Origin of the sequence: Kribbella sp. NPDC048915 (assembly GCF_040649595.1) — a bacterium.
Classification (GTDB): Bacteria; Actinomycetota; Actinomycetes; order Propionibacteriales; family Kribbellaceae; genus Kribbella.
This window is the reverse complement of the sequence record NZ_JBEZFT010000045.1, coordinates 9,799-54,226: the sequence shown is the minus strand read 5'-3', so window position 1 is coordinate 54,226 and position 44,428 is coordinate 9,799. Positions and strand designations below refer to the sequence as shown.

Sequence of the window (44,428 nt, the reverse complement as noted above, 5' to 3'; positions counted from 1 at the left end):
GATCCTGGGGTGAAATCCTCCCCGGATCGGGCCCGGATCGTGGCCTGACGCCGCCGCAGATCACGATCTCCGGCTGTAGTACTAGGAGAGTTTTCGCGAGTCGGCGTTGCGCGTATGTCAACGGCCGGAGGGGTCGGCACATTTCGGGGGTTTGGACAGGTTGTGGTGGGTGTGCACCTGGTATTTCCTGTTCAAGGTCCCCGTTGGTTGTATCCGGCCTCCATTTGTGGCGTGGGTGCTCGGGGGTGGCGCGCGAACCGCAGTACGACAGGCTCTCCTACGCGGCTGCGCCCTGCGCCCTGCGCACGGGAGCGGGTGGGTGGTGTCGGGAGTCGGCGTTGCGCGTATGTCAACGGCTGGAGGGCGGGCACATTTCGGGGGTTTGGGCAGGTTGTGGTGGGTGCGCACCTGGTATTTCCTGTTCAAGCCCTCCACCGCATGAGCCCAGCCCCCACTTGTGGCGCGGGGGACAGGCGAGCGTGCCAACCACAGTCACGGCAGCTCCTCGCCGGCGTCACGAGATGGCGTCGTACGGCGTCACCGGAGTCCAGCAATACTGCGCTATGCCGCGGGCTCGCGTCGTACGTCGAGCCGCCTCGGCGGTGGGGACGAGGGCAAGAGTGAGCCCCTGGTTCGGGGGGAACCAGGGGCTCACGGGGTCCGGCGGGTCAGTTGGGGCGGCGGCGGATCTTGTTGCCCAGCCAGACCAGGGGGTCGTACTTGCGGTCGACGACGCGTTCCTTCATCGGGATCAAGGCGTTGTCGGTGATCTTGATGTGTTCGGGGCAGACCTCGGTGCAGCACTTGGTGATGTTGCAGAAGCCGAGGCCATGTTCTTCCTGGGCGGCTTTCTGCCGGTCGGCGGCGTCGAGCGGGTGCATGTCCAGCTCGGCGATCCGCATCAGGAACCGCGGGCCGGAGAAGCTCTCCTTGTTCTCCTCGTGGTCCCGGATCACGTGGCAGGTGTTCTGGCACAGGAAGCATTCGATGCACTTGCGGAACTCCTGCGAGCGCTCGACGTCCTGCTGCTGCATCCGGTAGTCGCCCGGTTTGAGGTCCGCGGGCGGCTTGAAGGCCGGGACCTCGCGGGCCTTGGTGTAGTTGTACGACACGTCGGTGACCAGGTCCCGGATCACCGGGAACGTGCGCATCGGCGTGACCGTGACGACCTCGTCCTCGGCGAATGTGTTCATCCGGCACATGCACATCAGCTTCGGCATGCCGTTGATCTCGGCGCTGCAGGAGCCGCACTTGCCGGCCTTGCAGTTCCAGCGGACCGCCATGTCCGGCGCCTGGGTGGCCTGCAGGCGGTGGATGACGTCGAGAACGACCTCGCCCTCGTTGACCTCGACCTCGTAGTCCTTGAGCTCCCCGCCCTCGGCGTCGCCCCGCCAGACGCGGAATTTGCCTGTGTACGTCACGCGGGCAGCTCCTGTTCAGTCAGGTACTTCTTCAGCTCGTCGACCTCGAACAGCTCCAGCAGGTCCCCGCGCATCGGGATCTGGTCCTCCTCGGTCACGTTCACCGCACCGTCGGAGTCGAGCGCGCAGACCAGCAGCTTCTTGCGCCACTCGGCGGACATCTCCGGGTAGTCGTCGCGGGTGTGACCGCCGCGCGACTCCTGCCGCCGCAGCGCCGCCTTCGCCACGCACTCGGACACCGTGAGCATGTTCCGCAGATCGAGCGCCAGGTGCCAGCCGGGGTTGAACTGCCGGTGCCCCTCGACCGTCATCTTCGCGATCCGGCCGCGGAACTCGGCGAGCCGGCCGAGCGCCTGCTCCATCTCCTCTTCCTTGCGGATGATGCCCACCAGGTCGTTCATCGACTGCTGGAGTTCCTGGTGGATCGAGTACGGGTTCTCGCCACCCTCGAGCTCGAACGGCGCCACCGCGTCCGCGGCCGCCGCGTCGACGTCGGCCTCGGCGATCTTCGGCCGCTCCTTCAGCGAGTCGACGTACGTCGCCGCGCCCAGGCCGGCGCGGCGCCCGAAGACGAGCAGGTCGGACAGCGAGTTGCCGCCGAGCCGGTTCGACCCGTGCATACCGCCGGCGACCTCACCGGCCGCGAACAGACCGGGGACCCGCGACTGCGCGGTGTCCGGGTCGACCTCGACGCCGCCCATCACGTAGTGACAGGTCGGGCCGACCTCCATCGGCTCGGCGGTGATGTCGACGTCGGCCAGTTCCTTGAACTGGTGGTACATCGACGGCAGCCGCCGGGTGATCTCCTCGGCCGGGAGCCGCGACGACACGTCCAGGAACACCCCGCCGTGCGGGGTACCGCGGCCGGCCTTCACCTCGGAGTTGATCGCGCGGGCGACCTCGTCGCGGGGCAGCAGCTCCGGTGGACGCCGGTTGTTGTCCGGGTCCTTGTACCAGCGGTCCGCCTCTTCCTCGGTCTCGGCATACTGCGCGCGGAACACGTCCGGCACGTAGGAGAACATGAACCGCTTACCTTCGGAGTTCTTCAGGACGCCGCCGTCACCGCGGACCGACTCGGTGACCAGGATGCCCTTCACCGACGGCGGCCAGACCATGCCGGTCGGGTGGAACTGGATGAACTCCATGTTGATCAGGGTCGCGCCGGCCCGCATCGCCAGCGCGTGCCCGTCACCGGTGTACTCCCAGGAGTTCGAAGTGACCTTGAAGGACTTGCCGACACCACCGGTCGCCAGCACGACGGCGGGCGCGTCGAAGAGGATGAACCGGCCGGACTCGCGCCAGTACCCGAAGGCGCCGGAGATCGCGTCGCCGTCCTTCAGCAGCTCGGTGATCGTGCACTCGGCGAACACCTTGAGGTTCGCCTCGTAGTCGCCGGTGGCCTCGAAGTCCTCCTGCTGCAGCGAGACGATCTTCTGCTGCAGCGTGCGGATCAGCTCGAGACCGGTGCGGTCGCCGACGTGCGCGAGCCGCGGGTAGGTGTGGCCGCCGAAGTTGCGCTGGCTGATCCGGCCGTCAGGCGTCCGGTCGAACAATGCGCCGTACGTCTCCAGCTCCCAGACCCGGTCGGGGGCTTCCTGCGCGTGCAGTTCGGCCATCCGCCAGTTGTTCAGAAACTTGCCGCCGCGCATCGTGTCGCGGAAGTGCACCTGCCAGTTGTCGTTGGAGTTCGCGTTGCCCATCGCGGCGGCGCAGCCGCCCTCGGCCATCACGGTGTGGGCCTTGCCGAACAGCGACTTGCAGATGATCGCGGTCCGCTTGCCCTGCTCGCGCGCCTCGATCGCCGCGCGCAGACCGGCGCCGCCGGCCCCGATGACGACGACGTCGTAGGAGTGTCGTTCCAGCTCAGTCATGGAAAGTCTTCAGATCCTCAGTTGATGATGCGCAGGTCGGAGAACCAGCCGGCCGAGAGCGCCATGATGTAGAAGTCGGTCAGGATCACGGTGAACAGCGACGTCATCGCGAAGGTGCCGTGCTTCGGATTCAGCTTGGACACGAAGGTCCAGTAGCGGTAGCGCAGCGGGTGCTTGGAGAAGTTCTTCAGCCGGCCGCCGACGATGTGCCGGCACGCGTGGCAGGACAGCGTGTACAGCCACAGGAACACCAGGTTGATCCAGATGATCACGGTGCCCAGACCGATCCCGAAGCCGCCGTCCTTGCCGTGGAAGGCCAGGATGCCGTCGTAGATGTTCAGCAGACCGAACAGCAGCGCGCCGTAGAAGAAGTAGCGGTGCAGGTTCAGCGCGATCAGCGGGAACTTCCGCTCACCGGTGTAGTTCTTGTGCGGCTCCGGCACCGCGCAGGCCGCCGGTGCGAAGAACAGCGACCGGTACCCGGCCTTGCGGTAGTAGTAGCAGGTGCCGCGGAAGCCGGCCAGGACCACGAACGTGATGATGCCGAACGGCAGGAACCGCGGGAAGTTGCCGAACCAGGTACCCAGATGGCTGGAGCCCTCGACACAGCTGTTCGTGACACAGGGCGAGTACAGCGGGGTGAGGTAGTGGTACGCGTCGACCCAGTACCACTTGTTCATGAAGATCCGCACCGTCGCGTAGACGATGAAGAAGACCAGGATCACGCCGATGCGCAACGGCGCGAGCCACCAGCGATCGGTCCGTGCGGTCTTGAGGCCTACTTGCGCGCGTCCTGGCGCGCTGACTCCGGTAGCCATCAGAACCTTCCTCGCTTCGCTGCGGGCGGTTCAGCTGGCACGACGTCGCTGTGTCGAATTATCTCGCTGCGCTCGATCATGGCGCGTGCCTGTCAGGTGCGCCGAAACCTTCGTGCTCCGCGTCTGTCCACATGGACGCGTCGTATTCCACGTCGGGAATCTCCTCGAGTTCCTCCGGAACGGGTCCGGGCCTGTGCCTGGGGTCGGGCGGGCCCAGCTCTGCGAGATCGTCGCTCAGCCGGGCCACGTCGGACACCAGGCGGCGGATGCCGAGGGTGTCACCGTACTCCTGGCTGAGTTTTCCGACGGCCGCATGCAGGTTCTCGAGCGCGCGAACGACAGAAGCAACGCCGCTGTTGCTTTCACCCATACCGACTCCAGTGATGGTCAGGTTGCTGTCAGTATGGGCACACTTTGCCGCTGTGGGGCGCGCAACGGAAGACCCCTCGGTACGGCGTGTTTCCAGTTAGGGTGCCCTCAGTTGCGCGCGTGCCGACGGGTGGAGTAATGGGGTGTATCCGCCCTGTAGTACCGCCAGGTTCGCCGGTGGTGTGAGCGTCTCGATCTCGTGCAGGCCGCGCGGTGTCGCGGGCGCGGCGTACCCGTCCCAGGACCACGGCAGGATCCGGCCGTCGAGCACCAGCGCCGGCGCTCCGTCGAACCGCACCATCGCTCCGTCCGGCAGTTCGGACAGCGGCTGGATCGTTGTGCGCTGCCGCCGGGTCCGTACGTCGACGCGCTGGCTGTGCAGCACCGCGTCCATCTCCGCCGCCAGCGGTCGTGGTACGTCGGCAGGCGCCCACGCACCGGCGTACAGCAGGAAATCCCTGCGTCGGCAGTAATGACACGGCCGATGGCCGGCGGCCAGCGCGACCGCTTCGTCCAGGAAGAACAAGGCAGTCCAGCGGCCGGGCGGCATCGGGTCGCGGCGGCGGCCGCGGAAATCGAGGACGCAGCTGATCCACGCCTTCGAGCGCCAGCGGGTGGTGCCGAGCCGCCGGTCCGGGCCGTGCAGGCAGCCGCGATTGCCCATCAGCAGGCCGCGTCCGGGGTCGGCGACGATCTCCTGGGTGGGGAGAACCCTGTTCTGCAACGGCATCGCAGCATCATGACGGCCGGCACCGACAGTTCTGAAGCACCCGAAGAACTGGTGCGTCTGGCAGAGTCCTGCCGGACCGAGGAGAGGATCGAAGTGGTGCAGAGCGTGGTGGGCGTCGCCCTGATCCGGGACGGCCTCGTGCTGGCCGCCTACCGACCGGGACCGGACGGTGGCTGGGAGTTCCCGGGCGGCAAGGTCGAGGCCGGGGAAACCGACGAGCAGGCCGCGGTTCGGGAGCTCCGCGAGGAGCTCGCTGTGGAGATCACAGTCGGTCCGTCGCTCGGCCCCGGCGTGGACATCTCACCGGAGTACCGACTCCACGTCTATTCGGCGACGATCGTCGCCGGAGACCCGATTCTGCGGGAGCATTCGGACCTGCGGTGGTTCGCGCCGGGGGATCTCGACGACAACGACTGGCTGGTCCCGGACCGGCCGTTCGTGCGGGCGCTTCGTCAGACGATGTGAGTGGTTTACGTCACACCGATCACGATTCGGTGACTAGCGGCGGCTTCCCATGGCGTCCACACTGCGAGATACGTAGGGTTCCCGGGAGCCCGGCCAGCCGGGCGGGAGGGTCCGGGTGCGCACCACCACGAAGGAACAGGTGAACGGGCGATGACGCTGGGGGTAACCGAGGCACAGTCCCCCGATGAGGGGCTGCCGGCAGACGGTCTTGCCGACACGAGCGAGGCGAAGGAGATCGAAGGCCGGTCACTCGGCCAGATCGCCTGGACGCGACTGCGCCGGGACAAGGTGGCGGTCATCAGCGCCGTGGTGATCTTGCTGATCATCGCGGTCGCGCTCTTCGCGCCGCTGATCGTGAAACTGAACGGCTTCCCGCCGGACCAGTTCAACAAGACCGATGCGAGCGGCAATCCGCTGCTGAACACTCGCGACGGCGGTATCCCGATCGGCGGCCTGTGGGGCAGCGGCACGAGTTCGGAGCACTGGCTCGGTGTCGAGCCGCAGAACGGCCGCGACGTGTACTCCCGGCTGGTCTACGGCACCCGGGTCTCGCTGCTCGTCGCGCTCGGCGGCACGATCCTCGCGGTCATCATCGGCACCGTCATCGGCATGGTGTCCGGCTACTTCGGCGGCTGGGTCGACACGCTGCTGAGCCGGCTGATGGACATCATGCTGAGCTTCCCGTCGCTGCTGTTCGTGATGGCGCTGACGCCGGTGATCGCCTCCCGGGGCCAGGACCTGTTCGGGATCCCCGACGACAACAAACTCAGGATGGGCGTACTGATGTTCGTCCTCGGGTTCTTCGGCTGGGCCTATCTGGCCCGAATAGTCCGCGGTCAGACGTTGTCGCTGCGTGAACGCGAGTTCGTCGAGGCGGCCCGGTCGCTCGGCGCCGGTCCGGGGTACGTGATCTTTCGGCAGATCCTGCCGAACCTGCTGCCGACGCTGCTGGTCTACACGACCCTGCTGATCCCGAGCTACATCACCGCGGAGGCCTCGCTGTCGTTCCTCGGTGTCGGTATCAAGGAGCCCACCTCGTCGTGGGGCCGGATGATCGCCGACGCGTCGAACTGGATCGAGAGCAACCCGCTGTACCTGTTCTTCCCGGGGATGGCGCTGTTCATCACCGTGCTGGCGTTCAACCTGCTCGGCGACTCCGTTCGGGACGCCCTCGACCCGCGTGCCGGAAGGAGCTGACCCGTGGGCCGTTACCTGATCCGCCGGGTGATCCAGGCGGTGTTCGTGCTGTTCGTGATCAGCGCGATCACGTTCTTCCTCTTCTGGGCCACGCCGGCCAACCCGGCGCTGCTGATCTGCGGCAAGAACTGCAACGCCGAGACGGTCGCCCAGGTGAATGCGACGTACGGCTTCGACAAGCCGCTGATCCAGCAGTACGGCCAGTACATGCAGGGGCTGGTGAGCCCGGGCGGCCGGACGATCGGTTCCGAGGGCAACGAGCGCAACTGCGACTGGCCGTGCTTCGGTGAGTCGTACCAGAACGGCATCCCGGTCTGGGACTCGATCAAGGACGCGTTCCCGGCGACCCTCTGGCTCACCGTCGGGGCCGCCGTCCTCTGGCTGGTGTCCGGCGTCATGCTCGGCCTGATCGCCGCACTGCGTCGCGGCAAGTTCGTCGACAAACTGAGCGTTGGGCTCGCGCTGTTCGGCGTGTCCTTCCCGACGATCGTGTTCGGCTACCTGCTGCTGTTCCTGTTCATCGTCAAGCTGAACTGGATCCCGTTCCCGGACACGGCGAACGCGGCACTGTTCACGGTCGGGCCGGTGAAGTGGGCGCAGTTCTACATCCTGCCCTGGCTCACGCTGGCGCTGGTGTTCGCGGCGCTGTACACCCGGCTGACCCGGGCGAACATGATCGACACCATGAACGAGGACTACATCCGGACCGCCAGGGCGAAGGGCCTGGACGAGAAGACCGTGGTCTTCAAGCACGGGCTGCGCTCCGCGCTGACCCCGATCGTGACCATCTTCGGCCTGGACGTCGGCGGCCTGCTCGGCGGTGCGGTGATCACCGAACAGATCTTCAGCATCACCGGACTCGGCAAGTTCTCCATCGACTCGGTGCTCAGCAACGACCTGCCCGCGATCATGGGCGTCGTACTGTTCGCCGCGATCTTCGTGGTCTTCGCGAACATCATCGTCGACGTCCTGTACGCCGTCATCGACCCGCGCGTGCGGCTGTCCTGATCAGGTCGAGGAGACACGAGGTGACGCGAGGTGACATGGTGACCGAATCCGCGACCGGTACGACACCGGCGGAATCCCGCGCTGGGCGGCCGTTCCTGGAGGTCAAAGACCTGCAGGTGCACTTCCCGACCGACGACGGTCTGGTGAAGGCCGTGAACGGGCTGAACTTCACCCTCGAGCGCGGCAAGACGCTCGGTATCGTCGGCGAGTCCGGCTCCGGCAAGAGTGTGTCCAGCCTGGCGATCATGGGGCTGCACAAGGGCAGCCGGGCCCAGGTGAGCGGCGAGATCTGGCTGGACGGCGCCGAGCTGGTGAGCATGACGGTGCCCGAGATCCGTACGCTGCGCGGCCGGCAGGTCGCAATGATCTTCCAGGACCCGCTGTCGGCGATGCACCCGTTCTACCGGGTCGGCGACCAGCTGGTCGAGGCGTACCGGGTGCACAACGACGCACCCAAGGAAGTGGCGAAGAAGCGCGCGATCGAAATGCTCGACCGGGTCGGCATCCCGTCGCCGGACAAGCGCTTCTACGACTACCCGCACCAGTTCTCCGGCGGTATGCGGCAGCGCGCGATGATCGCGATGGCGCTGATGTGCGACCCCGCGTTGCTGATCGCGGACGAGCCGACCACCGCGCTCGACGTGACCGTGCAGGCGCAGATCCTGGACCTGATGCAGGATCTGCAGAAGGAGTTCAACTCCGCGATCATCCTGATCACCCACGACCTCGGCGTGGTGGCGAAGATGACCGAGAACGTGGTCGTGATGTACGGCGGCCGCGTGGTCGAGTCCGGCCCGGTCCGGGACATCTTCTACCGGCCCGAGATGCCCTACACCTGGGGTCTGCTGGGGTCGGTGCCGCGGGTGAACCGCGCCGGCGGCGGGCGGTTGCAGTCGATCCGGGGTACGCCGCCCTCCCTGATCAACCTGCCCAAGGGGTGCCCGTTCCAGCAGCGCTGCGACTACCAGAGCTATGTCGACGGCGCGAGCTGCGCCACCGAGTTGCCGGAGCTGCTGCAGGTCGGTCAGGAGCCGCACATGGTGCGCTGCCACATCAAGCCCGAACAGCGCCGGCAGCTGTTCACAGAGCAGATCAAGCCGAAGCTCTGATGCCCGAGGAGTGCTGGTGAGTACGACGACAGCTGCCGAGCAGACGAGCGGCAAGGAAGCCAAGCGCGGCGAGGTGCTACTGGAGACCCGCGGCCTGCAACGCCATTTCCCGGTGACGCAGGGCATCCTCTTCCAGAAGCAGACCGGCGCGGTGAAGGCGGTCGACGGTGTCGACCTGACCATCCGGGCGGGTGAGACGCTCGGCGTGGTGGGGGAGTCCGGCTGCGGGAAGACGACCACGGGCCGGCTGGTCACCCGGCTGGACGAGCCGACCGGCGGCACGATCGAGTTCCTGGGTTCGGACATCACGCACCTGAACCGGATGAAGATGCGGCCGTTCCGGCGCGACATCCAGATGATCTTCCAGGACCCGTTCTCGTCGCTGAACCCGCGCCAGACGGTCGGCACGATCATCTCGGCGCCGTTCGACATCCAGGGCGCCAAGCCCGAGGGCGGCACCAAGAAGGCCGTCCAGGACCTGATGGAGACGGTCGGGCTGAACCCCGAGCACTACAACCGTTATCCGCACGAGTTCTCCGGCGGTCAGCGCCAGCGCATCGGGGTCGCCCGGGCACTTGCGCTCCGCCCGAAGCTGATCGTCTGCGACGAGCCGGTGTCGGCGCTCGACGTGTCGATCCAGGCCCAGATCGTCAACCTGCTGGAGGATCTGCAGGACGAGTTCGGTCTGGCCTACATGTTCATCGCGCACGATCTGTCGGTGATCCGGCACATCTCCGACCGTGTCGCGGTGATGTACCTGGGCAAGGTGGTGGAGACCGCCGACCGGGACGAGTTGTACAACCATGCCCGGCACCCGTACACGCACGCGTTGCTGTCCGCGGTGCCGGAGGCCGATCCGGACGCCGAAGAGGCACGCGAACGGATCCGGCTGACCGGGGACGTACCGAGCCCACTCAACCCGCCCTCGGGGTGCCGCTTCCGGACCAGATGCTGGAAGGCACAGGAGATCTGCGCCACGGAAGAGCCGCCGCTGATGCAGATCGGCGCCCCGGGCCACCAAGCGGCCTGCCACTTCCCGGAGGAACGGGACGTGGTCTGACGACTACCCAGAGCGTTTGTTCGGTGTACCGACGGCATGGAAGGGATCACGATCCGGTCAAGCAACCCAAACTGCATTGCGCAGTTTGTGAACTCGTGAGTTGATGACCGCCACACGACGTGGATCGTTTTCTGCGTGCCGCCGCGACCCGGCGACAAGTGTCAACACAAGGAAGGAACACTGGCCATGGATCACCTCAAACGAACCGGAGTGGCGATCGCCGTGGGGTTCGGTCTGAGCCTGACCGCGGTTGCCTGCGGCGGGGGAGAAAGTGAGTCGCCAAGTGGTGGGCAGGCCTCGGCCGGTGCCAAGGGGGGTACCGTCACCGTCTACCACGTCAGCGACGTCGAGCACCTCGACCCGGCGCGGAACTTCGTCACCGACTCGAACATGATCGGTAAGTTGTTCACCCGGACGCTGACCGATTACCGCTACGACGCCAAGGACAAGAAGATCGTCCTGGAGAAGGACCTGGCGGAGAGCTACGAGTCGAGCCCGGACTTCAAGACCTGGACCTTCAAGCTGAAGGACGGGCTGAAGTACGAGGACGGTTCGCCGATCGTGGCGGCCGACATCAAGTACAACGCCGAGCGCTCGTTCGCCGCGGACATGGCCGAGGGTGCGCCGTACGCGCACGAGTACCTCGACTGCCCGGGCTTCAAGGGCCCGTACGTGAACAACAACAACGGCGGCAAGGGCTGCACCGCGATCGAGGTCCCGGACGAGAAGACCATCATCTTCAAGCTCAACCGGCCGGTCGCCTCCTTCGACGGCACCACCAGCATGAAGGTCTTCGCGCCGGTGCCGAAGGCGAAGGACACCCGGACGCAGTACGACAACCGTCCGTTCTCCTCGGGCCCGTACAAGATCGAGTCCTACACCCGCAAGAAGCAGCTGACGCTGGTCCGCAACGAGCACTGGGACCCGAAGACCGACCCGCTGCGCGACGCGCGTCCGGACAAGTTCGTCTTCAAGTTCGGTGACGCCGAGGCCACCGTCGACCAGCGGCTGATCGCCAACGGTGCGGCCGACCAGAGCTCGCTGAGCTTCGCCGGTGTGCAGCCGGAGAACATCGCCAAGACGAACCAGGCGAACGTGAAGGACCGGGTTGTCGAGGGCACCGACATCTGCCGTCGCTACATCGCGTTCAACCAGCAGAAGCCGCTGCTGAAGAACCAGAAGCTGCGGGAGGCCTTGTACTACGGCCTCGACCGGACCAGCTACCGCGACGGTCGCGGTGGTGAGCGTCTGGCCAAGGTGGTCGACTCGATCATTCCGCAGGACATGGAGGGCTACAAGCCGGAGGAGCACTTCAAGGCTCCGGAGCAGGGCGACCCGGAGAAGGCCAAGCAGCTGCTGGCCGAGGCCGGTTACAAGGGCGAGAAGCTCGTCCTGGCGACGGCCGACTCCGGTCTGGCCGTGAAGGCCGCCGAGGCGGCGCAGGCGTCCTGGAAGGCCGCCGGCATCAACGTGGAGATCCAGAAGATCCCGGGTGACAACTACTACTCCACCCAGCAGCAGGACTCCTCGGCCGCCGACCTGATCACCGCCGGCTGGTGCTACGACTGGGCGAGCCTGACGACGATCGTGCCGTCGGTCTTCGGTCCGGACTCCACCTCGCCGGGCAAGGCCGCGCAGAACAACTACGGTCGCAGCCAGGCCGGTTGGGACAAGATGGCCGAGCTGTCCAAGGAGACCGACAAGCAGAAGATCGAGACCGGTCTGTCCGACCTGTACGTCGAGATCATGAAGACGGCGCCGCTGGTGCCGACCGTTCAGGACCTCAACGTGTACGTCGTGGGCTCGAACCTCGACAACGTCGTGGCCGACCCGAACACCGGTGGTCTGCCTGACCTGACCCAGATCGGGGTCAAGAAAGTGAGCTGATCCCAGCACACTTCGGGAAGGGCGGTGCCGTTCGGCACCGCCCTTCCTGCATGTCCGGGCAGGTCCCCGCACTGTGCGGGGGCCTGTATGTATGGGCGGTTTGTATGGGTTGTACCTGGCAACGTCTCGTCAGCGGCGACGAGAATCCTGTCCGGAAACTCTTGGGGAGGAGTGAGGTATGTCGGTGTACCCGGCGGTTCCGGCGGCGCCCGCGGACGGCGTCGAGGAACGCGACGGCGGGCCGGACGTCGTCTGCGAGGTCTACGAGCTGGGATCGCACCGGCGGTCGCCGGTCGCGGTGCGCGAGCTGACCAGCCGGCAGCTGACGATCGGCCGGCTGATGGCGACCGGGGCGAAGGACGCCGCGATCGCGCACGAGCTCGGACTGTCGCTGCGCACGATCCGGTCCGAGATCAAGGCACTGATCGCCGGCCTCGGCGCGCAGTCCCGGTTCCAGGCCGGCTGCCTGCTGGTCCGCCGCTTCGGCTGACCGCACCACATCCACGCACCGCGTCCACGCAGCGCCGTCCACGCACCGCATCCACGCAGCGCCGTCCACGTACCGCATCCAGGCAGCGCCGTCCACGCGCCGCATCCACGCACCGCATCCACGCAGCGCCGTCCACGCACCGCATCCACGCACCGCATCGACGCGCCGCATCCACGCAGCGCCGTCCACGCACCGCGTCGACGCGCCGCATCCACGCACCGCGTCCACGCAGCGCCGTCCACGCACCGCCGTCCGAGCGCCGCCGTGCGCGCGCCGCGGTCCCGCGGATACTCGGCTTCATTGACGTAGCCGTGGGGCACCTTGTCGGGGGTGTGAACAGGTTCCGGTGCGTGCGGACCCGTTATTTCCTGTCCAAACCCCCCACGAACTGTCGCACCGCCCGAGAACTTCCGGCCTGCGCGCCACGGCGCGGTCGTACGGCGCGGTCGTACGGCGCCGGTCGTACGGCGCGGTCGTTAAGCGTGGGCGCCGACGCTGTCACTCGAACCCACCCACGGATCAATCAAAAGGGCCGGATACTCCACGGCGTAGGAGCCACACTGCCGACCCGCACCCAACTCGGGCGGCCCGGTCCCGTCGCGTGCCTTGGTCCAGGAGGCTCACGCACCCAGACAGACTCAGACCGGCAAGCGTGTGCGCCGCTCGCGGAGGGTTCACGCCGCGAACTGTCCGCGGCTGGACGTAGGCTTTCGGCATGGTTGAGCTTGCTGAGCGCCGGCTGCTGCTGGTGCATGCCCACCCGGACGACGAAACCATCAACAACGGTGTGACGATGGCGCGCTATGTCGCGGAGGGAGCCCGCGTCACCCTGATCACCTGCACCCTCGGCGAGGAGGGCGAGGTCCTCGTCCCCGAGCTGGAGCACCTGGCCTCGGATCAGGACGACGCGCTCGGCGAGCACCGGATCGGTGAGCTGGCGAACGCGATGGCCGAGCTTGGGGTCACCGACCACCGGTTCCTCGGCGGCGCGGGCAAGTACCGCGACACCGGGATGATCTACAACGAGGAGGGCAACGCCGACGTCCCGCCGGAGACCCGCAAGGACAGCTTCTGGCAGGCCGATCTGCTGACCGCCGCCGACGACCTGGTCCCGGTGATCCGCGAGGTTCGCCCGCAGGTCCTGGTCACCTACGACCAGTACGGCAACTACGGCCACCCGGACCACATCAAGGCCCACCGGGTCGCGATGTACGCCGCCGCGCTGGCCGCCGCCCGGTCGTACCGGGAGGATCTCGGGCCGGCCTGGGACATCCCGAAGATCTACTGGACGGCGATGGCCGAGTCGCGGATGCGGACCCAGCTGCGCGCGCTGCGGGAGTCCGGCGACACGACCACGTTCGAGGGGCTGGACCCGGAGGGGCCGCTCGGTCCGTTCGTCACGCCGGACCGGTTCATCGACTGCGTAATCGAGGGCGAGCAGTTCATCGACCGGAAGATGAACGCGATGAAGGCGCATGCGACGCAGATCACCGTCGACGGCCCGTTCTTCGCGCTGTCGAACAACATCGGCAACCAGATCTGGAGCTCCGAGCCCTACCGCCTGGTGAAGGGCACCGCGGCCCCCGGCCCGGACGGCGTCGAGCACGACCTGTTCGCGGGCCTCTAAGTCGTAGCCGCGTAGTCACTGCACCAACGGCCCCGGCCCGAGCCAGGAAGGCTCCGGGCCGGGGACGCTGCGGGTCACCAACCAACCATCGCCTTTCCGGTACCCGCGGTCAGCCGGGTGATGCGGGTGAGGTGACCGGTCCCACATGGCTGGTTGAGGCGTCAACCCAGGTCCGGGCATAACCTGCTGACGTGTCCTCTTCCGCGTCCGGTGGCAGCGTCCCGCCCGCCGAGTTCCGGGCTGCCCTCGGTCGGTTCGCGACGGGGATCACGATCATGAGCACGCTCCAGGACGGCGTCGCGCACGCGATGACCGCGAACGCGTTCACGTCGGTGTCGCTCGATCCGCCGCTGGTGCTGGTCTGTGTGGACAAGGCGGTCCGGATGCACGCCGCGGTCCTCGACTGCGGGTACTGGGCGGTGTCGGTGCTGGCCGCGACCCAACAGCCGATCGCGGACCGGTTCGCCCGCTCCGGCCGGGACCTGTACAGCCAGTTCGACGGCATCGGTACGACGGCAGGCCCGAAAACGGGCTGTCCGACCGTCGACGGCGCCCTGTCGTGGCTCGAGTGCCGCACGTGGGCGACGTACGACGGGGGAGATCACACGATCGTGGTGGGTGAAGTGCTCAGCCTGGGCGTGCGGGATCCGGGCGATCCGAGCGCGCTGATCTACCATTGCGGTGACTACCGGGAACTGCCCGGAAACTGATCGTTACCGCGGGGCAGTGAGGGGCGGCCCCGGCGGTCGGTCGGCCCTGTTCCGTCCCGTAAGATGTGCCTTTGTGCCCTGACCACGGCTTCGAGCAGGAGGACACTGTCCGGTGGGGAGAAAACAGCTCGCGGGGATCATTGCCGCCGCGGGGCTCGGCGTCGTCGTGGTGGGGTACGGCGCTGCCTTCGCGTTCGCCGGGGACAAGATCCCGGGTGACACGACCGTGCTCGGGATCCCGATCGGCGGCCTCTCCGAGGAGGACGCGAAGCAGAAGCTGACCGCCGGTCTGAAGGATCGCGCGGCCGCGCCGATCGGGTTGCAGGCCGGTGGGTCCAAGTTCCAGGTGGTGCCCGCCGAGGCCGGCCTCGGCATCGACGTCGAGAAGACCGTCGAGTCCGCGGGTGCGGGCCGCAGCCTGGCGCCGGGCCGGATCTGGCGCGCGCTGAGCGGCGGCGACCCGGTCGAGCCGGTGGTCACCAAGGACGACGCGAAGCTCAAGGCCGCCGTCGAGAAGCTGGCCGGCCAGGTGAACCGGAAGGCCACCGAGGGCACGATCACGTTCAAGGGCACCAAGCCGGTCAAGCACGAACCCGCCGACGGGCTGCAGCTGGACACCGCCAAGGCCACGGACACCGTGGTGGCGGCGTACCCGGCGGACGGCGCCCCGAAGGAGCTGCCGGTCACGGTGACCAAGCCGCAGGCGGCGAGCGAGGCGATCGACAAGGCGATGTCGGAGTTCGCCGAGCCGGCCATGTCGGGCCCGATCCGGCTGACCGTCGGGGCGAAGTCGGTCGACCTGACGCCGGCCGAGCTCGCGCCCGCGCTGGCAGTCAGCGTGCAGGAGGGCCGGGTCATCCCGGCGATCAGCACCAAGGCGCTGGAGCCGTTGTTCCAGCAGCGCTTCAAGACCTTGGAGACGCTGCCGAAGGACGCCACCGTGCAGATCGTCGGCGGTGCCCCGAAGGTGATCCCGGCGGTCAACGGCACCGTCGTCGATCGGACCAAGATCGGCGCGGCGATCCTGTCCGCGCTGCCCAAGCCGACCGGCGAGCGACGCGCTGCGGTCCCGCTGGCGCCGACCAAGGCGAAGTTCACCACCGAGCAGGCGACCGCGCTCGGGATCACGCAGAAGATCGGCGACTTCACGACGCAGTTCCCGCACGCGGCGTACCGCAACACCAACATCGGGACTGCGGCGGCGAAGATCAACGGCACGCTGCTCAAGCCGAACGAGGTCTTCAGCCTGAACAAGATCGTCGGCGAGCGAACCAAGGAGAACGGCTTCGCCGAGGGCTACATCATCAGCGGCGGCAGGTTCGAGAAGGACTTCGGCGGCGGGGTCTCGCAGTCGGCGACCACGACCTTCAACGCGGCGTTCTTCGCCGGGCTGGAGATCCTCGAGCACAAGGCGCACAGCGTCTACATCAGCCGCTACCCGGTCGGCCGGGAGGCGACGGTGGCCTGGCCGTCGGTGGACCTGAAGTTCCGCAACAACTCCGGCCACGGGATCCTGGTGCAGACGATCTTCAAGTCGTCGACGCCGGGCAGCAGCGGCAGCATCCGGGTGGTCATCTGGGGCACGAAGTTCGTCGACGTGACCGCGGGCCAGTCGGGGCGGACGAACATCCGTCAGCCGAAGGTCGTCTACAACACCGCCGAGAAGTGCGAGCCGCAGGCGCCGACCGCGGGCTTCGACATCACCATCTACCGGTACCTGTCGAAGAACGGCGTCCGCCAGAAGACCGAGTCGTTCACGACGAAGTACAACGCGGCCGACGACATCCGCTGCGGACCGAAGCCGGGCACCCCGGTCACGCCGCCGCCCGGTGGTCCGTCGACGCCGCCCGGACGGCAACCGTCGACCGGGAACGCACTCACCAAGCCGACACGCTGAGGCCCGGCCGATCGACGGTCAGCTCGTTGCGGACCGGCCGTCGAGGTTCGGCTGTTGGGACCCGGCTGCTGAGGGTCAGCCGCCCTGCAGGTTGTGCAGCCCGGCGGCCACCTCGCGGAACACGGTCTCGTCGACCACGGCACCCTCGCGGCGGACCTGCTGCGGGTCGATCCGCAGGACGCGATCCAGCCGGACCTCGCTGGGCCGCTGATCCTTGTCCCAGGCGCCGCGGCCGATGTCCAGCCAGACCCGGCCCCAGCGCGCCTCGTCGGCGGCGTCCCGGTCGTGGTCCTTGCTGGTGAGGATCAGCGCAAGGAGGTAGGGCTCGTCCCAGCCGACGACGAGCACGGGCCGGTCCTTGCCGCGGCGGTGGTCCTCCTCGAACGGCACCCAGGTCCAGACGATCTCGCCGGGATCAGCGACCCCGTCGTCCGGGTGCGGCGTGTACTCCACCCGCACAGTCCCCTCGAAGTCGCCTGCGTACTCCGGTCGCCCTGACACCTGGTCCGCCACGTGATCCGCCATGGCACGGCAGCGTAGCGTCTCCCGCGTTGTCAGGGCTTGGTCAGATAGCGGTAGCGGTACGCCTCGCGGTACCCGAGACGGCTGTACGTCGCCAGCGCGGCCGTGTTCTCCTCCAGTACTTCGAGATAGGTACGCCGGCCGCCGTACTGCCCGGCCCAGCGCGCGAGCCCTTGGACGATCGCCGTACCGAGTCCGCGCCGGCGGTGCCCCTCGGACACGCGGATCGAGTCCACGCCGAGCCAGTGCCCGGTCATCGCGCCCCGCCCGACGGCGACCACCTGCCCGTCGACCGTCACCGACGCAAACCTCACCTTCTCCGCGCCCTCGAGCACTGCCGGCGCTGGCTCCGGCACAGTAGATTCCGAGAAAGTAGCTGCGTACCACGCGTCGTCCGGCCGCTCCGTGAGCTGTACGTCGTACTCGGGGACTGCGTTCACGTGGTCGAGCGTGGTGTGCATGACCAGGACGTCGGACTCCTCCGGGCGGGCCTCGATCCACCCGCGCGCCCGGATCTCCGCCTCGTACGGGCTGCCGAGGCGGATCAGGGCCAGCCGCGGCAGCCCGCGCTCGGCGTAGAACTCCTCGGCTTTCGACAGGGCGTCCGCGACCGGCATCCCTGGATCCCCAGCGGGCAGCAGCGAGTTGGCGCGGCCCGTCCACCCGGACGATGCCCTCAGCAACCACTGCCCGACGTACGCCGTCTCGACGGCCGGGCGGCCCAGCGCGGTGGTCAGAAAAAGTTGCTCCACGTCGACCGGACGCAGCGGCATCTCGGGGATCGGCTTGGCCGCGGCGATGTCGGCCACCGGGATCTCGTGGGTGGTGCCATCGGCCGGCCGGACGACGACCCGGTCGGGGCTCCAGGCCGCCAGGACGCCGATCAGGTCGGTCAGCCCGCCCTCGAGCCGGTACCTGACGACGACACGGTGTCCGATATCACGGGCCCGAAGGCGCCCCTGGGGGCCTGACACGATCCGGACTCCTGGCAAAGTGGGCGACGTACTACCGTGATACTAGAGACACCAGAGACACTGAGCACCACCGCATCGCAGCACCCCTAGTCCAGCGCTGCGCTTGCCTGCCATAGGAGGAGTAGCAGTGACCTACGTCATCGCGCAGCCGTGTGTTGACCTGAAGGACCTCGCCTGTGTCGAGGAATGCCCAGTCGACTGCATCTACGAGGGCAACCGGATGCTGTACATCCACCCCGACGAGTGCGTCGACTGCGGAGCCTGCGAGCCGGTGTGTCCCGTCGAGGCGATCTACTACGAGGACGACACCCCGGAGCAGTGGAAGGACTACTACACGGCGAACGTCGACTTCTTCAACGACCTCGGCTCGCCGGGTGGCGCGTCCAAGCTCGGGAAGATCGACAAGGACCACCCGTTCATCGCCGCGCTACCGCCGCAGGAGCACGACGAGTGATCAACTGATCGCATCCAGTCGCGGGTAGCCGGGCGCCGCTTCGTCGGAAGCGGCGCCCGGCCGCGTTCACCGCCCCAGGCTCGCTGCTGCGTGCTCATTGCTCCAGCACGTCCACGTGGACGTGGTCCAGGTGCCGCAGGATCTTCGGGTCGCCGGAGCGCTCCGGCGGTGTGTAGTCCCGCCAGCCGTCGTCGGACCGGCCGCCGGCGGTCCAGATCTTGTCGCTGAAGATGACCGTCTTGATCTTCAGCCGGTCCGCGTTCGCGACCAGGTACTGCGCCATCGCCCAGCCCTTGGTGGTGTTCGCCGCCGAGATCGGCCGGACGAACACGTCGACCGCCCGCCCCTCGTAGTGCGCGGAGCCTTCCATGTGGCCGGTGGTCACCCCGCCGGCCGCGTACCCGCCGGTGGGCAGCCGCCCGAAAGTGCGGGCGAGGTCCTTGCGGACCGCGTCCGCGCGCGGTGTCAGCCCGGCGCCGTTGATCGCCTCCTGCGGGACCGACTCGGTGTTCACGGTGCAGCTGAAGACGCTCTTCGACTGCCCGGTCAGAGCCGAGGCCAGCACACGGGCGTCCGCCTCGTGGTCGGCGTACGCGTTCGGGAACGCGCTGCGCTGCACCCGGTCGGCCGCGACGGTGATTGCGAGCTGCTGATAGTTCCTGATCTTCACCAGCGCGTCGTAGAACTTGTTGGTCGCGTAGTACGGGTCCTGGACCTGCTGCGCCGTACCCCAGCCCTGGGACGGGCGCTGCTGGAACAGCCCGAGCGAATCCCGGTCGCCGTGCGGGAGGTTGCGCAGCCCGGATTCCTGGTACGCCGTGGCGAGCGCGATCGTCGCCGCCCGAGCGGGCAGCCCGCGCCGGACGGCGATCCCCGCGATGATCGAGGCGGACTGCGCCTGCTCGAAGTCGAGCACGACCAGCTGGCCGTTGACCGTCGCGCTGCACTGCTCCTTGGGCGGCAGCAGGTTCCCGACCCGCTTGCCGCCCAGCCAGGCGATGCCGACGCCGACCACCAGGCTGAGCGCGCCGATGGCGCCCACTGCCACCAGGGCACCACGCTTCACCGCCATACCGCTCCCAACGGTCGGGGGCGGGGGACAGGTTCCGGTTCGTGCATCACGAACTGGTTGACGTGCAGAGTGTCACATTGGTTGGCGCGCGCCGCCGACTGGCAACTCGGACTGGCAACCCGCACAGGCAACTCGGACTGGCAACTCGGACTGGCGGCTCGGGCTGGTCCTTCGGCCAGACGGGTCAGGCGTTGGCGTGCAGGGCCTCGTTGAGCGCGATACCCTCGCCGGTCCGCGGCCGGGCCTCGACGGCGCCGGTCACCGAGTTGCGGATGTAGAGCAGCCCGGACTGGCCGGACAGGTCGCGGGCCTTGACCACGCTGCCGTCCGGGAGCGTCACCTTGGTGCCGGCGGTCACGTACAGCCCGGCTTCGACCACGCAGTCGTCGCCGAGGGAGATCCCGATCCCGCCGTTCGCGCCCAGCAGGCAGCGCTTGCCGATCGAGATGACCTGCTTGCCGCCGCCGGACAGCGTGCCCATGATCGACGCGCCGGCGCCGATGTCGCTGCCGTCGTCGACCACGACCCCGGCGACGATCCGGCCCTCGACCATCGAAGTGCCGAGCGTGCCGGCGTTGAAGTTCACAAATCCCTCGTGCATGACCGTGGTCCCCGCGGCCAGATGCGCGCCGAGCCGGACCCGGTCGGCGTCCGCGATCCGCACGCCGGACGGGACGACGTAGTCGGTCATCCGCGGGAACTTGTCCACGCTGGTCACGCTCAGGTGCTTGCCGGCGGCCCGGGCGCGGAGCCGGACGTTCTCGATCTCGTCGACCGGGACCGGGCCGAGCGAGGTCCACGCGTTGTTCGGGAGGGCGCCGAAGATGCCGTCCAGGTTCACACCGTGCGGGCGGACCAGGCGGTGGCTGAGCAGGTGCAGTCGCAGGTACGCATCCGCCGTACCGTCCGGGGCGTCGGCCAGAGTGATCTCGGTCGCCACCACCTTGCGCCGGACCTGGCGGAGCTCGTCGTTGCCTTCCGCCGCGATCAGCTCCTTCGGCGCCTTCTTCGCGCCGGCCGGCCGGGTGCCGAGCTCGGGGGCCGGGTACCAGACGTCGAGGACGTTCCCGGCGGGGGTAACGGTGGCGAGGCCGAAGCCCCAGGCGTGCGTGGCGTTCTCCGTCATACCCACACCCTAATTCGGGGACGCACGGCGGCCGACCGTGGTCTACTTTTCGGATGCTTCCTCCGTGGCTTCCCGCGCAGGCGGTGCAGGTTGTGTTGGCGGTGACCGGGGCGCCGGCGCCCGACGCGGTCAATGGCGAGTTGCTCCGGCGGTGGGGTTCGTCGGAGGTGTGGCGGCTCTCGTACGGGCTGAGCAGCGTGATCGTGAAGCGCGGGACCGATGCGCAGGCCGGTGAGGCCGCCGCCTACGAGCGGTTCGTGGTCCCGCTGGGGCTGCCCGCCCCGGAGTTGCTGTCCGCCGCGGACGGTGTCCTCGTGTTGGCCGATGTCGGCCGGGTCACGCTCGAGCAGGAACCGGCAGCAGACGACTTCCTGGCGGCTGCCGAGCTGGTCGCGCGGATCCGGTCCGCACCGGTGGACGGACCGAGCGAGTTCCCGCCGGCCCGGGTGAAGGAGCTCGGCGCCCGGATCGGGCGGGTCGACGTCGACCTCGATCCGCTCGTGGACGCGCTCGATCGGCTGCACCGGGACGCACCGGTGCGCGTCGTGCACGGCGATTTCGTCCCGAAGAACCTGGTCTCCGACGGCACGCGGTGGACCGTCGTGGACTGGCCGCTCGCGTATCTCGCCCCACACCTGAGCGACCTCTACACCCTCGTCCGCGACGCCGCGACCTTCGGCCACGACCGCGAGCCGATCGTCGCTCGGTACGTCGAAGCCGCCGGAGCGGATCCCTTCCTGGTGGATCGACAGCTCCTCGTCGGCGGCGCCTGTTTCTGCCTGCTGGCGCTGACCTTCCTGGTCGAGGAAGGTCAGCGCACGATCCCGGGCTCTTCGGAGTGGATCGACCCGCTCCTGAGTGAGCTGACCGGCTTGGTCGCGGAGCTGTCGTGAGGCTGCTGGTTCTCGGCGGGACGAAGAACCTCGGTCGGCACGTCGTCGAGTTGGCGCTGGACGCCGGTCACGAGGTCACCCTGTTCAACCGCGGTCGCACGAACCCGTCGTTGTTCCCGTCGGTGCGGCGGATCGTCGGCGAACGGGCCGCGCCGCAGGCCCTCGCCGCCGGTGCGTGGGACGGCGTGATCGACATGCCGGGTTTCCTGGTGCGGGACGTGGCGCTGAGTGCCGCCGTACTGCGGGATCGGTGCGAGCACTACACGTACATGTCGTCGATCGCCGTGTACGCGAGCCGGACCGACGCCGGGATGACCGAGTCGGCGCGGCTGCTGGACTGGCCGGTGGGTGCGCCGGAGGACGAGTTCACGATGGACCTCTACGGCCCGTCGAAGGTGCGGTGCGAGTCGTTGCTGAGCGCCACCTTCGGCGAGCGTACGTCCGCCGTCCGGTCGGGGTTCGTCGTCGGGCCGTACAACCCGGACTTCGGCAACTGGGGTCGCGCCTTGGCGCACGGGGTGCCGATGGAGTGCGCGGCGCGTGCGGAGCAGCCCGTGCAGTACATCGACGCCCGCGACCTGGCCGCCTTCCTCCTGCACCTCACGGCGGATCGGCTCCCCGGTCCGTTCAACGCGGTCGGCCCCACGCGGACGATGGCCGAACTCGCCGAGGCGTGGCGTTCGGTGGTCGACGACCCGCCGCCGATCGACTGGTCGCCGGAGGTGGACGCAGCGTCAGCCCGGCCTCGACGGCGCGACGTCCAGGTATGCACAAGTCGGCGGTCAGGCCCTGATTCCACCCCTTGTCGGCACTTCTGCATACCTGGACGTCCGCCCGTAGGATGACCGGCGTGAGGATCGAGACTGGTGGTGGCCCAGCCGGACCGACCAGCCCGCGGGCGGGGTTCAGCGCGGTGGACGGAACCCGGTACTCCGGGACGAGCGGCGGACGGCAGGAGGTGGAACTGCCAACCATCGCTCGGGTCGTCGACGCGGGTGATCGTCTGCGCTACAAGATCTATCCCGAGCTGGACGAGGCGCTGACGTACTCGGCGACGTACGCGGCCGTCGAGCTTGTCTTCGCCGACGGATCGCGACTCGAGGGCGCCCGCGACCAGTACGGCAAGCCCGCGAACGCCGCGGGGCAAGGCGCCGCCAAGATCCTGTACGCGAACCAGTGGAACGACGTCCAGATCGACTTGACCGCAGCTGCCGGCCGCACGATCGCGCAGGTACTGCTTGTCGTCGACGCGCCCGAGGCCGGACACGACTTCGCCGGGTGGATCGACGACATCGAGGTCGGCCCGACGCCGCCCGAGCCGAACGGCGACGACCTCACCGAGTACGTCGACACGCGCCGCGGGACCAATGCCAGCCACGGTTTCTCGCGCGGCAACACGCTGCCGATCACCGCCTGGCCGAACGGATTCAACTTCGTCACGCCGGTCACCGACGCCTCGACGCACCGCTGGCCGTACGAGTACCACCGGGCCAACAACGCCGACAATCTCCCCGAGCTGCAGGGTTTGACGTTCTCGCATCAGCCGAGTCCGTGGATGGGTGACCGCGACCAGCTGACGATCATGCCGGTCGCCGCCGCTGAGCCGCTCGGCGATCCGGCCGAGCGCGCGGCCGCGTTCAGCCACGACGACGAGATCGCCCGCCCCGACTTCTACGCGGTCGGCCTGGCGAACGGCGTCCGCGCCGAGCTGGCTCCGACCGACCACGGCGCGATCTTCCGCTTCAGGTTCCCGTCCGACGCCCCTGGACAGCACCTGGTCTTCGACACGATCGACGAGAACGGCGCCTTCGCCTTCGACGGGACCGCGGTCACCGGCTGGGTCGAGAACGGCTCGGAGGACGGCCGTACCCGGATGTACTGCTACGGAGTGTTCTCCGCCGCGCCGACGTCCTTCGGTACGACGACCGGCGGCCGGAGCAACGCCCGCGCCGCGACGTTCGACGTCGCCGAGGTGACGCTGCGGATCGCCACGTCGTTCATCGGCGTCGACCAGGCCCGCCACAACCTGGAACTCGAGCTGGAAGGCCGCACTCTCGAAGAGGTCCGCGCCGCCGCGAACGCGATCTGGAACGAGCGGCTCGCGGTCATCCGGCCCGAGGGCGCGACCCCGCCGCAGCTGCGGACCGTGTACGGCAACCTGTACCGGCTGAACCTCTACCCGAACTCCCACTTCGAGAACGCGGGCACCGCCGACGCCCCGGAGTACCGCTACGCGAGCCCGGTCCAGCCGGTCCAGGGTGAGGCGACCGACCGCGAGACCAACGCGGTCGTCCGGAGCGGCAAGATGTACGTGAACAGCGGCTTCTGGGACACGTACCGCACCGCGTGGCCGGCGTACGCGTTCTTCTACCCGGAGCTGGCCGCCGAGCTCGTCGACGGGTTCGTGCAGCAGTACCGTGACGGCGGCTGGATCGCGCGCTGGTCCTCGCCCGGGTACGCGGACTGCATGACCGGGACCAGCTCCGACGTGTCGTTCGCGGATGCCTACCTCAAGGGCGTGCCGTTGCCGGATCCGCTGGCGACGTACGACGCCGGGCTGCGCAACGCGACCGTCGCGCCGGAGGCGACCGAGGTCGGGCGGAAGGGTGTCGAGACCGGGTTCTACGCCGGCTACGTGAGCACGGACACCGAGGAGAGCGTGTCCTGGTCGCTCGAGGCGTACCTGAACGACTTCGGCCTCGCAGAACTGGCGACCCGGCTGGCCGATCAGTTCCCCGAGCGGCGCGATCAGCTGCTCGAGGAAGCGGAGTACCTGCGCCGCCGGTCGCTGAACTACGTGCTGCTGTTCGACGACGCGATCAACTTCTTCCAGGGCCGCCGGCCGGACGGGACGTTCGCGAAGACGCCGGCGGAGTTCGACCCGGAGGAGTGGGGCGGCGACTTCACCGAGACCGACGGCTGGAACTTCGCGTTCCATGTCGCCCACGACCCGCGCGGCCTGGCGAACCTGTACGGCGGTCCGCGCGGCCTGGAGGCGAAGCTCGACGCGTTCTTCAGCACCCCCGAGCTCGCGGTGAAGCAGGGCACCTACTCCTCGATCATCCACGAGATGCTCGAGGCGCGGGCGGTCCGGATGGGACAGTTCGGCTTCTCCAACCAGCCCGCGCACCACATCGCCTGGATGTACAACTACGCCGGCGCACCGGCCAAGACGCAGGCGATCGTGCGTGAGGTCCTCGACCGGTTGTATGTCGGCGAGCAGATCGGCCAGGGGTACCCGGGTGACGAGGACAACGGCGAGATGTCCGCGTGGTACCTGTTCGCCGCGCTCGGGCTGTACCCGCTGCGCGTCGGCGCCCCGGAGTACGCGATCGGTTCGCCGCTGTTCACCCGGACGGTCGTCGCGCCGCTCGGCGGCCGGCCGCTGACGATCACCGCGTCCGGCGCCGAAAGTCCTTATGTGCACGACGTTCAGGTCGACGGCAAGCAGTTGCCGGTGGCATCCATCACGCACGAGGCGCTGACGTCGGCGGATCACCTCGACTTCACGCTCGGCGCGGAGCCGTCCGACTGGGCGACGCTGGAGCTGCCGCCCGGCCTCACCACCGGCGACGCCGTACCGGCGCCGCTGGTCGACCTCATCCCGGTCGACGCGGGCAACCCGTTGTTCGACGACACGTCCGCCACGGAGACCGTCGTCGACCAGGTCGTCGAGTGGTCCTTGCCCGATGCGGCGACGGCGACGCTCTACACGCTGACGTCAGGCTCCGAGACGCCGCCGGCCGGGTGGCAGTTGGAGGCGTCCGTCGACGGCACCACGTGGGCGCTGCTCGACGAACGCTCCCACCAGGTCTTCGGTTGGACCCGGCAGTTGCGGCCGTTCGTCATCTCGAACCCGGGCGAGTACCGGCACTATCGGCTGACGTTCTCCGGTCGCGCCGGTCTCGCCCAGGTCGAGTTGTTGCGCTGATCAGGCCGGGTACACCTTCAGAGCGCGGAGTCGGGTGGTCTTCGCGGGGACGGTGTCGTCGACCGGTTTGGTGACGACCAGACGCACGTACCGGGCCGTGAACGAAGTCACGGTCCGGTCGGTGGTGGCCGACGTGTTGCCGTTGACGCTGTCCCGCGTGGTCCACAGCTTGTCGTTGTCGCTGGACTGCAGCAGGAAGTCCCGCGTGTTCAGGTCGGCCGCACCGGCATGCTCGACGACGTACCGGCCGATCGTCCGGTCGGTACCGAGGTCCACCGAGACCGAGGTGATCGTGTGCCCCGAGTCGTTGACCCACAGGCCGGCGGCCGGGTCGGTGACGTTGCGGACGGTGTCGTTCGCGGCGTCGGCGTGCGCCGGTCGATACTGCGCTAGATCCGGTACTTCGGACCGTACGTCGGCCACTGCCGCGAACTCCACGACGCGCGTCGTGGTGTCGTCCGATTGGGTCGGCCGCTGCACGGACAGCCGCAAGTACCGCGCCCGGACCGGGGCGCCGAAGTGTCGCTGGGTGAGGTTCTCGACGTTGCCGCGGACAACGTCCACCGATCGCCAGGGTCCGGTGGCGCGCTGTGCGGTCTCGATCGTGAAATCCCTGGTGTTGAGGGCAGTCTGGCCACTCTGGTAACCGGCGTGCTTGATCCGGTAGCCCGAGACCGTGCGCAGTCCGCCGAGGTCGAGCACGACGCGGTTGCTGCCGGTGCGGTCGTGGACAGCGGCGACGTCGGTGGTTGCTCGCGGGGTGTTCGGCCGGTCGGCCAGGCGGGACAGGTCGAGCCAGACGAACCGCGGGCGGTAGATCTCCGTCGTCACCGGATCGTTCGCGAACCGGTTGACGTTGTAGCTGATCAGCAGCCGGCCCGGCTCGGACAGACTCGGGTGCGCCTTCGCGTTGTAGCAGTACGTGTTGCCCGCGGTCTGTGCCTGATAGATGTACGGATCCGGGCAGTTGTAGAACCGCACCCCGGGGGAGAACGGTCCGATCGGTGAGTCGCCGACCGCGTACTCCAGACCGGTCGAGTTCACGTTGCGCAGGTACACCAGCAGGTACTTTCCGGCGTACCGTCCGGTCGGGATCGGCGTGACGCTGAGCTCGGTGGACACATCGGGATGCAGTACGGCGGCGTCGTCCACGCTGACCGTGATGTCCGGGCTCCACGCCGTACCGCTCCAGAACCGCCACGCCGTCAGGTCGGCGAACTGCTCGCGGCGGACGCGCGCGACGACGAGGTCCTTGTGGCCGTCGAGGAGCGTGTTGCGGTAACCGTAGGCGTACACGTAGCCGTCCGCGCCGGGCGTCAGGCCGACGCCGAACATCACGATGAACGTGTCGTTGCGGACCAGCAGGTTGACGTCCTCGGTCCGGCGTACGGCGGCGTAGTCGGGGACACCGTTCACGATCGGGACGGCGATCAGGTCGACGCGGTCCGCGTTCCAGTTCGCGTCCGGGGCGAAGCCGGTGGCGTACAGGGTGTCGCCGATCGCGATCCCGTCGTTCATCCAGAACCCGTTGCCAAAGGCACCCTTCTCCGGGATGACGAAAGTGGCGCGGTCCGGGTCCGGGCGGTTGCCGGTGAGGACGGCGGAGGAGTTGTTGAGGAATCCGGTCTGCTGGTAGGTCAGCGTGTTCGGGTCGACGGTGCCGATGCGGGTGTCGCTGAAGATGAACGCGGTCCGGGACTGCGGCGTCGCGGCGGCGAGCCCGTCGCGGCCGTCGAGCGGTACGGAGTAGATCCCGTCCGCGCCGATCCAGCCGGAGCGGCGGTCGAACAGAGCCGTCCACTCGTCGGCCGGCGTGGCCGACAGCGGACGTGTCGTGGCGCCGGACGAGGGGCCGGCAGCGGGTGCGGTGAGGTCGGCGGGGGACGACCAGGACTGCGCCGGCAGCGCGGCGGAGACGCCCAGACCGGTGGCCAGAGCGACGTTGGAGCGCAGGAAAGTACGGCGGGAAAGGGTGCTCACCGCACGGACCCTAGGCAGAAATGTCAACGTTGACAAGGCTGTGTCAACGTTGACATTATCGAAGTCGCTTCGCACTCGTTGCTGTCACTCAGTGAGGGAGTACCAACCGTGCGTTCCTCCCCCCCGATCCCGTTCCAGCTGGAACCCGGCGCTCGGCGGCAAGAAGGACCTGAAGGCCGGCATCGACGAGATGGTTGCCGGAATCAACAAGCTGATCGCCGGGTAGCCGGCTCCTCGCCCGTCAGTACGTCGCGGTGCCGTTGACGATCAGGCGGGCGGGGACCTCCAGGCGCTGGGGTGCGCGGGTCGGGTCGGCGAGGCGGTCGAAGAGCAGTTGGGCGCCGGCTCGGCCGACGTCGTACGGATCGCTGTCGATCACCGAGATACCGAACGCGGCGGCCAGTTCGAAGCGGTCGAAGCTCACCACGTCCGGGCGCCGCCGGGCGTAGCCGCCGGACTGCAACAGGCCGGTGCACAGGCGGTTGTTGTCGACGAACACCGCGTCCGGCTCGGCCGATTCCAGCAGGTCCTCGGCAGCGCGACGACCGTCCTCCTCGCTGACCAGGTTGTCTCGGACCAGGCCGGGATCCACGGTCAGGCCGGCGGCTTCGAGCGCGGCGACGTACCCGGCCCAGCGCTCCAGGGCGCCGCTGCCGCTGCGTGGATGGCCGAGATACGCGATCCGCCGGCGGCCCTTCGCGAGCAGGTGTTCGATCCCGGCGCGGGTGCTGGCGGCGTTGGTCGTCGTCACCGAGTCCATCGATTCGCCGAGACCCGGGGGAGGGGAGTCGACGAACACGATCGCGGACCCGAACCGGGCTTCGTTGGCCAGGTAGCCGAGGTCGTTGCCGACCGGAGCGATGATCAGCCCGGCGACCCGGTGCGCGAAGAACGAACGGATCGCCCGGCGCTCGAGTTCGGGATCGTTCTGAGCGTCGGCGGTCAGCACCAGGTACCCGCGCTCGGATGCGACCGAGTGGATGCCGCGCAGCATCGGCGCGAAGAACGGGTTGGTGCAGTCGCCCAGGGTGACGCCGATCGACGTCATCGCCTGGTTCTTCCGGCGCAGCCCGGCGGCCACGTCGTTCACGTGCACGCCGAGCCGGTCGGCCTCGGCCACGATCCGCTGCCGGGTCGACTCGCGCACCTTGGGGTCACCGCGCAGGGCGCGCGACACCGTCTTGATGCTGACGCCCGTGACGGCCGCCACGTCCTCGAGCCGCGGCCGCCGCGGAGGTTCACTCGCCATCGGCCCAGTGTAATGTCAACGTTGACATCCGCTCCTGGTGCACAGCCCGCCCGACTACTTCCTCGGTGCGTTCTTGGGGGCGTTCTTGGGGGCGGACGTGGCGCGGATGTGCAGCTCGGTGCGCAGCGTGACCGTGGACGGCGGACGCCCCGGGGACGCGGTGCGGTCCTTCAGCAGCATGCCCGCCGTCCGGCCGAGCTCGTACGTCGGCTGCGCGACCGTGGTCAGGCTGGGGACGACGAGATCGGCCCAGGGGATGTCGTCGAAACCGACGATCGCGATGTCGTCGGGCGCCCGCAGACCCTTGCGCGCCAGGCATTCGAGCGCGCCGACCGTCATCAGGTTGTTGGTGGCGAACAACGCCTCGGGCGGATCGTCCAGCTCGAGCAGGCTCTCCATCGCGGCGTACCCGCCGGCCTCACGGAAGTCGGCGTGCCGGACCAGGTCCTTGTCGTAGCGGATGCCGCCCGCGCGCAGCGCCGACCGGTACCCGGCGAGGCGGTCCATCGCGGTGGAGACCTTCCGCGGACCGGTGATACAGGCGATCCGCCGGTACCCGCCGTCGATCAAGTGCTTGACGGCCTCAAAGGCGCCGTGCTCGTTGTCGACCAGCACGGTGTCGGCCTCGACGCCCTCGACCCGGCGGTCGATCATCACCATCGGGATCTTCGCGCCCGCGAGCAGATGAACACCCTCGGCGGTGGACGTCGGGGAGATCACCACGCCGGCCATCTGGTCGGTCAGCACCGCCGACGCGTACGCCGCCTCCTTCGCCGCGTCCTCGTCGGAGTTGCAGAGCACGACGTGGTACCCCTCGGTCTGCGCGACGTCCTCGAGACCGCGGACCAGCGAGGTGAAGAACGGGTTCTCGATGTCGGAGATGACCACGGCCCACAGGTTGGTCGACGACTTGCGCAGGTTTCGCGCGACGCCGTTCGGACGGTAGCCGAGCTCGGCGACCGCGGCGCGGACCTTCGCGGACAGCTCCGGGTCCACGTTCCGCCGGCCGCTGAGCACCCGGGAAACCGTCGCCGGTGACACACCCGACCTACGCGCGACGTCGTAGATCGTCGTCATGCCCGCTCCCCGCTGGAGATCCGATGGTCGTCTGGATCGCACTTTAGCCCCGATCCACGCCAAAGGATCTCATGATCCCGAGATTGCGCCTTCGAGGAGTGCCAGGGCTTCGGCGTGCGACGGAGCCGAGTCGGCCGCGCCGTTCACCGTGGTCGAGAGCGCCCCTGCCGCGTTGGCCAGCCGGACGGCGTCCACCAGGCTCGCACCGTCCGCGAGCGACGCGGCCAGCGATCCGCAGAAGGCGTCGCCGGCCCCGACGGTGTCCACGGTGTCGACCTCGTGCGCGGCGATCCGCTCCTCGAAGCCGCCGGCGCGGTCGAGCACGTACGCACCCCGGGCGCCCAGCGTCACCACGCAGGCACGCAGGTCCCAGTCCTCGGCGAGTTTGCGCGCGATCATCGGCACCTGCGACTCGTCGTCGCAGTTCAGCCCGGTGAGCGCGGCCGCTTCCACCTCGTTCGGCACCAGGATGTCGACGTACGGCGCCAGTGCCGGGGCGACCGGACCGACCGGGGCCGGCGTGAGGATCGTGGTGACGCCGGCGGCCGCAGCGAGCCGGAGGGCGACCTGACTCGCCTCGACCGGCAGTTCGAGCTGCACGCTCACCACCTTGCTCGAGGTCAGAACGTCCCGCGCGGCTTCGACCTCCGTGGCGCTGATCGCGGCGTTCGCGCGGGACACGATGATGATCGAGTTGCCGCCGTCCGGGAGTACCAAGGGCAATCCCACGCCGGTGCCGAGCGACGGGTGCCGGACGACCCAGGACGTGTCGACCCCGTTGCCGGACAGCAGCTCCAGGAACTCCTCGCCGTACCGGTCCTCGCCGATCGTGCCGACGATTGCCGTCCGCGCACCCATCCGGGCCGCGGCGATCGCCTGGTTCACGCCCTTGCCGCCGAGGAACTCCGCGAACCCGGTGCCGTGCAAGGTCTCGCCCGGCAACGGCCGCCGCTCCGCCGAGGCGACCAGGTCCTTCATGAACGACCCCAGCACGCACACGTCCGTCATACGTTGTCCCCCTGGAGACGCTTGCCCAGGGCACCGGACGGATGGAACCTCGCGAAGTCGTGATGACTGAACTCGCGCAGGACGACGAGGGCGCAGGCGAGCGCGTCACCCATCGCGAGCGCGGCCGTCGTCGACGCGGTCGGCGCCAGGTTCAACGGATCCGCCTCGCGCAGCACCATCGTGTCGAGCGTGTACGTCGCCAGCTGGGCCAGCGTCGACTGCTCGCGCCCGGTCATCGCGATCACCGGAATGTCGCGCTGTCGCAGCATCCGGGCGAACGCGCACACCTCCGCCGTCTCGCCGGAGGCCGACAAGGCCAGGACGAGGTCGCGAGGGGTCACCGCGCCGGAGTCACCGTGCAGCGCGTCGCCAGCGTGGACGAAGGTTGCCGGTGTCCCGGTGCTGGCGAGCGTCGCGGCGATCTTGCGGCCGACCAGGCCGGACTTGCCGAGGCCGGTCACCACCAGGTGACCTTCGCACCGGGCGACCGCGGTCAGCACCTCCAGGAACACTCCGTCGAGCCGGTCGGCGAGCGCCGACACGGCCGCGGCTTCGGTCTCGATGGCATCCCGCGCCGCCTGCAGCCCCCGTGCCACCAGGTCTCTGGACAGCTCGTCGGCCGTGCGGTGGGCGGACGCACGGTTCGGCACAACTGGCATCCCAGCGCCTCTCATCTCAGAAATCGATTTCCGCAGATTAGGCAGTGCGGTCCGGACGTGTCAACGTCTGCACCCAGGTCGAAACCCCTGTGCCTACGAGGAAATTTGCCCCGATTGACCACATCGTCACCGTGCTGACTCTTGACCGGCCCGGACCCGGCTCGTAGATTGCGAGAAATCGATTGCCCCTCGAAGCCCACGGCAAGGCCGTTCGAGACACCCCAGGAGCACCTGATGGCCGCAACACCGTCCCCTGCCAGGCAGCTCAGCCGGCGGTCCGTCCTACGTGGCGGACTCGGCGCCCTCGCCGCGTCCGCGGCCGGCGTCCCGCTGCTGTCCGCCTGTGGCGGCAACTCCTCCGGCGGCAACGCCAAGGAGTTGTCGTTCTGGAACTTCTACGGACCGTCCGACGACCAAGGACCGCAGAGCAAGTGGTTCGTCGACACCGTCGCGGAGTGGAACAAGAACAACGACGTCAAGGTCAAGTTGCGGTACATCCCCGGCAAGGACTACCTGAACGGGACCACGCTGCAGACCGCCTTCCAGTCCGGCCAGGGCCCGGACATCTTCCTGATCAGCCCCGGCGACTTCCTGCGCTACTACAACGGCGGCGTGCTGCAGGACCTCGGGTCCGCGTTGCCGGACGAGGCGAAGAACGACTACCTGCCCGGCCTGCTCGAGGCGCGCAGCGTCGACGGCAAGGTGTACGGCCTGCCGATGGAGATCGAGCCGCTCGCGATGTACTACAGCGAGGCCGCGTTCGAGAGCGCGGGCCTGTCCGAGGCCGACCTGCCGAAGACCTGGGACCAGACGCTCGCCGTCGCGGAGAAACTCACCAACGGCAAGCGGTACGGCGTGATGTTCGAGACCACGCCCGGCTACTACCAGAACTTCACCTGGTACCCGTTCCTGTGGCAGGGCGACGGCAACGCGATCAAGGACGGCAAGTGTGCTTTCGACTCACCCGCCGCGGTGCAGGCACTGAAGTTCTGGGGCGACTCGATCAAGAGCAAGGTGGCGCCGCGCAAGGCGCTCGGCGACGGTGGCGGCGACGTGGTCTCCAACCTCGGGTCCGGTGCGGCCGCCATGCAGCAGAGCGGCATCTGGGCGGTCGCGGACATGCGCGCGAAGGCGAAGAACTTCAAGTACGGCATCATCCCGCACCCGACGCCGGACGGTGGGAAGCCGGCCACCGACCTCGGCGGCTGGGCGTTCGTCGCGAACTCGAAGGGCGCGAACCCGGAGGCCGCGGCGAAGTTCATCGCCTGGGCGCTCGGGTCGACCGACGAGGCCGGTGTCGAGCGGCAGCGGCAGTGGAACACGGTCGTCAAGACCAACGTGCCGCCGCGCAAGTCGGTGCAGGCGGCGGTCGATGCGAAGGGCACCTTCGGTGAGGGCGTGCTGAAGAAGTTCGTCGCCGAGATCGCGCCGACCGGACGGCCGGAGCCGCGGTTCCCACCGGAGGTGTACCAGCCGATCGCGGACGCGATCCAGGCCTGCCAGTTGAACGCGGCCGATCCGGCCAAGGCGGCGGCCGACGCGGCCGAGAAGATCGACACGTTCCTGAAGACCTACCAGGGCGCGCCGATCAGCTGATGGTGACCACAACAGCTCCTCCGTCCGAGCGGGCCCGGGCTCCCGAAGGCTCGCGGCCGAAGGCAGGTCTGACCAGGAAACGGCGCGAGGCGCTGGCGGCGTACGCCTTCCTCGCGCCGGACACCCTCGGTCTGCTGATCTTCGTGGCGATCCCGATGGTGCTCGCCTTCGGGGTCGCGTTCTTCAAGGTCGACGGCTTCGGCAACTACCAGTACGTCGGTCTGGCCAACTACAAGCTGATGGCCGGCGACGACCAGTTGTGGGCCTCGCTCAAGGTCACCGCGACGTACGTGGTGACGTTCGTGCCGATCGCGTTCGTGGTGAGTTTCGCGCTGGCGATGCTGGTCCGCAACCACTTCAAGGGCATCGGCTGGGTGCGCTCGGCGTTCTTCCTGCCGAACGTGGTCAGCCTGGTTGTCGTCGGTCTGATCTGGCAGTTCCTGCTCGTCGACAAGCGTGGCGCACTGTCCAAACTGCTGGCGCCGCTCGGCCTCGGCGACGTGTCGTTCCTGGGTACGCCGTCGCTTGCCCTCGGCACCTATGTGGTGATCAGCGTCTGGTTCCTGATGGGTTATCAGATGCTGGTCTTCCTGGCCGGCCTCAAGGACGTCCCGAAGGAACTCGAGGACGCCGCGTCGATCGACGGTGCGGGCGCCTGGCAACGGTTCCGGTACGTGATCTGGCCGCTGCTCCGGCCGACCAGCTTCTTCGTCGTGGTGAACTCGACGATCGGAGCGGTCACCGGACTGCAGGCGTTCGACCTGGTGTTCGTGCTGACCAAAGGCGGTCCGGCGCGCGCGACCAGCACCGTCGTGCTCTACATCTACGAGCAGGCCTTCACCTTCAACAACATGGGGTACGCCGCCGCGCTGACGACCGTGGTGGTCGCGATCCTGGTCGTCTGTACCGGCCTGATGTTCGGCTTCACCCGAGGAGGTCGCTTCGATGAGGATTAGGTTCTTCCCGATCCTGGCCCACGTGCTGGCGATCATCGCGGTCGCGCCGCTGCTGTGGATCGTGATCAGCGCGCTGAAGCCCGCCGAGGAAGTGTTCGACTTCGGCTGGCCGCGGCACTGGACGCTGGACAACCTGCAGTACGTGCTGCTGAAGATCCCGATGCCGCGGTTCATGCTGAACTCGGCGATCGTGGCCGTCACGGTCACCGTGATCGCACTGTTCTTCCACTCGATGGCGGCGTACGCGCTCGCCCGCCTGCGGTTCCCCGGCCGCGGGATCATCTTCTCCGGCATCATGTCGACGCTGCTCGTGTCGCTGCCGGTGATCCTGGTCCCGCTCTTCCTGGTCGCGAAACAGCTGGGGCTGTTGGACAGTTACGCCGGCCTGATCGTGCCGAGCATCTTCCACGCATTCGGGATCTTCCTGCTCCGGCAGTACTACCTGAACATCCCGCGGGAGCTGGAGGAGGCCGCCGACCTCGACGGCTGCGGGTACTGGCGGCGGTACTGGAGCGTCATCCTGCCGCTCAGCCGGCCGGTGCTCGCCTCGCTGTCGGTGCTGTTCTTCCTGGCCAACTGGAACGCCTTCCTCTGGCCGTTGACCATCACCCGGAACCCGGATCTGCGGGTGATCCAGCTCGGCGTCTCCGGCATGCAGGGGCAGTACGCCTCCGCGTGGAACCTGATCCTCGCGGCCGCCGTGATCGCGGCCATCCCGACCGTCGTGGTCTTCGTGGCCGGCCAGAAACGGCTGGTGGATGCGATGAAGACCACCGGCCTCAAGTAGCTGAAAGGCTTGTATGTACGGCAATTACGGCAGCAGCCTGCGCGATTTGCCCCGGCTGCGCGACTCCAAACGGCGCAGGGCCTCCAGCTGGGACCGGACCGGCGGCAACGACGACCGGTTGACGATCCGTCCTGGGGAGACCGCCGTACTGGCCGACCTTGAGGGACCGGGGTCGATCAACCACATCTGGTGCACGGTGGCGCGGGACAGCCCGTGGGGTCCCGACGAGGTCGACGGGGACTACCTGCGCAAGCTGATCCTGCGCATCACCTGGGAGGACTCGACCGAGCCGAGCGTGCTGGTGCCGCTCGGGGACTTCTTCGGCGTCGGGCACGGAAGGACGGTGAACTTCGTCAGTGCCCCGCTGCAGATGAGCCCGCAGGACGGCAAGGGGTTCAACTGCTGGTTCCACATGCCCTTCGCGGGGCGCGCTCGCGTGGAGCTGATCTCCGAGCTGTCCGCGGCACCGGTGTTCTTCTACTACTACATCGACTACGAGCTGTTCGACGGCGTCCAGGACGGGCTCGGGTACTTCCACGCGTCGTACAACCGGCAGTCGCCGACCGACGGCGTACCGCAGGGATCTTCGTCGTTGCGTGAGTACCAGGTCGAGGGCACGAACCGCACCGGTGACGGCAACTACGTCGTCCTCGACACCGAGGGCAAGGGCCACTACGTCGGGTGCGTGGTCAGCATCCGCAACCTGCGCGAATCCGCGGAGTGGAACTGGTACGGCGAGGGCGACGACATGATCTTCATCGACGGCGAACCGTTCCCGCCGTCGCTGCACGGTACCGGAACCGAGGACTACTTCAACACCGCGTGGTGCCCGAGCGAGGCGTACTCGGCGCCGTACCACGGGATCACCTTGCCGGGCGGACCGAACTGGAGCGGCGAGATCTCGCTGTACCGCTTCCACATCGAGGATCCGATCACGTTCTTCCGCAGTATTCGCGTGACCATCGAGCACGGGCACGCCAACAAGCGCAGCGACGACTGGTCGTCGGTCGCGTACTGGTACCAGACCCTGAAGGGATAGCGTCATGAGGCGTGGGGCTTTGCTGGCTGTCCTGCCGTTGGTGTTCGGAACGGCGACACTTCTCGGCGGATCGAGCTCGAGTCCGCAGCCGGCTGCTGCGACGTCGACCGCCGTCGGTACGGCGCAGGTCGAGTCGAAGGGCGTGCCCAGTCAGAGCGACGGCGACCTGTGGCCGTCGTGCTGGGCCGGGAACGACAAGCTGTACGCCGCGAACGGTGACGGCAAGGGGTTCAGCCTGGACGGGGACTTCGCCGACATCGCGGTCAACGAGATCACCGGCACGCCGGGGAACTTGTCCGGGGCAACGATCTCGAAGGGCGACCAGGTCGGGTCGATCTGGTCCGGCGGCGGGTACAACCGCAAACCCACCGGGATGGTGTGTGTCGGTGACACGCTCTACCTCGCGGTTCAGGACCTCGCGCTGGACTTCAACGACGTACCGGCCGCGACGATCCTGAAGTCCACCGACCACGGGCGAACGTGGACCTGGGACAAGAAGAGGCCGATGTTCTCCGACCACGTCTTCACGACGATCTGGTTCGCGGACTTCGGCCGCGGCGGGGCGCTGGCGCCGGACGGGTACGTGTACGCGTACGGCCTGGACGGGAACTGGCGCGACTCGTTCGACGACACGGTCGCGGATCCGCAGTCGGTGTACCTGGCGCGGGTGCCGAAGAACAAGGTGCAGGACCGCGCGGCGTGGAAGTTCTACACCGGGAGCGGGTGGTCGCCGAAGCTCGCCGACCGCAAGCCGGTGCTGACCGACCCACGGCGGCTGTACGCGCAGACGTACGGGACGAACGCGTCCAACCTGAGCGTGATCAGCCAGGGTGGTGTCACATACCTGGAGAAGCAGCAGCGCTACGTCTACACGTCGTGGACGGAGTACACCTTCGAGTTCTACGAGTCGCCGACGCCGTGGGGCCCGTGGAAGCACTTCCTGAGCAAGGACTTCGGCGGGTATCCGTGGTCGACCTCGAAGTACGGCGGGTACGGCGTGACGATCCCGTCGAAGTTCGTGCAGCCGGACGGGAAGACGATGTACGTCCAGGCGAACGTGTGCCCGTGCGGTGGCGGCGGGATCGGGACGTCGGTCTACAACTTCAACCTGCGCAAGCTGGTGCTGACACCGTCCGCGGACGCACCGGCCGCGAACCTGCCGGGGCCGGACAACCTGGCCGCTCCGTCGACCGGTGCGGTCGCGATCTCCAAGTCGACACAGTCCGGCAGCCTCGCGCTGCTGAACGACGGGGCGAAGTCCGGCAGTGAGTCCGATTTCGACGACGAGGTGAAGGGCGCCTCGTGGTGGGGGTACGAGTGGCCGGCGAAGCGGAAGGTGAACAACGTCGAGTTCACCTCCGGTGCGGCGTCGGCGGAGGGTGGGTACTTCACGGGTCGGCCGCGGGTGCAGGTGAAGCGGGACGGCGCGTGGGTCGAGGTCGGCTCGCAGACCGTGTCGCCGGCGTACCCGGGTGATGCGTCGGCCGGTGCGAATACGACGTACACGATCACCTTCCCGGTGCAGGAGACCGACGGGGTGCGGGTGATCGGGTTGCCGGGTGGTACGCGGTCCTTCACCACGGTGTCCGAGCTCGCCGTGAAGTACGTGTCGCAGCTCGCGGACGGTGGCTTCGAGGGGACCGGTGGCGGGAAGCCGGCGTGGCTCTTCGAAGGCACTGCGGCGAACGGTGTGGACCGTGGGCTCGGGTTCGCGCATTCCGGTGCGAACAACGGCTGGATCCGGTGTACGTGCACCGGTTGGAGCGCGTTGTATCAAACGGTCCCAGTGGTCCCCGGTACGACGTACACCTTCGGCGGCTGGGTCAACGCCTCCGCCAACCTCCCCGCCGGCCAGGGCCGCTTCGGCGTCCGCTCCGGCAGCGCGGACCTCGCCACGAAGACCTTCGGCGCCGGCACCGGCTACGTCCACCACGAGGTCACGGTCACGGTCCCGCCGAACGTCCACGAACTGACCGTCTACGCAGGCTTCAACGGCCCGGACAAAGACACCTGGATCCAGGTCGACGACTTCACGGTCAGCTGAGGTCGCGGGGTCGCCGGCGGGGACAATCCGCCGGCGGCCCCGCGCGGTTGACCGTGGTCGGCGGACGTGGGCCACTCAGTAAGCAGCGGACTCTCGTCGGGTTTGCGCTTGGCGACGGCGGTTGTGGTGGCCCTGGGTGAGGTTAGGTGGTGGGGGTCCGCCCGCTATGGCCAGGGCAGGAGCTCCGGCGTGGCGCCCGTGACGGGTGAGGGGGTGGGGCGGCCGGCGTACCAGGCGGTGAGGGATTGCAGGGTGCCTTCGAGCAGGACCTCGGTGCCGGTGCCGTTGGTCCAGGTGACGGTGGGGGACTCGAGGACGAGGTGGATGTTCTCCGGGGTTCTCGGGCGGAGGAAGTCGAGGAGGTGGCGGCAGAAGCCGTCGGACCAGGTGGCTGGGGTGTCGCCCAGGTCGACATCTGTGGTGTGGACGGTGAGCTCGCGCCACGTCGCCTGCAACCCCGCGGACAGGTTGCTGTTGCGGTGCAGTATCGGCCGCGACCAGTCGTCCGGCCCGACCTTGTCCCACGCGGCGAGCAGCCGGCCGATCGCCTGGCCCAGGTGCTGACGCAGTTCCACCGCGGACCGATCGGCGCCGGCCTCGATCGCGTCATCGCGCGCCGGGCGTCCACCGTCGTACACCTCGACGAGGCGCCCCTGCAGCGCCTCCTCGACCTGGCGCGTCATCGCCTCGGAGAAGCCGGCGACATGCGTGATCACATGCCCGCGGGACCACTCCGGCAGCACCGAGTCACCGCGCGCCGCGGCGTCGTCGAGGTCAGCGGTCAGGGCGAGCAGTCGCTCGGCGGTCGCGCGTACTTCGTTCAGGGCCACAGCAGCTCCTTGGTCCATTCGTTATCCAGTCGGTACCGCAGCCGCAGGTGCCGTCGTTCCTGATCGGCCTGCCAGAACTCCACCTCGTCGGCGCGCACCGTGTAGAGCGTCCAGTGCGGCGCGACCAGTTCGGGGTCGGCGGCGATCCGGTCGGCTTGTTCCTGCACCGCGACGTCGATCTCGGCGCGGTCCGCGAGTACGGCGCTCTGGCGCCCGACCAACGCCTCGGCCCGCGACCCGGGCGGACGCATCAGGAAGTCCTGCGCGCACTCCTCCGCGGGCGCCGGCTCGACCCGGCCCAGTACGCGCACCTGCCGGCCGAGCGGAATCCAGTAGAAGGTGAGCGCGGCGTACGGCGACTGCGCGAGCTCCTGCCCCTTGCGGCTGGTCGACGACGACGCGAACTGCCAGCCGTCGCTGGTGACGTTCTTCAGGATCAGGACGCGAGCATTCGGTCGCCCGTCCGCGCGGACCGTGGACAGCGTCATCGCGCACGCTTCCGGTACGTCCTGCTCGATGGCGAGCGACAACCACTCGACGAACAAGGCTTGTGGCGTCGCGGGCCTTTGCGAGAGGTCCCACGGCGGGGGAGTGCCGGTCAGGGTCGGTACGGCGCGCAGCCGGGTGCGAAGGTCGGTCACGGTGGCCGACCCTAGGCGATCAATTCACATGGCATCAACTGAATATCCCATTAGTATCGATCCATGACCACCCTGGCCATGGCCCTGGCCGCGACGATCAAGCACGACGGCCACGGCGGCGTCGCCGACCTGCTGTCCACCGAGTCCGACGCCGCCGCCTGGCTGACGACGAACGCCGAGCTCATCGATCGCTCGCTGGGAAAGAAATGGGTGGCAGGTGACGATTTGTTTCCCAGCGAGCGGGTGCTGCTCGAGTTGGTGCGGATGCGGCGGGCGGTCCGGGCGTTGTTCGCGCGCGCCGTCGCGCCCGAGCCGCCCAGCAAGGCCGACGCGAACCGCCTGCTGCCGGTCGACGAAGCGCTCCGGATCGTGAATCGCGCGGCCGATCGCCTCGGCCCCGAGCACCTCGCCTGGCCCGACGACGCGGCTGACCCCGTTGTACGGCGCACTCCGCGCACCGAGGACCCAGTCGTCCTGCTGATCGGCGCGATTGGCCGCTCCACGATCGAGTTCCTGACGAGCCCGGACCGTCGGCGATTGCGCGCGTGCCCGGCGGCGCGGTGTGTGAAGTACTTCCTGCAGGACGATCCGCGCCAGCAGTGGTGCTCACCGAAGTGCGGCAACCGCGAGCGCGTGAATCGCCACTATCGCAGGCACACCGCCGGATAGCTCGCTCCGGATAGCCTGGGGTGTATGACGATCGCCCGGTTCAAGGACTTGTGTGTCGACGTCTCGTCGGCGAGCGAGACGGCGGCGTTCTGGGGGCGGGTGATCGGCCTGACGGTCCCGGCGGACAACCCGAACGTGCTGGTCGGCGATGTCCCCGAGAAGTCCATCTGGCTGTGCAAGGTCCCCGAGCCGAAGACCGTCAAGAACCGGGTCCATTTCGACGTCATCGCGGCCCGCATCGCCGACCTCGAGCGGATCGGGGCGAAGGTGCGGGTGCCGGAGTCCGCGGAGCAGCAGTGGACGGTTCTGTCGGATCCGGAGGGCGGCGAGTTCTGCGGCTTCGTCCGCGACACGGTTCCGGCGTACCGGTTGATGGAGCTGATCGTCGACTCGGCCGACCCGGAGGGCCAGGCTCGGTGGTGGGCGGGTGTGGTCGGCGGCGATGTGTCGCACCGTGACGGCGTCGGCTACTGGTGGCTGGAGAACGTGCCCGGGATGCCGTTTCGGTACTGGGTCTTCAACCCGGTCCCCGAGCCGAAGACGGTGAAGAACCGGATCCACTGGGACGTCACCGCCCCCGCGCTGCAGCCGGTGCTCGAAGCGGGTGCGACACTGCTGCGGCCCAAGGACGACGGGATCGGCTGGCAGGTCTGCGCCGACCCCGAGGGCAACGAATTCTGCGTCTTCCTGCCCCCGGAGGCCTCATGAAGCTCGACCTGACCGCAAGCGCCTGCGACCTGACCGAGGCGCTGGTCAACATCTCATCGGTCAGCGGGACCGAGGAGAAGCTCGCGGACAAGGTGGAGAAGGCGCTCTCGGCGTACCCGCACCTGAAGGTGTTCCGGCACGGCAACACCGTCGTCGCGCGGACCGACCTCGGCCGGGCCGAGCGGGTCGTCCTCGCCGGGCATCTGGACACGGTGCCGCTCAACGACAACCTGCCCGCCCGCCGCGCCGACGGGCTGATCCACGGCCTCGGCGCCTGCGACATGAAGGGCGGTGTCGCGGTCGCGCTCCGGCTCGCCGCCACTCTCCAGGAGCCGAACCGCGACGTCAGCTATGTGTTCTACGACTGCGAGGAGATCGAGGCCGAGCGGAACGGGCTGTTCAAGCTCACCCGCTCCAACCCCGAGCTGCTCGAGGGCGTGTTCGCGGTCGTGATGGAGCCGTCCAACGCGGTCGTCGAGGCGGGCTGCCAGGGCACCATGCGGATCGACGTCACCACCCGCGGCGAACGCGCGCATTCGGCCCGCTCGTGGATGGGCAGCAATGCGATCCACGCCGCGGGCGAGGTGCTCGCGCGGCTGGCGGCGTACACACCGCGCCGGGTCGTGATCGACGGCCTCGAGTACCGCGAAGGGCTGAACGCGGTCGCGATCACGGGCGGTGTCGCCGGCAACGTCGTACCGGATCTGTGCACGGTGTCGATCAACTACCGGTTCGCGCCGAACCGCTCCGAGGAGGAGGCCGAGGCACATCTGCGGGAGGTCTTCGACGGGTACGACGTTACCGTCACGGATTCCGCACCGGGTGGGCTGCCCGGGCTGGAGCGGCCGGCCGCGGCGGCGTTCCTGCAGGTGGTGGGCGGGGAGCCGCAGCCGAAGTTCGGCTGGACCGACGTGGCGCGGTTCACGATGCTCGGCGTACCGGCGGTGAACTACGGCCCCGGTGACCCGCTGTACGCGCACAAGCAGGACGAGTTCGTGCCCGAGGCCGAGATCGAACTGTGTGAACAGCAGCTGAGGACTTGGTTGACGGATCGCGTCTGAACCCGCCGGGTTACCGCCCAGGCCATAGCCTGGGGGTATGTCAGAACCGTCGATCCACCCCGACCGTCCGGTCGGCCAGCAGCAGCGCGGGCCGATCGTGATGCGGCGCAAGCAGGTGCAGCAGTCCACGTCCGAGCAGCGGCTGCTGGACAGCCGCGGGCCGTCGGACTGGGTGCACACCGATCCGTGGCGGGTGCTGCGGATCCAGTCGGAGTTCATCGAGGGGTTCGGCATGCTGGCCGAGCTCGGCGCCGCGATCAGCGTGTTCGGGTCCGCCCGGACCAAGGCCGACGACCCGATGTACGCCGCCGCCGAGGAGTTCGGCCGGAAACTGGTCGGTGCCGGGTACGCCGTGATCACCGGCGGCGGGCCGGGTGTGATGGAGGCCGCGAACAAGGGCGCCTCCGAGGCCGGCGGCGTGTCGGTCGGGCTCGGCATCGAACTGCCCTTCGAGAACGGCCTGAACGAGTGGGTCGACATCGGAATGAACTTCCGGTACTTCTTCACCCGGAAGACGATGTTCGTGAAGTACGCACAGGGCTTCGTGGTGATGCCCGGCGGGTTCGGCACGCTGGACGAGATGTTCGAGGCGCTCACGCTGGCGCAGACGCGGAAGGTCACGTCGTTCCCGGTGGTGCTGTTCGGGACGTCGTACTGGGGCGGGCTGGTCGACTGGCTGCGGACCACGATGCTCGAGGACGGGAAGATCTCGCCCGCCGACCTGGAGATGTTCATCGTCACCGACGACGTCGACGAGGCGATCAGCTACATCGTCAAGTCCGGGGAACTCGCCGACGAGGCCGCGGAGGAAGCCGCCGAGGCCGCCGCCCGCGAGGTCGACGCCGCCAACGACCCGGCCCGCCGCGCGCACCGGCTCGGCTCCGACGGGAGCTGACGACGGGACCTGGATCGGGACCTGGATCGGGACCTGAAGCGGGGGCCGGAAGCGGGGGTCGAGGCGGGTTGGCAGCGGGGGTTTTCGCGGTTGACTCGCCCGGCATGGCACGATCGGTCCCGTGATGTGGTTCTTCGGGCTGATCGTGGTGCTGTTGATCGGGGCTGTCGCGGTAGTGGCCTCGGGTCGTTGGGGTGCCATGAGTACGGCGTACGACGACCGGCCCGACATGACCGTGCCCGCGCGGCAGGCGCTCACGTCGACCGACATCGAGTCCGCGCGGTTCGCCGTCGGGCTGCGCGGCTACCGGATGGACGAGGTCGACACGCTGCTCGAACGCGTCGCCAAGGAAGTCGCCGAACGCGACCGCCGCATCGCCGACCTCGAGCGCGCCGTCGCCCCCATCGTCGAGGCGCCGGACGGGCGCGGCTTCACCTCCACGTCCTACGACCCGGCCGACTTCGACGACACGGGCACCCAACCACCCATCCTGGTCGGCGGCGACTTCCCCGAACCCACCACCCCCGAGCCCTCCGCCCCTGAGCCCTCCGCCCCTGAGCACTCCGCAGCTGAGCCCCCCGCAACTGTGTCCTCCGCAACTGTGTCCTCCGCAACTGTGTCCTCGGCCGCTGAACCCTCGGCCGCCGAGCCTGCGGCTGGTCAGCCCGGTGGCGCCGCATCCGAGGCTCCGATGGACTCCACCCCTGCCGCGGGTGCGCCGGACGACGCCGGTACGCCGAGCAGCGCGCCCGGGGCGGCGCCTACTGCGGCGGACGCCGTTGGGGCGTCCGTTCCGGCTGCAGCTACGCCGCCCCGCGGTGGCGCCGACGATCGCGGTGAGCAGACCGGCGAGCGAAGCGGCCCGCAGGTATCCGGTGGAGCGTCCGGTGAGCAGTTGATCGGAGAGCCGGACGACGAGCCGGAGACCAGCGAACTCCCACGCACCAGCCAGGCCGCCGCCGACGAGTACGCCCGCTTGCAGGCCGAGGCCCGCGCTGTCCTGGAGGCCCAGTCCCAGCCCGGACCTCCGCGCCGGACTCCACCCCCACCCCGCCAATCACCTACCCAGCCCGCACCCAGCCAACCCGCACCCACCCAGCCGGCACCCGTCCAGCCGGTACCCGTCCAGCCGGCACCCGTCCAGCAGGCACCTGCCCAGCCGGCTGCCGCTGAGTCCGACCAGGCCTCGGGGCAGCAAACCGCGGAGGGACGTGGGGTGCAGCCGGGCGAGACACAGGCGCAAGTTCAGTCGGTTCCGCTGACTCCGGCGCAGCGGTACGAGCAGCACATGAACAGCCAGCACCAGCCGACCCCCACACCACATCAGCACCCCACGGGCACGTCGTCCGCCACCGCCCAACCGCCGGCTTCCGAGCAGCCTGCCGCCCAGCCGTCCGCAACGCCGCCGCCCGCCCCTGAGCAGACCCATTGGACCGCTCAGCCCACCCCGCACCAGTCCGCGGATGCGCAGTACGACGCTCCGCGCCAGTCCGCGGATGCGCGGTACGACGCTCCGCGCCAGTCCGCGGATGCGCGGTACGACGCTCCGCGCCAGTCCGCGGATGCGCGGTACGACGCTCCGCGCCAGTCCGCGGATG

The 44,428-nt window shown here is 68.6% G+C and carries 41 protein-coding genes; 25 read left to right on the top strand and 16 right to left on the bottom strand.

What is annotated here, in order from left to right; genetic code table 11:
• Window positions 1-668: 668 nt before the first annotated feature.
• From AB0B82_RS22270 to AB0B82_RS22250, 5 genes are all read right to left on the bottom strand, one after another.
• Complete coding sequence (locus AB0B82_RS22270; protein WP_360171542.1) at window positions 669-1,421, bottom strand: succinate dehydrogenase/fumarate reductase iron-sulfur subunit; 753 nt, start codon at window positions 1,419-1,421, stop codon at window positions 669-671.
• The gene (locus tag AB0B82_RS22265) at window positions 1,418-3,292 is read right to left on the bottom strand and encodes a fumarate reductase/succinate dehydrogenase flavoprotein subunit (RefSeq protein ID WP_360171539.1); all 1,875 of its coding nucleotides are present in this window, start codon (window positions 3,290-3,292) and stop codon (window positions 1,418-1,420) included. The genes AB0B82_RS22270 and AB0B82_RS22265 overlap by 4 nt, the downstream gene beginning before the upstream one ends.
• A 17-nt stretch (window positions 3,293-3,309) precedes the next feature.
• On the bottom strand, window positions 3,310-4,110 hold the full coding sequence (locus AB0B82_RS22260) for a hypothetical protein (protein WP_360171536.1): 801 nt from the start codon (window positions 4,108-4,110) through the stop codon (window positions 3,310-3,312).
• A 76-nt stretch (window positions 4,111-4,186) separates the two neighbouring features.
• Window positions 4,187-4,480, bottom strand: a complete 294-nt coding sequence (locus tag AB0B82_RS22255) for a hypothetical protein (protein WP_360171533.1) — start codon at window positions 4,478-4,480, stop codon at window positions 4,187-4,189.
• Between the two features lie 96 nt (window positions 4,481-4,576).
• Complete coding sequence (locus tag AB0B82_RS22250; protein ID WP_360171530.1) at window positions 4,577-5,209, bottom strand: hypothetical protein; 633 nt, start codon at window positions 5,207-5,209, stop codon at window positions 4,577-4,579.
• 96 nt (window positions 5,210-5,305) lie between these two features.
• Here AB0B82_RS22250 and AB0B82_RS22245 point away from each other — a divergent pair, with 96 nt between their 5' ends.
• The 10 genes from AB0B82_RS22245 to AB0B82_RS22200 all read left to right on the top strand — a co-directional run bounded on the left by AB0B82_RS22245 (window position 5,306) and on the right by AB0B82_RS22200 (window position 16,659).
• A complete protein-coding gene (locus tag AB0B82_RS22245; protein WP_360171527.1) occupies window positions 5,306-5,674 on the top strand; it encodes a (deoxy)nucleoside triphosphate pyrophosphohydrolase in 369 nt (122 codons plus the stop codon).
• A 150-nt stretch (window positions 5,675-5,824) separates the two neighbouring features.
• Entirely contained in the window at window positions 5,825-6,871 is a 1,047-nt protein-coding gene (locus AB0B82_RS22240; protein ID WP_360171524.1) for an ABC transporter permease, read from the top strand.
• A 3-nt stretch (window positions 6,872-6,874) separates the two neighbouring features.
• Window positions 6,875-7,879 carry an ABC transporter permease gene (locus tag AB0B82_RS22235; RefSeq protein ID WP_360171521.1) on the top strand — a complete coding sequence of 335 codons (1,005 nt, stop codon included), beginning with the start codon at window positions 6,875-6,877 and terminating at the stop codon, window positions 7,877-7,879.
• Between the two features lie 35 nt (window positions 7,880-7,914).
• Window positions 7,915-8,988: an ABC transporter ATP-binding protein gene (locus tag AB0B82_RS22230; protein ID WP_360171545.1), complete on the top strand. Its 1,074-nt coding sequence runs from the start codon at window positions 7,915-7,917 to the stop codon at window positions 8,986-8,988.
• 16 nt (window positions 8,989-9,004) lie between these two features.
• Window positions 9,005-10,048 carry a dipeptide ABC transporter ATP-binding protein gene (locus AB0B82_RS22225; protein ID WP_360171518.1) on the top strand — a complete coding sequence of 348 codons (1,044 nt, stop codon included), beginning with the start codon at window positions 9,005-9,007 and terminating at the stop codon, window positions 10,046-10,048.
• 186 nt (window positions 10,049-10,234) lie between these two features.
• Window positions 10,235-11,935 (top strand): ABC transporter substrate-binding protein, encoded by a 1,701-nt coding sequence (locus AB0B82_RS22220; protein WP_360171515.1) that lies wholly within the window; start codon window positions 10,235-10,237, stop codon window positions 11,933-11,935.
• 178 nt (window positions 11,936-12,113) lie between these two features.
• Window positions 12,114-12,425, top strand: a complete 312-nt coding sequence (locus AB0B82_RS22215; protein ID WP_360171512.1) for a LuxR C-terminal-related transcriptional regulator — start codon at window positions 12,114-12,116, stop codon at window positions 12,423-12,425.
• A 715-nt stretch (window positions 12,426-13,140) separates the two neighbouring features.
• Window positions 13,141-14,052, top strand: coding sequence for an N-acetyl-1-D-myo-inositol-2-amino-2-deoxy-alpha-D-glucopyranoside deacetylase (mshB, locus tag AB0B82_RS22210; RefSeq protein WP_360171509.1), 912 nt, complete (start codon window positions 13,141-13,143; stop codon window positions 14,050-14,052).
• Window positions 14,053-14,243: 191 nt separating this feature from the next.
• Window positions 14,244-14,762 (top strand): flavin reductase family protein, encoded by a 519-nt coding sequence (locus AB0B82_RS22205; RefSeq protein WP_360171506.1) that lies wholly within the window; start codon window positions 14,244-14,246, stop codon window positions 14,760-14,762.
• 112 nt (window positions 14,763-14,874) lie between these two features.
• Complete coding sequence (locus tag AB0B82_RS22200; protein ID WP_360171503.1) at window positions 14,875-16,659, top strand: VanW family protein; 1,785 nt, start codon at window positions 14,875-14,877, stop codon at window positions 16,657-16,659.
• A gap of 75 nt (window positions 16,660-16,734) precedes the next feature.
• Here the strand turns inward: AB0B82_RS22200 and AB0B82_RS22195 are convergent, their stop codons facing one another.
• Together AB0B82_RS22195 and AB0B82_RS22190 are read right to left on the bottom strand one after the other, a co-directional pair.
• Window positions 16,735-17,184, bottom strand: coding sequence for a type II toxin-antitoxin system PemK/MazF family toxin (locus AB0B82_RS22195; RefSeq protein WP_360171500.1), 450 nt, complete (start codon window positions 17,182-17,184; stop codon window positions 16,735-16,737).
• A gap of 29 nt (window positions 17,185-17,213) precedes the next feature.
• On the bottom strand, window positions 17,214-18,155 hold the full coding sequence (locus tag AB0B82_RS22190; protein ID WP_360171497.1) for a GNAT family N-acetyltransferase: 942 nt from the start codon (window positions 18,153-18,155) through the stop codon (window positions 17,214-17,216).
• Between the two features lie 127 nt (window positions 18,156-18,282).
• On the opposite strand from AB0B82_RS22190, the gene fdxA reads away from it, so the two are divergent.
• Window positions 18,283-18,609 carry a ferredoxin gene (gene fdxA, locus AB0B82_RS22185; protein ID WP_012923087.1) on the top strand — a complete coding sequence of 109 codons (327 nt, stop codon included), beginning with the start codon at window positions 18,283-18,285 and terminating at the stop codon, window positions 18,607-18,609.
• A 94-nt stretch (window positions 18,610-18,703) separates the two neighbouring features.
• Here fdxA and AB0B82_RS22180 read toward each other — a convergent pair whose 3' ends face one another.
• Together AB0B82_RS22180 and dapD are read right to left on the bottom strand one after the other, a co-directional pair.
• Complete coding sequence (locus tag AB0B82_RS22180) at window positions 18,704-19,681, bottom strand: hypothetical protein (protein ID WP_360171495.1); 978 nt, start codon at window positions 19,679-19,681, stop codon at window positions 18,704-18,706.
• A 184-nt stretch (window positions 19,682-19,865) separates the two neighbouring features.
• Window positions 19,866-20,807 carry a 2,3,4,5-tetrahydropyridine-2,6-dicarboxylate N-succinyltransferase gene (gene dapD / locus AB0B82_RS22175; protein ID WP_360171492.1) on the bottom strand — a complete coding sequence of 314 codons (942 nt, stop codon included), beginning with the start codon at window positions 20,805-20,807 and terminating at the stop codon, window positions 19,866-19,868.
• A gap of 53 nt (window positions 20,808-20,860) precedes the next feature.
• On the opposite strand from dapD, the gene AB0B82_RS22170 reads away from it, so the two are divergent.
• The 3 genes from AB0B82_RS22170 to AB0B82_RS22160 are packed head-to-tail and all read left to right on the top strand — an operon-like array spanning window position 20,861 to window position 25,631.
• Window positions 20,861-21,700, top strand: a complete 840-nt coding sequence (locus AB0B82_RS22170; RefSeq protein WP_360171489.1) for a phosphotransferase — start codon at window positions 20,861-20,863, stop codon at window positions 21,698-21,700.
• On the top strand, window positions 21,697-22,545 hold the full coding sequence (locus tag AB0B82_RS22165; protein WP_360171486.1) for an NAD-dependent dehydratase: 849 nt from the start codon (window positions 21,697-21,699) through the stop codon (window positions 22,543-22,545). Before AB0B82_RS22170 ends, AB0B82_RS22165 begins: the two co-directional genes overlap by 4 nt.
• A 5-nt stretch (window positions 22,546-22,550) precedes the next feature.
• Entirely contained in the window at window positions 22,551-25,631 is a 3,081-nt protein-coding gene (locus AB0B82_RS22160) for a GH92 family glycosyl hydrolase (protein ID WP_360171483.1), read from the top strand.
• Here the strand turns inward: AB0B82_RS22160 and AB0B82_RS22155 are convergent, their stop codons facing one another.
• Window positions 25,632-27,611: a discoidin domain-containing protein gene (locus tag AB0B82_RS22155; RefSeq protein ID WP_360171480.1), complete on the bottom strand. Its 1,980-nt coding sequence runs from the start codon at window positions 27,609-27,611 to the stop codon at window positions 25,632-25,634.
• A gap of 91 nt (window positions 27,612-27,702) precedes the next feature.
• On the opposite strand from AB0B82_RS22155, the gene AB0B82_RS22150 reads away from it, so the two are divergent.
• Complete coding sequence (locus AB0B82_RS22150; RefSeq protein ID WP_360171477.1) at window positions 27,703-27,837, top strand: hypothetical protein; 135 nt, start codon at window positions 27,703-27,705, stop codon at window positions 27,835-27,837.
• Between the two features lie 15 nt (window positions 27,838-27,852).
• Here the strand turns inward: AB0B82_RS22150 and AB0B82_RS22145 are convergent, their stop codons facing one another.
• The 4 genes from AB0B82_RS22145 to AB0B82_RS22130 form a co-directional block, all read right to left on the bottom strand.
• Window positions 27,853-28,860, bottom strand: a complete 1,008-nt coding sequence (locus tag AB0B82_RS22145; protein WP_360171474.1) for a LacI family DNA-binding transcriptional regulator — start codon at window positions 28,858-28,860, stop codon at window positions 27,853-27,855.
• 54 nt (window positions 28,861-28,914) lie between these two features.
• On the bottom strand, window positions 28,915-29,937 hold the full coding sequence (locus tag AB0B82_RS22140) for a LacI family DNA-binding transcriptional regulator (protein ID WP_360171471.1): 1,023 nt from the start codon (window positions 29,935-29,937) through the stop codon (window positions 28,915-28,917).
• Between the two features lie 69 nt (window positions 29,938-30,006).
• Window positions 30,007-30,945 carry a ribokinase gene (locus tag AB0B82_RS22135; RefSeq protein ID WP_360171468.1) on the bottom strand — a complete coding sequence of 313 codons (939 nt, stop codon included), beginning with the start codon at window positions 30,943-30,945 and terminating at the stop codon, window positions 30,007-30,009.
• Complete coding sequence (locus AB0B82_RS22130; protein WP_360171465.1) at window positions 30,942-31,604, bottom strand: SIS domain-containing protein; 663 nt, start codon at window positions 31,602-31,604, stop codon at window positions 30,942-30,944. The genes AB0B82_RS22135 and AB0B82_RS22130 overlap by 4 nt, the downstream gene beginning before the upstream one ends.
• 234 nt (window positions 31,605-31,838) lie before the next feature.
• Here AB0B82_RS22130 and AB0B82_RS22125 point away from each other — a divergent pair, with 234 nt between their 5' ends.
• The 5 genes from AB0B82_RS22125 to AB0B82_RS22105 are packed head-to-tail and all read left to right on the top strand — an operon-like array spanning window position 31,839 to window position 38,026.
• Complete coding sequence (locus tag AB0B82_RS22125; RefSeq protein WP_360171462.1) at window positions 31,839-33,200, top strand: sugar ABC transporter substrate-binding protein; 1,362 nt, start codon at window positions 31,839-31,841, stop codon at window positions 33,198-33,200.
• Complete coding sequence (locus AB0B82_RS22120; protein WP_360171459.1) at window positions 33,200-34,156, top strand: sugar ABC transporter permease; 957 nt, start codon at window positions 33,200-33,202, stop codon at window positions 34,154-34,156. The genes AB0B82_RS22125 and AB0B82_RS22120 overlap by 1 nt, the downstream gene beginning before the upstream one ends.
• Entirely contained in the window at window positions 34,146-34,943 is a 798-nt protein-coding gene (locus AB0B82_RS22115; protein WP_360171456.1) for a carbohydrate ABC transporter permease, read from the top strand. Before AB0B82_RS22120 ends, AB0B82_RS22115 begins: the two co-directional genes overlap by 11 nt.
• A 13-nt stretch (window positions 34,944-34,956) precedes the next feature.
• The gene (locus AB0B82_RS22110; RefSeq protein WP_360171453.1) at window positions 34,957-35,982 is read left to right on the top strand and encodes a glycoside hydrolase family 172 protein; all 1,026 of its coding nucleotides are present in this window, start codon (window positions 34,957-34,959) and stop codon (window positions 35,980-35,982) included.
• Between the two features lie 4 nt (window positions 35,983-35,986).
• The gene (locus AB0B82_RS22105) at window positions 35,987-38,026 is read left to right on the top strand and encodes a DUF4185 domain-containing protein (RefSeq protein WP_360171450.1); all 2,040 of its coding nucleotides are present in this window, start codon (window positions 35,987-35,989) and stop codon (window positions 38,024-38,026) included.
• Between the two features lie 164 nt (window positions 38,027-38,190).
• Here AB0B82_RS22105 and AB0B82_RS22100 read toward each other — a convergent pair whose 3' ends face one another.
• Window positions 38,191-38,856 (bottom strand): maleylpyruvate isomerase family mycothiol-dependent enzyme, encoded by a 666-nt coding sequence (locus AB0B82_RS22100; RefSeq protein ID WP_360171447.1) that lies wholly within the window; start codon window positions 38,854-38,856, stop codon window positions 38,191-38,193.
• Window positions 38,847-39,497 carry a pyridoxal 5'-phosphate synthase gene (locus AB0B82_RS22095; RefSeq protein WP_360171444.1) on the bottom strand — a complete coding sequence of 217 codons (651 nt, stop codon included), beginning with the start codon at window positions 39,495-39,497 and terminating at the stop codon, window positions 38,847-38,849. Before AB0B82_RS22095 ends, AB0B82_RS22100 begins: the two co-directional genes overlap by 10 nt.
• 63 nt (window positions 39,498-39,560) lie before the next feature.
• On the opposite strand from AB0B82_RS22095, the gene AB0B82_RS22090 reads away from it, so the two are divergent.
• The 5 genes from AB0B82_RS22090 to AB0B82_RS22070 form a co-directional block, all read left to right on the top strand.
• Window positions 39,561-40,166, top strand: coding sequence for a CGNR zinc finger domain-containing protein (locus AB0B82_RS22090; protein WP_360171441.1), 606 nt, complete (start codon window positions 39,561-39,563; stop codon window positions 40,164-40,166).
• A gap of 24 nt (window positions 40,167-40,190) precedes the next feature.
• Entirely contained in the window at window positions 40,191-40,874 is a 684-nt protein-coding gene (locus tag AB0B82_RS22085) for a VOC family protein (protein WP_360171438.1), read from the top strand.
• Window positions 40,871-41,935 carry a succinyl-diaminopimelate desuccinylase gene (dapE, locus tag AB0B82_RS22080; RefSeq protein ID WP_360171435.1) on the top strand — a complete coding sequence of 355 codons (1,065 nt, stop codon included), beginning with the start codon at window positions 40,871-40,873 and terminating at the stop codon, window positions 41,933-41,935. The genes AB0B82_RS22085 and dapE overlap by 4 nt, the downstream gene beginning before the upstream one ends.
• Before the next feature lie 37 nt (window positions 41,936-41,972).
• On the top strand, window positions 41,973-42,830 hold the full coding sequence (locus AB0B82_RS22075; RefSeq protein ID WP_360171432.1) for a TIGR00730 family Rossman fold protein: 858 nt from the start codon (window positions 41,973-41,975) through the stop codon (window positions 42,828-42,830).
• A gap of 124 nt (window positions 42,831-42,954) precedes the next feature.
• The coding region (locus AB0B82_RS22070; RefSeq protein ID WP_360171429.1) for a DivIVA domain-containing protein at window positions 42,955-44,428 on the top strand (1,474 nt) is incomplete at its 3' end.

What these genes read in the sequence shown, in the direction of transcription:
- AB0B82_RS22075 (WP_360171432.1), top strand. Translation starts at nt 41,973, where the DNA reads ATGTCAGAACCGTCGATCCACCCCGACCGTCCGGTCGGCCAGCAGCAG.
- AB0B82_RS22195 (WP_360171500.1), bottom strand. Translation starts at nt 17,184, where the DNA reads ATGGCGGATCACGTGGCGGACCAGGTGTCAGGGCGACCGGAGTACGCA.
- AB0B82_RS22265 (WP_360171539.1), bottom strand. Translation starts at nt 3,292, where the DNA reads ATGACTGAGCTGGAACGACACTCCTACGACGTCGTCGTCATCGGGGCC.
- AB0B82_RS22105 (WP_360171450.1), top strand. Translation starts at nt 35,987, where the DNA reads ATGAGGCGTGGGGCTTTGCTGGCTGTCCTGCCGTTGGTGTTCGGAACG.
- AB0B82_RS22240 (WP_360171524.1), top strand. Translation starts at nt 5,825, where the DNA reads ATGACGCTGGGGGTAACCGAGGCACAGTCCCCCGATGAGGGGCTGCCG.
- AB0B82_RS22170 (WP_360171489.1), top strand. Translation starts at nt 20,861, where the DNA reads ATGCTTCCTCCGTGGCTTCCCGCGCAGGCGGTGCAGGTTGTGTTGGCG.
- dapE (WP_360171435.1), top strand. Translation starts at nt 40,871, where the DNA reads ATGAAGCTCGACCTGACCGCAAGCGCCTGCGACCTGACCGAGGCGCTG.
- AB0B82_RS22085 (WP_360171438.1), top strand. Translation starts at nt 40,191, where the DNA reads ATGACGATCGCCCGGTTCAAGGACTTGTGTGTCGACGTCTCGTCGGCG.
- AB0B82_RS22120 (WP_360171459.1), top strand. Translation starts at nt 33,200, where the DNA reads ATGGTGACCACAACAGCTCCTCCGTCCGAGCGGGCCCGGGCTCCCGAA.
- AB0B82_RS22180 (WP_360171495.1), bottom strand. Translation starts at nt 19,681, where the DNA reads ATGGCGGTGAAGCGTGGTGCCCTGGTGGCAGTGGGCGCCATCGGCGCG.
- dapD (WP_360171492.1), bottom strand. Translation starts at nt 20,807, where the DNA reads ATGACGGAGAACGCCACGCACGCCTGGGGCTTCGGCCTCGCCACCGTT.
- AB0B82_RS22090 (WP_360171441.1), top strand. Translation starts at nt 39,561, where the DNA reads ATGACCACCCTGGCCATGGCCCTGGCCGCGACGATCAAGCACGACGGC.
- AB0B82_RS22260 (WP_360171536.1), bottom strand. Translation starts at nt 4,110, where the DNA reads ATGGCTACCGGAGTCAGCGCGCCAGGACGCGCGCAAGTAGGCCTCAAG.
- AB0B82_RS22145 (WP_360171474.1), bottom strand. Translation starts at nt 28,860, where the DNA reads ATGGCGAGTGAACCTCCGCGGCGGCCGCGGCTCGAGGACGTGGCGGCC.
- AB0B82_RS22220 (WP_360171515.1), top strand. Translation starts at nt 10,235, where the DNA reads ATGGATCACCTCAAACGAACCGGAGTGGCGATCGCCGTGGGGTTCGGT.
- AB0B82_RS22230 (WP_360171545.1), top strand. Translation starts at nt 7,915, where the DNA reads ATGGTGACCGAATCCGCGACCGGTACGACACCGGCGGAATCCCGCGCT.
- AB0B82_RS22250 (WP_360171530.1), bottom strand. Translation starts at nt 5,209, where the DNA reads ATGCCGTTGCAGAACAGGGTTCTCCCCACCCAGGAGATCGTCGCCGAC.
- AB0B82_RS22140 (WP_360171471.1), bottom strand. Translation starts at nt 29,937, where the DNA reads ATGACGACGATCTACGACGTCGCGCGTAGGTCGGGTGTGTCACCGGCG.
- AB0B82_RS22110 (WP_360171453.1), top strand. Translation starts at nt 34,957, where the DNA reads ATGTACGGCAATTACGGCAGCAGCCTGCGCGATTTGCCCCGGCTGCGC.
- AB0B82_RS22125 (WP_360171462.1), top strand. Translation starts at nt 31,839, where the DNA reads ATGGCCGCAACACCGTCCCCTGCCAGGCAGCTCAGCCGGCGGTCCGTC.
- AB0B82_RS22215 (WP_360171512.1), top strand. Translation starts at nt 12,114, where the DNA reads ATGTCGGTGTACCCGGCGGTTCCGGCGGCGCCCGCGGACGGCGTCGAG.
- AB0B82_RS22130 (WP_360171465.1), bottom strand. Translation starts at nt 31,604, where the DNA reads ATGCCAGTTGTGCCGAACCGTGCGTCCGCCCACCGCACGGCCGACGAG.
- mshB (WP_360171509.1), top strand. Translation starts at nt 13,141, where the DNA reads ATGGTTGAGCTTGCTGAGCGCCGGCTGCTGCTGGTGCATGCCCACCCG.
- AB0B82_RS22255 (WP_360171533.1), bottom strand. Translation starts at nt 4,480, where the DNA reads ATGGGTGAAAGCAACAGCGGCGTTGCTTCTGTCGTTCGCGCGCTCGAG.
- AB0B82_RS22135 (WP_360171468.1), bottom strand. Translation starts at nt 30,945, where the DNA reads ATGACGGACGTGTGCGTGCTGGGGTCGTTCATGAAGGACCTGGTCGCC.
- AB0B82_RS22115 (WP_360171456.1), top strand. Translation starts at nt 34,146, where the DNA reads ATGAGGATTAGGTTCTTCCCGATCCTGGCCCACGTGCTGGCGATCATC.